Raw genomic sequence first — 57,671 nt, 5'->3', positions numbered from 1 at the left:
CAGCCGCGCTCGCTCCGCCTGTTGCTCCTGACGCAGTTGCTGGATGTTGTCCAAGAGGAAGTAGCCCAGCAAACAGGCCACCGCCAAACCCAGGAGAATCCAGGTGGTTCGCTTGAACATGCCTGCTTTCCTCCAGCTCTACCGTCTTTGCCACCACAGGGCAGCTCCGGAACCCAGGGCCGCCAAGGGCAAAAGGACCGTCGATCCCAGCACCAGCCAGCGGAAGTTTTGACCGGTCAGGGTGAGACGGCGATCCGTGAGGGATTTGGGGCGGATGGAGATCTGCTCCGTTTGCTCAGTCAGCCAGTTGAGGGTGTTCAAGAAGAGATCCCGGTTGCCCTGCTGCCGCAAGTTGCCGTTGAGGGCAAAGTTGACATTGCCGATCACCACCAGGCGGGCCTCCTGCCGGGATCCCGAGCCCTGTTCTGGGTCGGTGTCCAGACGGCGGGTTAAAGCAACGCCCAGGGTAAGGGGGCCGGGCTTGTCCTGATCCGGATCGAATTGCAAGGGGCCACGTTCCAGCTCAGGACTGGTCTCCCCCCAGCTTTGCGGGCCGGTGCGCAGCAAGGGCGTGGCTTGGATCCCTTCGCGGGCTTCGGTTTCCACAGAGCGGGCCAGGGGGAACAGGGTCATTAGCCGCTGGGCCGCCAAGGGGGCGGTGATGGGGTGATCCCCGTAGGTAGTAACCAGGGCAACCGCCGGCCCTGTCCCCAACAGTTGGCTGACGCTGCTCACCTCAATGAGGATGTCATCCCCCAAGACCACGCCCCACTCTTCCAGCAAGGGATCCAGGCCGGCATCCACCCGTGGCCCAATCAACAACAGCAGCCGTCCGCCTTTCGCCAGATAATCCTGCAGTTTCTCCACCTCGCCGGGGAACAAAGCCCGCTGTGGCCCCGCCAGCACCAGGACATTCGCATCCTCTGGGATCTCCGCTTGCACCAAGTTGAGGGGCTCTACCCGATAGCCTTCCTGGCCCAGGGCTGCCGCCGCCTGAGCCAGAGTTGGGGCGCCTTCCCTCGCTTCCAGCCCCACTTCCCCATGCCCTTGCACGAAATAGGCCAGCAACTCCCCTCGGTTGACCACTTTGGACAGGACGGGGGTCAGTTTGCTCTCCAGATCAGGGGCAGGGGGCTGAGGCAGTTGTTGCCGGCTTTCTCCGGCCTCCACCACCAGGGTGTTGTTCTGGGTCACCTGCAGCCGCTGAATGGTCAAGGGATCCCGGTTGGGATCCACAAACTCAAACTGGAAGCGGTTGGGGTTGAGGCGGCGATAGCGCTCCAGTTGTTCCCGCAAGTTGGGATCCGGCGCAGTGGTGACCACCCAAACTTTGACCGGCTGCACCAATCCCTGCACCAATTGCCGGGTTTGGGGCGACAGGGTAAACAGGCCCTCCTCGGTGAGATCCAGCCGCAGGTCGTAGCGCACCGCCACCACATTCACCAGCACTAGAATGACGGCCATCGCCGCCACCGCCACCAGGATGTTGGCGTTGGTCTGGGTGGAACGCAGACCGAGGAAGACCCCCACCTCCTGCCGGTGGGTGATGCCCCAAACCACCAGCAGGGCCAAACCTGTTGCCAGCATGCTCAGGGGCACAGCCGTCCAACCGGTAAAGGCGGATCCCACCACCAGGCCGATGGCGATGACGCCAATGCCCAGGATCCCTGTCCAGTCCTTTAACGCGCGCCAGTCCTTCATAATGCTCCGCACCGCTGCCGCGAACACCGCACTCCTCCCATCTGACCTCAGCTCTGTTGCCAGCGCAGGCTTTCCACCGATTGCACCGTGGCAAACAGCCCCAGGACGATGATGCTCAAGAAAAGAATGAGGCTGCTGCTGCTGAGGATCCCTTGCACCCAGTTGCTATATTGCTGCAGCAAAGACACATGCCGCAGCGTTGCAGCAATCCAGTTTTCCTCCTGGCCGGCTGCCGCGTCGATCACCCAGAGCAACAAAATCAAGCCAAAGGTGGCCACTGCTGCGATGAGGGTGCTGTCTGTCAGAGAAGAGATAAACAACCCCAAGGCCATAACGCTACCCGCCAGCAGGGTTAGGCCCACATAACCCATCAGGGTCAGGCGGTAGTCCACTGCCGGGTTGGCGCTGCTCAGCACCAGCACATGGTAGACCAGCGGCGGCAGCAGCAGCGTGATGAAAAACACCCAGACCGCCAACCATTTGCCCAGGGCCACCTCCAAGTTGGTGATGGGAGAAGTAGCCAGCAGCTCCATCGTGCCTCGCCGCCGCTCCTCGGCATAGGAGCTCATGGTGAAGATGGGCAATAGAAATAAGGAGAGGGTGCCCAAGAGGTTGAGAAACTGCTGCGACAGGATGGTGGCCGCGTCGAAATTGTTCTCCTGGCCGAACTGGGCGAAAAGATCCACCTGCTGAGAAAAGCTGATCACCCGCACCAGAATATTAAAGAAGAAAAACCCCGCCAGTCCCCAAAACACCGCGGCCACCACATAGGCAATGGGGGAGGTGAAGTAGCCGCGCAGCTCTTTGCGAAAAATGGCAACCACTCCGTTCATGCCGCTTCCTCCAGTAGGCCCTCGGATCCCTCTTGCGTAGTGAGCTGCAGGAAAATCTCTTCCAAAGAAGCCTGCGGGCGGCCTATCTCGTAGAGGTCGATCCCTGCCTGCACCAGCACCCTGGCCACCTCCGGGATCCAGCCGTCCGCGGCAGCGTTGCTCTTGAGCTGCACCTGCCAGCGGGAGAGATCCGCCGCCAAGGGCTGTAGGCTCACCACCTCCACTTGGGGCAAAGGCTGCAGGGCCGTCCGGATGGCCATTGCCTCGGTTGCCCCCACCACCAGCTTTGCCTGCTGCCGATCCTGGAGCTGGGCTGTCAGCTCGGCAGGCGTGCCAATGGCCGCCACCTGGCCGCGGTTGATGATCACCACTCGGTCGCAGGTCATGCTCACCTCGGGCAGGATGTGGGTGGAGAGGATGATGGTGTGCTCCCCCGCCAGGCTCTTGATGAGCTTGCGCACCTCGATAATCTGCTTGGGATCCAGCCCAATGGTGGGCTCATCCAGGATGATCACCGGCGGGTCGTGAACCAGAGCTTGGGCGATGCCCACCCGCTGCTTAAACCCCTTGGAGAGCTTGCGGATGAGGGTGTGGCGCTTTTCTTCCAGGCTGCACCGCCGGATCGCCTCGTCCACCCGCCTGGGCCGATCGCCAGCGCTGACCCGCTTGATCTGGGCCACAAAGTGCAGGTACGCCTCCACCGTCATGTCGGGGTAGAGGGGTGGGTTTTCCGGCAGATAGCCAATGCGCTGCCGCACCGCCATCGAGTTTTCGTGAACATCAAACCCGGCCACCCGCGCCGTCCCCTCGCTGGCAGGCAGATACCCCGCCAAAATGCGCATGGATGTGGTCTTGCCGGCTCCGTTCGGCCCCAAAAAACCCATGATCTCGCCGGCGTTCACCTGGAAGGAAACATCGCGGATGGCAGTGAAGCTGCCGTAGGTTTTGCTCAGATGCTCAACTTCGATGGCACCCGCGGTTGCACGAGCAGTGGGTAAACCTGTCATCAGCAACTCCTAACCTAGAGGGTCAGCAGCGATTAGCAAACGGTCCAAGGCCGAGTTACCCCTATTCCCAAAGAGGACAAATGTCGGGAAGCAGGCTCGGGCAAGAAGGCGGGCAACAGCGCTGAGGCCACATGCCAACTTAGCATAGCGACGGCGAGGATGAGTCGAGGGAACTGGGATCCCTTTCCCCCTTTTGGTGGGGATCCATCGGTTGGCTAGTCGGCAGGGCTTGTGAGGGATCCCCACTGTTCCAGTCCCAGAACGCGGCTTTCCCCTGGACAGGCCGCCACCACCTCCCCAATGGGGAAGGCTTCGGGGAGCAGGGATCTCACCTGATTTTCTGCCTCAGGGGGGATCACCAGCACATAGCCCACCCCCAGGTTGAAGGTGCGGAACATCTCCAAGGTCTCCACCTGGCCCTGTTCTTGGAGCCAGAGAAACTCCTGTGGGATGGGCCAGCTATGGGGCTGCAGCCGCGCCGCTTGGTTCGGGGCCAAACAGCGGGGCAAGTTTTCCGGGATCCCGCCGCCAGTGATGTGGGCCATGCCGTGGATGGCGATCCCTGCTGCCTGCAGCCGCTGCACCGCCTGCACGTAGATGCGGGTGGGGGTGAGGAATACTTCCGCCAAAGGCCGATCCCAGCCGGGTGGCCGGTGATCCCAGCGCCAACCCCGGTCGGCCACAATCCGCCGCACCAAGCTGTAGCCGTTGCTGTGTAGGCCGCTGCTGGGCAAAGCCAACAACCGATCCCCAAGCTGTACCCGCGACCCATCCAGAATGGCCGTTTTTTCCACAATTCCGATACAAAACCCGGCCAGGTCGTACTTCCCAGGGGGATAAAACCCCGGCATCTCCGCCGTTTCCCCGCCCAGCAGTTGGCAGCCCGCTTCCTGGCAGCCCGCCAAGATGCCATCGATCACCTGCCACAGGGCTTCTGGCTCCAGCTTGCCAGTGGCCACATAGTCCAAGAAAAACAGCGGCCGGGCCCCCACCGTCAGCACATCGTTGGCACACATCGCCACCAGATCGACGCCCACCCCCTGGTGCTGACCCCACTGCTGGGCAATGTCCAGCTTTGTCCCCACCCCATCGGTGCCCGCCACCAACACCGGCGCTTGATACCCTGTCGGCAGCTCAAACAGGCCGGCAAAGCCGCCGATGCCACCCAAGGTTTCTGAAGAACCTGAAGACGGAACTTGAATCCGTTCAACGCGCTCGCGGATCCCCCTGACAAAGGCCTGGCCCAGATCGATGTCAACCCCTGCTGAGCGGTAGTCCAAGATGCCGAAACCCCTTATGCTATCAAGACTTGAGCTCCTGTGTCCGACCGTACAAACGGGTCAACTCAGAAACCTATGGTACATTAACTTCTGTTTTAACCGTCGCCTTGGAAGTTGTACAGGATTGGAGAGGAGCGCGGCCTCATGCGAAATTGGAAACAGCTTGGACAGGGACTGGATCCCGCCCGCAAAATGGGCTTGGTCAGCTGTCTCTGTGTCACGGCTTTGGGCTTGCCGGCAGGCATGTTGGGCGGCTTGACTTCGCGAGCACAAGCCTCGACGCGAACCGGATCCCCCAACACCCGAGCAGCAGAGCTGTCACCTGCATCCAAATTGCCCCCCCCGGCCACCCCTTCCCAACCCCTCCCTGCTGCCGCAGCCCCAGTCAGAACGCTGCCGAGAATTCCCCAAACCCCTATCTCCGGCCACGAGGGTCTTGCCCCTGCCAAACTGGGTACCCTGAACTTGGATCCTTCTTTGAACCGAACTCGCCAGGCAATCCCGCACCGCCTGGAAGAGGATCCCATTCTCAAGATCGGCGAGCAACGGCAGCAAACCAGCCAGCCCATCTCCACCCTCTACGACTATCAGATGGACGGGCAACAGGTGGTTACTGTCTATGTGCGGGATCTGCCCATTGTCAGTTTTGTCGAGCACCCTGGGCTAGAACCACCGCTGATGCGGGCCAGCACCCTTGTGGCCCAGCTCAACCAAATGGCCCAGGGATCCCTGAAAGACACCACCATCACCTTAGGTTGGGCAGATCTGGAATTGGCCGAACAAGGCCTGGGTGTTCCTCTCTATACCATTCGGGCCAACAGCGAGGAATTGCTGCGCATCGACGCTGGAGTGCTGTTGATCGATAACCAGCGCCCGGTGGATGTGGCTGTTTTGGCTGCCAATCGTCTGCGCCGTCTGCTGCTCGATGCCCCGCCCATTTCAGCTCCGGCCCTGCCTCAACCGGCTGCTCTGACCGCCAAAGCCGCTGTTGCAGGTTCCAAGCCGAAAACAGCCCCTCAACAGGAACCCGCCCCTGTCCGCGTGGTTGGGCCTGTGCAAGAGGGCATTGCTTCTTGGTATGACCTGCACCCAACCCGCCATGAGATGACGGCTGCCCACCCCACCCTGCCCTTTGGCACCGAGGTACGGGTGACCAACCTGAAAAACGGACGCCAGGCTGTCGTGCGCATCAACGATCGCGGCCCTTTTATCCCCGGTCGGATCATCGACCTCTCCCTGCGAGCGGCAGAGGTGTTGGGGATGGTGCGCTCAGGGCTGGCGCCTGTGCGGGTGGAAGTGGTGCAACGCTAGCTAGGGCACGGGTGAAAAGCGCTTGGAATCGGGGGAATAGCGCCAAGAAATGCCCTCGGGATCCCGGCTGCGGCTCCACTCCGGAAACCCGGTTTTGAATTTCCAATAGGTAATGGCGGAAACCACCACCCCCAACCGTTCCGCCAACTGAGTCTGGTTGAGGGGGCGCAGCGGTGCCCGTGGCGCTGTGGCGGCAGTGGGGCTGGGTGCGGGGGCAGAGCCTGCCGACTCCTGGGAGGGCGTGGTTGCAGGGGTGGGTGCTTCCTGCTCCAACCGGTGACTACGGCTGGGCTCCTGGGGACGCAGCAGGCTGAACTGGCTCAACAGGCCAACATTTTCCAGGTTTAAAAGATTTTCCAGGTTAGAGGTTTGGTGGATCAGCTCCAGCTCACGGCGAAACTCATCCTCCAGCACCTGCAGATAGTGCTCCCGCTTCTGCTCCGACTCGGCATCCTTGAGCAGACCCAAGGCAAAGCTGAGGTTCGAGAGGGGCTCGCTCAGATCCTGCAAGAATTTCTTGAACAGAGTGCCCTTCACGTCCGTGAACTGCTGCAACTGCTGCAGTTTTTGCCGCAGCTCCTCGATTCTTTTCTCTTCCAGCTTGCGGTTCTCAAGGCTCTGGCGGTGGTTGTGCAGGGCAATTTCAATGGTGGTGTAGAGTTCCCGCTCTTTGAAAGGCTTGATGATGTAGCCGAAGGGCCGGGTCTCCTTGACGCGGGAGAGCGTGTCCTCATCGGCGTAGGCCGTCAGATGCACCACCGGAATGTTGAAGCGCTCGGTGATCCGCTTGGCGGCTTCTATGCCATCGATATCGCCTTTTAGGACGATATCCATCAAGACCAAGTCCACCGGCATCTCTTCCAGCCTTCGGATCGCTTCTTCCCCGGAAGAAGCAATGGCGGGCACAGCGTAGCCGAATTTTTTCAGAACGTTGGCAATGTCCTTGGCGATGATCTTCTCGTCTTCGACGACCAGGATACTGCCTTTGACAAGGGGTGGAACTCTCTTCAAGGCTCGCTCCTCGGAAAGGTAATGATGAAGGTGGTACCCGGTTTGCTTCTCAATTGTATCTTGCCCTGTAGCTGATCGGTGAGGGTTGCAACCAGTTGTAAACCCAGAGATTGAGTTTCCTTGAAGTCAAAGTTCGGGGGCAAGCCAACGCCATTGTCGGAGACTCGCAACTGAGTATATTTGCGGGTTTGGCTGAAATGAATCTCTATCTCCCCGCTGCGGCCCTTCGGGAAGGCATACTTGAGGCTGTTGGTCACCAACTCGTTGATGATCAGGCCACACAAGACCGCATCGTCCAGGTTGAGGCGGATCCCTTCGGCGCGGATGTTGGCGCGAATGCTCTCGGGGTTTACCCCGTAAGAGTGAAAGAGGTTGGAGATCAAATTGTGTAGGTACTGCTTGAGATCCACAGCGGCCAGATTGTTGGATTGGTACAAACCTTCGTGGATCAAAGACATGGCTTGAATACGGCTGCCGGCATCCTTAAAAACGCGGGCGTACTTGCGGCTTTTGATTTGGTCAGCTTGGAGCCGCAGCAGGCTGGAGATGATTTGCAGGTTGTTTTTGACGCGGTGGTGAATCTCCCGCAGCAGGACTTCTTTTTCCTGAAGGGCAGCTTGGATCTGCAGCTTTGCCCGTTTTTCTTCGGTAATGTCTTCGCAAATGCCGATGATGAAGAGGTTTTTGCCCTCGGGATCCCGGACTGCAGAGACTGCCAGGCGGCACCAAACCACCTTTCCGCTGCGGTGGATGTAGCGTTTTTCCAGGTGGTAGCGATCCCGTTGGCCGTTCAAAACCTCCTGGAAGAGTTGCCAATCTTCCTGAATGTCCTCGGGATGGGTGAGGTCGCAGAAGCTCATGTGGGTCAGTTCGGCAGCGCTATAGCCCAAGATCTCTTCCAGAGCGGGGTTCACTTTTAGGTAATGGCCCCGATGATCGACGATGGAAATGCCCAGGGCTGACTGCTGGAAGATGCCCCGTAAACTCAGCTCACTTTGGCGAAGGGCTGCCTCGGCTTGCTTGCGCTCGGTAATGTCCAAAATCTGGCTTAGAAAGTAGCTGGGATCCCCTTGGGCCGTGCGCACCAGGGTGATGCGAAGAATGGCATAGACTATTTGGCCGTTCTTGTGGATGTAGCGTTGTTCCTGTTCGCACTGATGCACCTGGCCGGCCAGCAGGCGGTTGCTGTTTTCCAGAGTGGTGGCGATGTCGTCGGGATGGGTGATGTCGAGGACGGTTTTCCCTTTGAGATCCTCCAGGGTGTAGCCCAGGGTTTCGGTAAAAGCGGCGTTGATTTGCAAATAGGTGCCATCCACGTGGGTCATGGCCTTGGCAATGGGGGCCCATTCAAAGGATTGGCGGAAGCGTTCTTCACTTTCTTTGAGGGCAATTTCTGCCTCCACGCGGGCGCTGATGTCGATCACCTGGTTGAGAAACTGGGTGGGCTGTCCTTCCTCGTCGGTGAGCAGGGTGGCCTGAAACAGCACATGAACAACCTGGCCGGAACGGTGGGTGTAGCGAATCTGGCGCTGGCTGACAGAGACCTTCCCTGCCAGCAAAGCCTCATTGGCCTCCAGCAGTGGGTTGACATCTTCGGGGTGGAGAATGTCCAGTTGTTGCCGATGCTTCAATTCTTCGGGGGTGTAGCCGACAATCTGGGCAAAGGCATCGTTGACCTGGATAAACCGCCCCTGCAAGTCCACAAGGGCAATTCCATTGGGGGCCAGCTCAAAAATCTGCCGAAAATGGTTGGCGCTTTGTTGCCAGGCTTGCTCTATACGACGCCGTTCGGCTTCCAGTTGCTTGGACTCAGTGATGTCTTCGACGATCCCTGCCACCCGATAGATTTTGCCCTCTTTGTCGGCGATGGGAAAGGTGCGTTCTCGCAGCCAAATCAGGCGGCCATCAGTGTGATAAATGCGGAAGACAACATCGGTGGATTTGCCCTCCGATTGGGCTTTGAGGATGGTGGGGAACAACCAGCGGTCGTCGGGGTGGATCTGGCGGATCCAGGCTTGGGGGTTGGCGTAGGCCTCTTCGGCGGAGCGGCCCCAAATGGCTTCACAGGCTGGGCTGACGTAGATCAGCTCTTTGCTGTAGACCGTTGTAATCCAAAACAGTTGTTGCGTATTCTCTACCAGTTGCAGAAAACGATGCTCGCTCTCTCGGCGGGCTTCTTCCAATTGTTGTTGTCGTTCTTTCAGTTGACGGGATGCTGTGATGTCGGTAACAAATCCTTCAAAATAGAGGGGATCCCCCTGGTCGCTGTAGATGGTACGGGCATTTAAAGAAATCCAAATTAGCCTGCCATCCTTGCAGCAGACTTGGTGTTCAAAATTCACAACTTGACCTTCTCTCAGCATGCGCTGGATGAATTCGGCTCGTTGCTCCGGATCGCTATAGATTTGGGTGCCAATATCGGAGACGTTGTGCATCAAATCCTCAGGGGATTCGTAGCCGAAAATATGGGCCAAGGCCGGGTTGGCAACCAGGTATTTGCCCTCTAGGGTGGTTTGAAAAATGCCTTCGACGGCGTTCTCGAAGATCTGCTGGTAGCGGGCAGCAGTGCTGCGGCTGTCTTGCAGTTGGGATTGGAGCTGCTCGAGGGTTTGCCGATGCTCCTGGGCTTGGAGAAGAATGTGCTTCAGGCTGAGGGCAACGAGGTCAATCTGTTCCCGTTCAAAGGAACTCAGTTGGCGAGGATGGCAGTCAAGCAGGTGCAGATCGGCCAACCGGATCCCCTGCTCAGTCTGCAAGAGGAAGGATTCATGAAAAGGCCATTGCTCAGCCCCAGGACTGGCATTGAGGTTGAAGGGTTCGCCGGCTGGGATCCCTTGCGGATCCCGGTAGAGGATCCCTTTTGAAGACGAGTGGGGATCCGATCCCGGCTGGGCCAGTTCTAGATAGACCAAAGGTACTTTCAACAGTTGACCCAGTAATTGCAACAGCGGGTACAGCGCTGTACCCAGTTCGGTTTGAAGGGACTGCCCTTCCCTGGGAGCAGTCCGCGGGAAAGCAAAACCGTGCACAACGGATCTTGGCGAGCGAGAAATGGGAGGTGACATGGGAAAACCTGGCCGAGGAGCTGGCTCAACCCAGTCCATCACGACAGATCGGGGGTGCCTGGTTGGGCTGATCTCCACAGGGAAAAGGAGCAGGCGCACCCATTCTGCACCCACTCTACTCTAGCGATACTCTGGAGAAACTTACTTTGAAACTTACTTTAGTGAAACATGCTGCTGACGGAGCTATCTTCATGGATGCGCCAGATCGCTTCCCCCAGCACATTGGCTACCGAGAGAACGGTTAACTCGGGAAAGTGCTGCTCTGGAGGGATAGGGATGGTGTTGGTGACGATCACCTCTTCAAACAGGCCACCCCGCAGGCGTTGAATGGCCGGCTCAGAAAAAACAGGATGAATGGCGCAGGCATAAACCGCTTTGGCTCCCAGCTTGCGCAGCAATTTTGCCCCTTCCGAGATGGTGCCTGCGGTATCGATCATGTCATCCACAAGGATGGCAGTTTTCCCCCGCACATCCCCAATCAGATTCATGACTTCCACATCGTTGTGGGCTTGGCGGCGCTTGTCAATGATTGCCAGAGGGGCTTCCTTGAGTTTTTTGGCAAAGGCACGGGCACGAGCCACGCCCCCCACATCGGGAGAGACGACCACAATGTCTTCGTCGAGCAAGCCCTTTTCCTTGAGGTAAGCCTGTAATACCGGCTGGGCGTAGACATGGTCGAGGGGAATGTCGAAGTAGCCTTGAATCTGGGCCGAGTGCAGATCCATAGCCAGCACGCGATGAGCTCCCGCCTGGGTAATCATGTTGGCCACCAGCTTGGCGGTGATCGCTTCTCGGCCTGCCGTTTTGCGGTCGGCGCGAGCGTAGCCGTAGTAGGGCAAGACAGCGGTGATCTGCCGGGCAGAGGCGCGGCGACAGGCGTCAATAATGACCAGCAGTTCCATTAGGTGGTCGTTGACGGGGCGGCAGGTGGGCTGCACCAAGTAGACATCGGCACCCCGGATCGACTCTTGGATTTGGATGTACAGCTCGCCATCGGCAAAGCGCTTGCGCAACATCGGGCCCAGATCCATGCCCAGGTAACGCGCTACCTCCTGAGCCAGAGCCGGGTTGGCGCTGCCTGAGAAGATTTTGAGGCGGTTGCTATCCGAGATGGGTGGCAGGGGAGAAGGGCGGAGAAGAGGGGCAGGGCGAACCACAGATCGATGCTGAACTCGTCCGTAGCCAACGCCTAACGGCGAGCTGTCGCTATCGTAGCACCAGCACTTGCAACCTCAGCAACTGTATTCTTGGGGATTTTCTGGGGAGGCAGGTTACTATGAGCAGAATGAAGGTCGAGCTGCTGCACATCCACAAGCGTTTTGGGGCGGTACAGGCGAACCGCGATGTGTCCTTACGGGTGGAGGCGGGCACGATCCACGGCCTGCTTGGGGAGAATGGGGCCGGCAAAAGTACCTTGGTCAAAATCCTGAGCGGCTTTCTGCGCTGTGATCAGGGGGAGATTTGGATTGATGGGCAACCGGTTCGCATCGACAGCCCTGCAGCAGCCATTCGCCTGGGCATTGGCATGTTGCACCAGGATCCCTTGGATTTTCCTTCTCTGACGGTACTGGAAAACTTTATTGCCGGGCAACGAGGGCGCTTGGGCTTGGGGCTGCGGGAAAGCCGAAGACGTCTCGAGAAAGCCTGTGAAGAGTTTGGTTTTAATCTCAACCCCGATGGAGCCATCGGCAGTTTGACGGTGGGGGAACGGCAACAACTGGAAATGCTGCGGTTGCTTTCCCTGGGGATCAACACCTTGATTTTGGATGAGCCAACGACGGGCATTTCTGCAGCGCAAAAAGATCTTCTGTTCGCGGCTCTGAGAAGGTTGGCGGAGCAGGGCAAATCGGTGATCTTCGTCTCCCACAAGCTGGCCGATGTGGAGTGCCTTTGCGATCGGGTGACGGTGATGCGGCAGGGGGAGGTGGTGGGGGAGCTGCCTGTTAGAGGTGAGGACATTGCCCTGCTGGAACAGCGGTTGATCGATTGGATGTTCGGGCGGGAGTTGGCACCCCCGGCTCGGCCCCATTCTCCGCAAAGGAGGGCGGATCCCCTGTTGGAGTTGCGCTCTCTGGTGGTGCGGCATGAGCCGTTTGCCTTGGCTTTGCCAGATCTGGCGGTGCAGCCGGGGGAAGTGATTGGGTTGGCCGGTTTGGAAGGCAGTGGGCAACGCTCTTTCCTGCTCACCTGTGCAGGGTTGTTGCCGCCCAGGCGTGGCCGGATTCTGTTGGGGGGGCAGGAGATGACAGGCCGTCCTTACGGCGACTATCTGCGCTGTGGGGTGGGGTTTTCTCCGGCGGATCGGCTGCGGGAAGGGCTGATCCCCGGCTTAACCTTGCAGGAGCATTTTGCCCTCCAGCAGCAGGATCCCTGGATCAACTGGGCTCTGGCCCGTCAGCAGGCCCAAGCGGCCATTGAACACTTCAGCATTCGCGGTCACCCCTACAGCCGGGTGGAGCAACTCTCGGGGGGCAACCAGCAGCGCAGCCAGTTGGCTCTCTTGCCCACACCCCTGAGTCTTTTGCTGATGGAGCACCCAACGCGAGGGTTGGACATTGAGTCGGCGCTGTGGGTCTGGGGGCAATTGCTGGAACGCACCCAAGCGGGTACGGTTATTCTTTTTGCCTCGGCGGATTTGGACGAGATCCTGCAGTACAGCGACCGAGTGATGGTGTTCAGCGGCGGACAGGTCTCGGAGCCCATTCCGGCGGCGGAGCTCACCGTTTCACGCCTGGGGCAGATGATGACACTCCCCGTCACCAACAGCAGCGAGATTCCAGGGATCCCAACTGAGGTTTAGAGGGCTGGTCGCATCAGCAGGAACTGACACTCTGCCGCAGCAGGAGAAGGATTTGAGAACGGCATGGCAACCGGCTAGAGCAAGGCTTAGAGTAGCAGTAGCCCCAAGCCTTTTGCTCAAGGAATCTGGCCATGGGATCCCAGGATCACCTCTTGCCTCCAGGAGCAGAGGAGCTGCAATCTGACCGCTCGCCCTCCTCGGAGCAAGTCCTTTTGGAGCTCACCGTTCGGGGATCCCGGCAGCAGGTGTTGCGAGGTTTGCGAGCTTGGCTGGAGCTGGGCTTACTGACCCCAGAGCACTTTCGCCTGCTGGTGGAGCAGTATCGGCTGGAGGCGGAGGAGAGAGAAGCAAGGCCAGGGGCAGTTTCCCCTGGCGACGAGATCCCGGCCCGTCTTGGCTCGGCCTACGTGCTGTGGCTTTTAGGTTTACTTGGCATTTGTGGCTTGCACCGTTTTTATCTGGGCCGCTGGGGCACGGGGCTGCTCTGGCTGCTTACTTTTGGGCTGCTGGGGATCGGACAGCTCCTGGATTTGATTTGGATCCCAGGGATGGTGCGAGAAAGAAATGCTCGCCTGGCCGGATCTGGGGTTGAGGAACCTGCGGTCGAGGGGGGAGAAGAGCCCCAAGCTGCCCCTCAACCTGTTCGCGCCAGCGGTGCGGAGCACTATCGCGCTACTCGGACGGAGTCCTTGTCCCCCTCTCCCCCGGCACTGGCTGTTTTGCTGCGGAACTTGCTGTCCGAGCTAAGCGTGACTTGGCTGTTGCTGCTGGGCCTGTTTTTGGTGGTGGTGTCCTCGGGGGTGCTGGCGGCCAGCCACTGGGAGCAATTTTCTCCAACTGCTCAGTATGGGGTGCTCTTGGCCTATACGGCGGCTTTTGGGGTAGGTGCTGGATGGATCCAACGGCAGGAAGGGCTGCGTCTAACCGGTCAAACCTTGGAGGCTATTGCCCTGCTGCTGGTGCCGGTGAACGTGTGGGCCCTGGATGGGCTGGGGATCCTTTGGGGGATCCGCATCCTGGCGCTGGGCTTGCTGCTGGGGATCCCGTTGACGGCTGAGGGTCGGGTGCGCTCGCTGGGTTCAGGTGCCGGCTTTCGCGACAGCGGTGTGGAGCCCAATGCCTTTTCCAATGCCTTTTACGGAACCTTGGTGAACTTTTTGGCCCTCTCTGGCTTGCACGCTTTCTGGAGCTTGGGGCCGCAGGAGCTTCGCCCTGCTTTTGTCCTGGGGATCCTGTATCTGGGGATCCTCAGCACCGTGATTTACACCTGGAGCCGCCGGTCTCGGGAATTACGGGGCTCCAGGCTCTGGCTAATCGGGGCTGCCGGATCCCTGTTGATCCTGCGGGGGCTGCTGTCTGGGCATGTCCAAGTGCCGCAGTTGGGGTTGGCGGTGGCCCTGTTGGGTTGGCTAGCAGCGGAATGGCCCCAGGGATCCCCGGACGTCGTAGCAGAAGGCGCTCAGGAGGGGACGCTCTCCCGCTGGTGGGAGGGGAGCTGGGTGCTGTTGGTGGTGGGCTGGCTGCTGGCTGCCATTGGCTTGGCGGAGAGCCCTTTCAGCGGCTGGCAGTTGCTGGGGATTAGCCTGCTGGGGATCCATGTCTTAATCGGGCGCTTGCGCCGACACACCCAGTCGCCCCAGCGGGACGAAGTCCTTAGGGTGCATTTGACGTTGCTGTTCTTGCTGGGCCTGGAAACTTGCTGGGCTTTTTGGCAGGTGTGGCCAGCAAGCTGGCGGCAAGAGGTTGTAGCTACAGTAACCAACTGGTTTCAGCCCCTTGATTCCCCTTGGGGCTTGCTGGGGTTGGCGCTGCTGCCCTACGAGGTGCTGTGGCTGGGGTTGGCGGCCCGCTGGCAGAGGAGCGGTCCAGAAGCCGGTGAGACAGGCTTTTCTAGGCTGGTAGAACCAACAGAGCGCTTGGTTTTGGGGCTAGGGGGATCCCTGCTGCTCTTGAGCCTTCCCTATCCGGCCATTCGCTTTTGGCACTTGCTTTTGAGCGCCGGGATCCTGGCCTGGTGGCTACAACAAAAGTCCAGATCAGGAGAAACTCCCAACTTTCTTTGGGTACTCCTGACCCACGCCTACGGAGTGGGGGCACTGCTGGCCGGGATCCGCTGGCTTTTGCCCGACTTGTTCGCGCCAGCGGTGCGGAGCACTAGCCTGTCCAGTTGGGGAGTGGTTCTGCTGCTGGTGGGCCTATTGGAATGGGCAGGGCGGGTGGCTCTGGGTGGGTCAGGGCGCTTTTGGGGATTGCCCGTGGGGCTGTGGCAGCGAAGTGCAGATGGCATAGGGTCGGTGTTGGTGGGATCCAGCTACTTGGCGTTTTTGCTGCAACGGCTCCCCGAGTTGTCTGCGACGGGTGAACAATCCTTTGGCTGGCTGTGGCTGCTGGTGCCTCTTGTTTTGACGGCAGCTCAGGTATTGGCCCTGCCTCCCCTGGAGTTCATGCCCCGCTGGCTGCAGAGCCCAGAGCAAGGGGGATTGGGATCCCTTTCCTGGCAGCAGGGGATCCCGGAGCGCGGGTCTTTGCGTTTCCCGGCAGTTCTCTCCCTTTTGCTGGCCCAGTTACTCACCTTTGGAAGGCCGGGGGTTGAGTTTCTGGGTCTGGGCTTGGGGTTGCTGCTGATGGCCACTCAGGTGTGGGTGTGGGCCTCTTTCCCCTCCGCCGACCATGAGCTCCACACCGCCAACGCAGTTGTTCCAGCAGAGGTGCTGTTGACAGTGACGTTTGGCTGGGGGTTCGGTCTGGTGGGAATCCATCGGCTGTTCCCCGCTTTAACGGAGTCAGAATGGCTGACGGCCTTGGGGGTGCTGCTGTTGTTCGCGACAGCGGTGCGGAGCACTAGCGGCTGTCGCTACAGCCTAGGGACTCCGTTCCACTACCTCTCTCCCCGCCTTCGGGCAGCTTACCGACCGGTGCTGGATGGCTTTGGCTTTCTGCTGGGGATCGTACTTTTACTTTCCCTAACGTTGCAGACATTGCAGCCAGAAGCAGGTCGCATCGGTGGTGGAAAGTACCTGGATTCCCCAGTGGCTCTGACCCTGGCCTCTGGGACTGTCCTGGTGGCCATTGTTTTGCGGCTTTGGGTGGAAGTGGCTCCCGCTTTTTATCGCGACGGCGGTGTCCATCCTGCTGGCTTGGAGAGCGAAAGCCCGTCTCCTTCCAGGGCGGAGGATGTCTCAACTGGCGGCAGCGGTCAGGAGGCTTCGTCGGCCATCTCATGGTCTGTAATGGAGAGGCTGTCCTATGGGCTGATCTGGGCTTTGGAGCTGTTGGTGGCCAGCAGCCTCTTGTGGGTGGTGCAGGGATCCCGTCCTGTTGCCCCTCTGCTTGCCGTCATCAATCTGAGCCTGGGGATCCTCTTTTGGATTGGGCCGGAGAAACTCCTCTTTGAGCGGCCCGATCGCGCTGGTGGGACGGAGTCCTCAGGGGGACAACTCCTGCAGCGGGTCAAGGCTCTGAGTTGCTGGGGGACAGCGCCGCTGATCTATGCCGGCTTGGGCTGGCTGGGATCCCATGCCCAGTGGAGTGAGGTAACGGGCTTGGGCAGCTTAGGTCTCTCCATCGTGTTGCTGGGCCTGGGGCGTCGACAGGCGGTCCAACGGGCGCAAGAGCAAGGCCGGGAAGACCTCCGTCCTGCCAACTGGAAAGGGCTCCTGGGCGCTTGGGGCGTGTCTGTGGCCGCCTACGAGAGCTGGGTTTACTTCCTCAGCCAGCGAACTGGGGGATCCCTGGCAAATGGGTTGGTGTTGATCGCTCTGTTAGGGCTGAGCTTGGCCTGGGGCTACGGCTTTTGTCCCCCTTGGCTGGCGGCGACCCTGCAGCTTAAAAGAGCTGGGTTGCGCTGGATGGCCTTGGCCAACTGGGCTCTGGCCAGCCTTGTCCTCTGGTCTGCCCTTTTCGATCCTCGCCTCAGCCGTTGGGGACAGCTCCTCTGGGTGCTGACGGGATCCGGCCTGGTGGCCTATGCCGCCGGACAGGCGAGAACCTCAACTCTAGAATCTCCAACAGAGCAAAATTGGGTGCCAACGGTCTGGGGTTACCTCAGTGCATGGCAAGGAGCTGGGGTTCTGCTGGGCGGTGTGTTCCTGGGGCTGCCGCAGCTATCCATAGCGCGATGGGCCGGATCCCTGCTCTGTGGGCTGGGGCTGGTTTACCACGGCTTGCCCTGGCGACGGTGGGGCTGGCCGGCGGCTCCTTGGCAGAATACAGCCCTGGTGCTGCCCCTGGCCGCTTTTCTGGTAACCGCGGGAGGAAATAACACCCTTAATCTGCTGCTGGGGGCAACCTACTATGCCCTGCTGGCTATCTGGAGATCCCAAGTGCGCCTGGGCTATGTCAGCCTGTTCTTGAGCAACTGGATCCTGTGGAATTACGGCTGGCATCAGGATTGGGCTTCCCTGACGTTCTATGCCCTGCCCCTGGTGGGATCCCTGCTCTATGTGGCCCAGGTGGATCCGGGATTACAGGAAACCAACGGACGGCGGGGGCGGCATTGGCTGCGGCTGGTTTCCTTGGGCACATGGCTGCTGGTGGTGCTGGTGGAAACTCACGGGCAACGGTGGACGGGCTTTTGGCCGGTAGGGTTGGGTTTGGCCTTGGGTCTGCTGGGCTTGGCCTTGCGGGTAAGAGCCTATCTCTTCGTGGGCACGCTGGCCTTTGGGCTGGGGATCCTGCGGCAGGGATGGCTGTTGGTAACAACTGATGCGCTGCTGCTCTGGGCCACTGGGATCCTGCTGGGCCTGCTTCTGATTTGGACGGCAGCCAATCTTGAAAGGCGTCGAGAAGAGGTGGGATCCCGCCTCTCCGCTTGGCTAGGGCAACTGCAGAGCTGGGAATAGCTCCCCCAGTGGGAGAGGGGTCGAGAGTGAGCCAGTGGGGCAAGGGGCATGTCAAACTGGTGCTGGCCTTGCTTTGGAGGATGGGGTCTATTGCTGGGCAACGTTGACCCAAAGGTGTCTTCTCAGCCTAGGTGGAAAAAGCTTCTGCGGCAGATCTTGGCTCCTTGGCGCGAGTTCGATGGCATGTTGCTGGCCACGGTGCTGGCCTTGACAGGCATCGGCATTCTTGCCATCCGCAGCGCAGTCTGGGAGCGGCCCATCAGCCACTATTGGCTGCAGCAGTTGATCATGGCCGGGATCAGCCTGGTGTTTTTGGGAATGGTAGCCCGGATCCCGTATGAGCGGCTTTTGCGCTGGCACTGGTTCACCTACTTCCTGACCTTGGCAGGTTTAATTGCAGTGCTCTTTTTCGGCACGGCGGGGGGAGGGGCGGAGCGCTGGCTCTCCATCGCTGGCTTTCAGGTGCAGCCTTCTGAGTTTGCCAAGCTGGGGGTAATTGTTACCCTGGCTGCTCTCCTGCACCACTGGCCGATCAAGTACTTCAGCCAGATTTGGGTGGCCGTTGCCGTCATTGCTCCTCCCTGGATCTTGATTTTCCTGCAGCCCAACCTGGGCACTGCCCTGGTGTTTGTGGTGATTGTGCTGGTCATGCTCTACTGGGCCGGAGCCAAGGGCAGTTGGATCCTCTTGCTTTTGTCGCCGGGGGTGGGAGCCATTCTCTATGGCTTACACACTCGCCCAGAGCTGAGCTGGATGCTTTGGGTTTGGCTGCTCTGGTGTCTGGGAATGGCGGGGTTGGCTGCTTGGCGTCTCCCCTGGCAGTGGACGGGGGCCGTAACTTTTGGGGTAATCAACCTGCTCTCGGGGCAGTTGGGTCAGCTAGCTTGGCACCTTCTCAAGCCCTATCAGCGGCGGCGGCTGGAGATTTTTATCGATCCCATGCAAGAGCCCTGGGGAGCCGGCTATCACCTCATTCAATCCCGCATTGCCATCGGAGCCGGCGGCCTCTGGGGCCGCGGTATCCAGCAGGGCACCCAAACCCAGCTGGACTTCATCCCCGAACAGCACACGGATTTTATTTTCTCCGCCATTGGGGAAGAGATGGGCTTTGTGGGCACCCTGACGGTGCTGATCCTGTTCTGGATCCTGTGTGCGCGGCTGATCTGGATTGCCCAAGGGGCCAAGGACAATTTTGGATCCCTGATTGCCATTGGGGTGCTGGCGATGATCCTCTTTCAGGCGGTGGTGAACATCAGCATGACCATCGGCCTGGCCCCGATTACCGGCTTGCCTTTGCCTTTTCTAAGTTATGGCCGCTCGGCTCTACTGACCAATTTTCTGGCCATTGGCTTGGTGGAATCGGTGGTGATGCACCGCCAGCGTACTAGTCTTTTCAAGTAGGCAGGCTCAATTTGCCTCCAGCGGGTTTGGCCTCAACAAGGGGAAGCTGCTGCCAGCGTTGGGCAACACTGGCCAAGGATCTTAAGATAGGAACACGGAGCCCCGGCTGGTCGAGCTGGCATGTTGCGTTTGGATCCTGCCCTCTACTTTGACCACAGCGCCACCACTCCGCCTCGGCCTGAGGTGATCGAGGCCATGCAGATGGCGATGCAGGAAAGCTGGGGCAACCCCTCCAGCTTGCACGGGTGGGGAGAACGGGCCGCCATGGCCATGGAGCGGGCGCGGCAGCAGGTGGCCGAGCTGCTTAACTGTGAGCCGGAGGCGCTGCTGTTTACCTCAGGCGGGACGGAGTCCAACAACCTGGCCCTGTTTGGGGTGGCCCAGCGCTACTCTACTCCCCAACATCTCATCATCTCCAGCGTCGAGCACGCCTCGGTGGAGAATGCTGCCCGCCAGTTGCAGTCCCAAGGCTGGCAGGTCACCCGTCTGCTGGTGAACGCCGCCGGCCAGGTGGATCCCCAGACTTTGATCCAGGCGCTGCAACCCAATACCGTTTTGGTCTCCATCGTCCACGGCCAAAATGAGGTGGGATCCCTGCAGCCCATTGCAGAGCTGGGTCAGATCTGTCGCCAGGCGGGGGTGCTCTTCCACACCGACGCTGTGCAGACGGTGGGGCGGATCCCGCTGGATCTGGCGCAACTGCCGGTGGATCTGCTCTCCCTTTCCGGGCATAAACTCTACGGGCCCCAGGGGGTGGGGGCGCTGTACGTGCGCCCAGGGGTGGAGCTGCGACCGCTGCTGCGGGGGGGCGGGCAAGAACGGCGGCTGCGGGCTGGCACCCAAGGGATCCCGGGCATTGTCGGCTTGGGAGTGGCGGCAGCTTTGGCGGCCCAAGAGCTATCTCAAGAAACGGCCCGCCTGCGGCAATTGCAACGGCATTTGGCCCAGTTGCTAGCGGAGGTGCCCGGTTTGCGGCTGACCGGCCCCGTCCGTTTGGAGCAGCGCTTGCCCCACCACCTCAGCTACTGCGCCGCAGGGATCCCGGGGAATGTGCTGGTCAGGGCCCTAAGCCGCCAGGGGATCGCCATTAGCGCCGGCTCCGCCTGTAGCAGTGGCCAACTGATCCCCAGCCGCATCCTCTTGGCCATGGGCCACTCAGAAGCCGAGGCGCTGGGATCCATTCGCCTTAGCCTTGGCAAAGCCACCACCTACGCTGCGGTTGAGTATGTGGCCCGATGTCTACAAACGGAGCTTGCCTCCATCTCCAAATCCGTAGCCTTGGGGAATGCGGCAACTCAATCCCCGTTGTCGATCCCCGTCACGTAGCCGGATCGAAGGTCGGGCAGGCTGGGTTAAGGTGATAAAGAGTTACAGGGCTGGTCGCTATGGCTGAGATGAGTCCGTATCAGGTGTTGGGAATTAGCGAAGAAGCCTCTTTTGAAGAGATTCAATCGGCGCGGGCTCGGCTCCTGGCCAGCTTGGGCGCCGATGAACAGCAGCAAGAGCGGGTGGAGCAAGCCTACGATGCCATCCTGATGCAGCGCCTGCGCCTGCGCAAAGAGGGCAAAATCGCCGTTCCCGATCGCATTCGCTACGCCGAACAACGGGCTGCCCATCCTGAGCCGGAGCTGAGTTTGCCTCGCCCTGCTGCCCAAAATCCCCCCTGGGTCAGCCGCTGGTTGGATACCCCCTCTACCGCCGATGCCCTCTGGCCTGCGGCGCTGCTGGGTGGGCTGGGGGGTTGGGTTATCCTGGCTCCCGATGAGTACCCCTCGCTGCAACTGGCCTTGGGGCTGATGGCTTGTATCTATTTCCTGTACCGCAAAGAGCGCCGCTTCATTCGCGCTTTTCTCTTGGCCCTGGCGGGCCTGAGCCTGGGGCTGATGTTGGCCTACGGCATTGCCCTTCCTCTCACCGGTGGCGATGCTCCTGGTGCGCTGTTGGTGGGGATCACGTTTACGGTGATGTGGTTGGTGACCAGCTTTCTGCGCTAGCTGCCGGTTGGCAACGGATATCCAACCAGGGATCATCCTCACCTGCCAAACCGCCGCTGCCGCGACTGATAGCTAAGCAAGGCTTGGTGAAAAGCGGCTCGGTCGAAATCCGGCCAGAGGATGGGGGTGAAATACTGCTCGGTGTAGGCCATCTGCCAGAGCAGGAAGTTGCTGATGCGCATCTCGCCGCTGGTACGGATCAGCAGATCAGGATCCGATAAGCCGGTGGTGTAGAGAAATTGGGAAAAGAGGGCCTCGTCAATCTGATCCGGCTGCAGCAGCCCCTGCTGCACCAAGGTGGCAATGGAGCGGCAGGCTTGTAGGATCTCCTGTCGTCCCCCGTAGTTGAGGGCCACCGTCAGGCAAATGCCCTTGTTGTGCTGGGTGCAGGCCACCGCATGCACGATGGTTTCCTGCAGAGAGTGGGGCAGAGCCGACAACTGGCCGGCAAACTGGATGCGCACCCCCTGCTGCACCATTTCCCCCAATTCCTGCCACAGCACCTGCTCGAACAAAGTCATGAGAAAATCCACCTCCTCGCGGGCCCGGCCCCAGTTCTCGGTGGAGAAGGCATAGGCGGTAAGGGCTGGGATCCCCCAGTCATCACAACAGCGCAGCAGCTCCTTCAGGGCCGCTACCCCTCGCTGATGCCCAACACTGCGGGGTAAGCCCCGTTTTTGCGCCCAACGCCCGTTGCCATCCATCACCACCGCCACATGGCGGGGCAACAACTGCGGATCTAGGTCGGCAGGCAACTGCAGAAGATGGGCAGGAGAAAGGGTCATGGGGATCAGTCTTTCGGGAGGGTTTTCTCAGGTTTGCGAAAGAGTTTAGTCAGATCGGCAAGGGATCCCCACCAGCGCAGCGGCCCATTGCGAAACCAGGGGTGGGCCCACAATCCCTTTAGCGGAGCATCTCGTTTTTTGGCATCGCGGGGATTGCGCAACCGCTGTACCAGCAGTTCGTGTAACTTGGCACTGGTCAGAGGCCGCTCGATGCGCCCACCCTCCGCCAGGGAAATGGATCCCGTTTCTTCTGAGACCACAATACACAAGCAATTGGTCTGCTCTGTGATCCCCATCGCAGCGCGGTGCCGTGTGCCCAGCTGTCGGGAGGCGGCCCGCTCCGAAACCGGCAGGATGACCCCCGCTGCGCGAATGCGATTCCGATGGATGACCACAGCCCCATCATGCAACAAAGTTGAAGTCTGGAAAATGGTCTGCAAGATCTCCCGCGACACCCGCGCCTGGAGAGGTACTCCTTTGTCGGTAAACACCCGCGAGTCAATTGGTTGCTCCGGCTCAATCACAATCAGCGCTCCTGTGCGGTTTTGGGAAAGTTCTCGCACTGCTTGCACCAGTTCTTCCACCAAATCTTCCTCAGGATCCTCCTCGTCATCGCCTGCGTTGCTCGGCCACTCCATGCGGATGGCTCTTGCCAACTGCTCCAGCAGCCGGCGAAACTCCGGTTGAAAGAGCACGCCCATGGCTACAGCTGCGCCCAGGAGCAGGCGATCCAAGATCAGGTGAACCAAGGGGAGAGAGGCTGTGGCCAGGTACAGCACCAGCAGCACTATAAATCCCCTCACCAGCACCCCAGCACGACTTTCGCGGGTGTAGTAGAGAGCCAAAGCCAACAGAAAGACAGCCAGAGCCCAGTCCAAGAGGCTGAGAAAGTTAAACTGCTGTAGCCAAGCCCATAAGGCCGCCAGCATGGCGAAAAACCCCGTTCACGCTCCCCTCATTGCGGACCTTCTGCCTGGTGCCGTTCTGCACCTCAGAACCCCTGTTGGACTGCGGCCCCCAGACCAGCCTACCACTCACCTCCTGGCTGTCTTCCAGTCTTTCTCGCATGAGGTGCGTTGGCTGCGGTCGGCGCTGCCAGGAAAGGCTGTGCCTCTACTGACCAGATGGGTATGGGCAAACTTCCCCTTCAACGCAGCAACCGCTCTGGCAAGACATCTTGACGGATTAAGTCGGCATAAGTTTCTCGCCGCACAATCAACTGGGCCTCTCCCTCGTTGACCAGCACCGCGGCTGGCCGAGGGAAGCGATTGTAATTGGAAGCCATGCTGTAGTTGTAGGCCCCCGTCGCCAAAACCACCAACACTTCTCCTGCCATTGGGGCGGGCAGAAGCACATCCTTCAACAGCACATCCCCCGACTCGCAGTGCTTGCCGGCCACCGTTACCCGCTGCGTGGCCTCTGCCTCTGGTCGGTTGGCCAGAAGGGCGGTATAGCGGGCTTGATAGGTGATCGGGCGGGGGTTGTCGGACATACCACCGTCGATGGTGATGTAGGTGCGTCCTTGGGGCAGGTCATCGCTGGGAGGGATCCGCTTTTGCCCTCCCAGGGTGTAGGCGGTCACGGCAGCCGGCCCAATCACAGATCGTCCGGGCTCGCAGAGCACCTTGGGCAAAGGGATCCCGGACTGGGCAAAGGCTTGTTGCACCGCCGTTGCCACAGTTTCCACCCACTCCGGGATGGAGGGGGGATCATCGGATTCGATATAGCGGATCCCCAGGCCCCCACCCACATTCAGCTCTTGTAGGGGCAACCCTCTGCCCAGCCCTTGCCGCCAGATCTGGGCCAGCACCCCCGCCAGGTCGCGGTGGCCCTGTAGATCAAAAATCTGTGACCCAATGTGGGCATGGAGCCCAACGCACTGCAGTTGGGGATGGGCTGCCAAAAAGTCAAACACTTCCGGCAGTTGCCATTGGCCGATGCCGAATTTGCTGTCGGTTTGTCCGGTGCGGATGTACTCGTGGGTGTGGACGTCAATACCAGGGTTAACCCGCAGGAGCAGCCGCGCTGGCCGTGCGGGCGTGGTCAGGGCCGACACCTGCTGCAGTTCGTACAGGCTATCGACCACCAAAGTACAGCCCGTCTCCAGGGCCAAGTTCAGCTCGTCGAGAGACTTGGCGTTGCCGTGCAGATAGAGATCTTCACCTTTGGCCCCCGCCTGCAGGGCCGTGTACAGCTCCCCGCCAGAAGCCACATCCAACCCCAGCCCTTCTTGCAGCGCCAATGCACAGATGGCCAGGCAATTCCAGGCTTTCGTGGCGTACAAAACCCGGGATCCCCCGGCGTAGCAGCGGGCCCAGGTGTCACGGTAAAGCTGGCAGGCGCGGCGCAGCGTCCATTCGTCCAGGATGTAGAGAGGGGATCCAAACTGGCGCACCAGCTCCACCACGTCGCACCCCCCAATTTCCAAGTGCCCCCGGCTGTTGATACGGCTGGTCAAGGGGCGCAAAGACTGGTTGGGGGAAAGGGTCTGCTCTGGATGGGTGGGAGTGCCGAGGGTCGAAATCATGGTCAGGAGTCAGAAAACTGTCTTAAACGATATCAAGTTCCTTATTCAGTTTGTCTTGAAAAGTGCCCAGCTCTAACCCGATCCCTTTATACCCAGCTCTGGGGCTGCCTCGTTCCGCTTCGACTCTGACTCCTCGGTTTTGAGATGGCTGACAATTGGCACAGTGGGAGTGTGTCTGACTTACGCAACACCTTCTGCTATGATGAAAGACCGGTGTCAACGGGTCGATGCCCGAGGGGTTAAAGGGGGCGGACTGTAAATCCGCTGGCTTACGCCTACGTTGGTTCGAATCCAACTCGGCCCACCATCGGCTTTGCCCACGTGGCTCAGTGGTAGAGCACCCCCTTGGTAAGGGGGAGGTCACGAGTTCGATCCTCGTCGTGGGCTTGGCGCTCTGAAGATGATCCCAGCCGCTGGCGCTAGAAGAGCTATGGCCCGAACAACTGGGGAGATGACAAGAATCCTCCCCCTCGAGGGCGGGGAGTATGTCAAAATGCGGCAAGAACCCTCGAGTGGTCGCGATGATCCCACCGGATGGATCCCCCCTTGCTTCTGTTCCTGCCTGGCATAGCCTCACCCTCGCCGCTGCCATCCAGAAGTTGCAGACCGATCCCGATCGTGGCCTCACCACTCAGCAGGTGATCCAGAGGCAGCGGCAATATGGCCCCAATGAGCTGATCACCACTTCTGGCCGTAGCTCCTGGCAAGTCCTGCTGGATCAATTCCGCAACATCATGCTGCTGATGCTGATCGCCGTAGCGGCGATCTCAGCCACTTTGGACTTGCAAGAAGGCGAGTTTCCCAAAGATGCCCTGGCCATTTTGTTGATCGTTGGCCTTAACGGTGGCCTGGGCTATTTGCAAGAAAGTCGGGCGGAAAAAGCGCTGGCGGCCCTGAAAAAACTGGCCTCCCCTACTGTGCGGGTGGAGCGGGATGGCCTGTGGCAAGAAGTTCCAGCCAGCCAACTGGTGCCGGGGGATCGCGTGCTGCTGGAAGCCGGGGTACAGATCCCAGCCGATGGGCGCTTGGCCGAGGCCGTGAACCTGCAGGTGCGGGAAGCAGCTTTGACCGGAGAAGCCACCCCTGTAACCAAACAGGCAGATTGCGTACTCCCGCCGGACATCGAGCTGGGGGAACGGCGCAACATGGCCTTCATGGGCACCGAAGTGATTCAGGGGCGAGGGATCCTCTTGGTTACTGCCACCGGCATGAACACGGAGCTGGGCAAGGTGGCGAAGCTGCTACAAACGGTGGAAAACGAGCCCACTCCCCTGCAGCGGCGCATGAGCCAACTGGGCAATGTGCTGGTGTCGGGATCCCTGGCTTTGGTGGCCTTGGTGGTGGGGATAGGGCTGCTGCAAGCCGGGAGCATGGCCCCTTTCACCTCGCTTCTGGAAACCTCCTTGAGCATGGCCGTGGCCGTGGTACCAGAGGGGCTGCCCGCGGTTATCACTGTCACCCTGGCCATTGGCACCCAACGCATGGTGCGCCGCCATGCCCTCATCCGCCGCCTGCCGGCAGTGGAGACCCTGGGATCCGTGACCACCATCTGCTCCGACAAAACCGGCACCCTCACGGAAAACAAAATGGTGGTGACCGACATCGTTACCCCCGACCGCCATTACCACGTCAGCGGCAGCGGTTACATTCCCAAGGGATCCTTCTACTGCGGCGGCCAGCCCATAGATCCCGGGAGCGCCCCGGATCTGCAGGCCATCTTGCGGGCCGTGGTGTTCTGCAACGATGCCCTGTTGCAGGCCAGTCTCCAACCTGTTGCCGGGCGTAACCCTCGGTCTGCAGTTTCTTCCCCCCCTTCAACGCCCACCTGGTCCATCCTGGGGGATCCCACCGAGGCCGCCCTGCTGGTGGCAGCCGCCAAGGCCAACCTCCACAAAGGCTCTTTACAGGAGCGCTACCCACGGGTGCAGGAGCTCCCCTTCAGCTCGGAACGAAAACGCATGAGCGTGGTGATCCAAGAAAACGGCGGCTACTGCGTCTACACCAAGGGATCCCCAGAGCTGGTGCTAGAGCGGTGTGATCGCATCCAGAAAGGGGGCACTTGGCAGGAGCTGTCGGAAACCGATCGCCAAGCCATCCTCGGCACCAACAACCGCCTGGCCGCCCAAGGTATCCGGGTTCTGGGGGTAGCCACCCAGAGGCTAGAGCGGATCCCGGACAACGGGGAAGAGGTGGAGCACAACCTGGTTTGGCTGGGCTTGGTGGGGATGCACGATGCTCCGCGACCAGAGGCGCGAGAGGCCGTGGCCCGCTGCCGAGAAGCCGGGATCCGCACGTTGATGATTACCGGCGACCACCAACTGACAGCTGTTGCCATTGCCCGCCAGCTGGGCATTCTCGAGTCGGAGGATCAGGCGATTGACGGGCGTACCCTCTCCCGCTTGAGTTTCGAGGAGCTGCTGCAAACGGTACAAACCGTCAGGGTCTATGCCCGCGTCGCCCCCGAGCACAAGCTGCGCATTGTCCAGGCCTTGCAAAAGCAAAACGAGTTCGTGGCCATGACCGGGGATGGGGTCAACGACGCCCCTGCCCTGCGCCAAGCGGATATCGGCATTGCCATGGGCATCACGGGCACCGATGTGAGCAAAGAGGCCAGCGATATGGTGCTGCTGGACGACAACTTCGCCACCATCGTGGCAGCCATTGAAGAAGGGCGAGTGGTTTACAGCAACATCCGCCGCTTTGTGAAGTACATTTTGGGCAGCAACATCGGTGAGGTGCTGACAGTGGCTGCTGCCCCCATCCTGGGCTTGGGGGATGTGCCGCTGACGCCCCTACAGATCCTGTGGATGAACCTGGTGACCGATGGCCTGCCCGCTCTGGCCTTGGCTTTGGAACCGGCGGAGCCAGGGGTGATGCAGCGCCCCCCCTTCAACCCCAAAGAGAGCATCTTCGCCCAGGGGCTGGGAGCCTACATGGTGCGCATCGGCGTGGTTTTTGCCATCTCCACAATCCTCATGATGGCCATTGTGGAAGCCTACATCCCCCACTGGCGCACGATGGTCCTCACCACCCTGTGTATCGCCCAGATGGGCCATGCGCTGGCCGTGCGCTCCAACGAGAAGCTCACCATCGAGACCAACCCTTTTTCCAACCCCTACCTGCTGGGCGCGGTCCTGACCACTCTGCTCTTGCAATTGGCTCTGCTCTATGTGCCTTTCTTGCGCAGCTTCTTTGGCACAGAGGAGCTAACCCGCACTGAACTTTTGATCTGCTTGGGCTCTAGCACCGTGGTTATGGTCTGGGTGGAGTTGGAAAAACTCTATTGCCGCTGGCGCAAGGGATCCCGCTGAATCTTCACAATTATTTTTCACAATAAAGCATCTTCACAATAAAGAGTCTCTCTCCCTACTGCACCCAGAAACAAAGCTTTGAGCCAAGACTCATTTCCCCAAAAAGCCACTCTTGAGGAATCCTGCCCATTGCATAGAGGCCATTTCCGCAAGTTAGCTGAGCTTCCCCTTTTGACCTCCAAGATAAGCTGGAAAGACTTGCTGGGATACTGTGGAAAGGGGGCAGGAATCTCTGGGTTCTATGCACAGAGAGCTATGGGCGGTAGGGAAAACGGTGGGCCTGGTGGATCCCTCTGGCCTTGCCTTTTGGCTGCTGGGATCCCTCTTCTTGGCTCTCCTGCTGCTTGGCGTCAGCCTGGGGGAAAGTCAGCCGCTTTCTGTCTTCAGAGGGATCCTGGGATCCCTTTCTCGAAGATTTCCCTTCCAACCTCCTAGAGGCACCCCCAGCCCAGAGGCTCGTTTTCGGGCAGCCTTGGAAGCCAGCTTGGATGCTATTTACCTGCTGGAGGCGGTGCGGGATCCCGTTACCCGCGAGATCCGCGACTTTGTCTTTGTGGATGTCAACGCCAAGGGGGAAGAGCTCATTTCCCTCCAGCGCCGGCAGATCATCGGCCAGCGGCTGTGCGAGCTGCTGCCCATCAACCGCTGGGGGGGCTTTTTTGAGAAATACAAGCGAGTGGTGGAAACCGGCATTCCTCTGGAAGAGGAGTTCCCCATTTCGGGGCAGCCGGGCTTGAAGGCCAGTTGGATCCATCACCAAGTGGTGCCGGTGGGCGATGGGATCCTCATCACCAGCCGCGACATCAGCGAGCGGGTCAAGATGGAGCGGGCTCTACAGGAAAGCGAGTCTCGCTACCGCGCCCTCTACGAGGCCATTCCCGACTTGATTTTTGAGCTCAGCGCCGAGGGAGTCATTCTTCATTGCAAGCCTTCCCCTTACGTTCCCACCCGACATCCGCCTGAGTTTTACGTGGGTTGCCGCGCCCAAGACGTGTTTACTGGCTCGCTGAAAGAGCAGTATCCATCTCTGGCGGAGGGGGCCTTGGTCAGCCAGACGCCGCAGTACCTAGAGTACGAAGTTGAGATTGAGCCGGGGATCCGCTGCTATCGGAGAGCCTGCGTTGTCGCTCACGGGAGAGACAAAGTTTACATCCTGGTGCGAGATATCACCGAGCGGAAACAGGCGGAGTTGGCCCTTAGAGAAATGGAAGCCACCCAGCGGGCCATTCTCCAAGCCATCCCCGACCTTATTGTTCGCCTGAATCGCCAGGGCATCTGCCTGAGTTTTATTTCCGGCGGCGATGTCCATCTTGACTGCCCAGCAGAGCGCCACTTAGGTCGATCCCTCCAGGAGATTCTGCCGCCAGCGCTGGCCGAGCAGCGGCTTTTCTATGTTCAGCAAGCCCTGGCCACCCAAACCCAACAGCGCTACGAGTACAGCATTGAAGTTCAAGGGGAGGTACGCTACGAAGAGGCCCGCATTGTCCCTCTCAACAGCCAGGAAGTCCTGGCAATCGTGCGGGATATTACAGAAGCCAAGCAGGCGGAGCTGGCCTTGAAAGCCGCTGAACAAGTGCAGCGAGCCATTCTAGAAGCCATTCCCGACTTGATCTTCCGCCTGGATAGCCAGGGCATTTGCTTGAGCTTTGTCTGGGGGGGCGAGGTTGTTCCCTATAGCTCACCCGACACCTACGTGGGCCGATCCCTGCAGGAGCTTTTGCCACCGGAGTTGGCCGAGCGGCGGCTTTTCTTTGTTCAGCAGGCTATAGCTACCCAGACGCGGCAGCGCTACGACCAAAGCATTGAGATTCAAGGAGAGACCCGCCACGAAGAGGTGCGCATTGTGCCCCTCAACCCCCAAGAGGTGGTGGTGATCGTCCGCGATGTAACCGACAGGGTGCGATCCCAGCAGGCCGTCCAGGAAAGCGAGCAGAAGTTCCGGGCGCTGTTCGAGAATGCCGCTGTGGCCATCCTCATCCGCCATGCCGAGACCGGCGAGATCCTGGAGGCCAACTCCCAAGCCATTTCGGCCTATGGCTTCTCCAGCCTGGAGGAGCTGCGGGCCTTCGACGCTTCCGAGCAGTCTCCCTATCGCCGGGCTCTTCGGGGCGGGGAGTTCTCGCTGCAGTCCTACTTGGAGCAAGCCCGCCAGCAGGGATCCGCCCGCTTTGAGTGGCACTGGCAGCGGCAGGATGGCCGAGTTGTCTGGGAAGACGTGTTTGTGCAGCCCCTTGTCTTGCGCGGGATCCCGTGTTGGGTGTTTACCGCGGTGGACATCACTGCCCGCAAGTCGGCAGAAGCGGAGCTGGAGCAGTTTTTCTCGGTGGCTCTGGATTTGCTTTGCATTGCCGATGCCCAAGGGTACTTTCGCCGTCTCAACCGAGCCTGGGAGACCACCCTGGGCTATTCTTTGCAGGAGCTGCAGAGCCGACCCTTTTTGGAGTGGGTTCACCCGGAAGATGTCCCCGCCACGCAGGCGGCCATGCAGCAGCTTATCGAAGAGAAACGGCTGGATCACTTTGTCAACCGCTACCGCACCCAGGACGGCAGCTATCGTTTCATCGAGTGGCGAGCCTCTTTGGCCGGATCCCTGTTCTACGCCGCCGGACGGGATATCACCGTAGCCAAGCTGGCAGAAGAGCAGATGAAAGCAGCCAAGGAAGCTGCCGAAGCCGCCAGCCGCGCCAAGAGCGAGTTCCTGGCCACCATCAGCCACGAGATCCGCACCCCCATCAACGCCATTTTGGGGATGACCAGTCTACTCCTGGACACCTCCTTGGATCCGCAGCAGCAGGATTGGGTACAGACCATCCGCTATGGAGGCGAGGTGCTGCTGAACCTAATCAACGACATCCTCGATTTCTCCAAGATCGAGTCCCAAAAACTGGAACTGGAGGAAATACCCTTTTCCTTGCCGCAGTTGGTGGAAGAGCTGCTGGATTTGATGGCCGCCCAAGCCCAGAGCAAGGATCTGGAACTGGTGGCTTGGGTGGATCCCAGCCTGCCGCCAACCTTGATAGGGGATCCCAACCGGCTGCGCCAAATCCTGGCCAATCTGCTCAGCAACGCCATCAAGTTCACCCCCCAGGGAGAGGTGGTGGTGACCGTCGAGGCCGGGGAGAGGGATCCTGAAAAGCAATGGGTCAACGTTCAGGTGCGGGATACAGGCATTGGCATTCCCCCCGAAAAATTGGATCGCCTCTTCAAGCCCTTCAGCCAGGTGGATAGCTCCATCAGCCGCCAGTTTGGGGGCACCGGCCTGGGCTTGGCCATCAGCCAGCGTCTCTGCCAGCTCATGGGGGGAGCAATCGGGGTGGAAAGTCAGCCGGGCCAGGGATCCACTTTTCGCTTTCGCATCCCCCTAAAGAGGCCAGACCAGGAGCTGTTGCCAACCGCCGCACCGGATCCGTGCTTGGCCGGCAAGCGGGTTTTGCTGGTGGAAGATAACGCCAGCCAACGGCAGTTGCTATCCCGACTGCTGAGCGCTTGGGGCATGGAGGTAACCTGTTGCGCCTTGGCAGCAGAAGCCCAGGCTGCAGCTAGAACCCATTCTTTTGACCTAGCCCTGCTGGATGCCACTCTGCCAGGCCAGGATGGCCTAACCTTGGCGGCTAACCTGCGGAAAGCGCAACCCCGCCTGTTACCGCTAGTGCTGACGGGGCGCAACTTCATCTCCACAGCAGACCCTCTCCCCACTTTGGCCAAGCCGGTCAAAGCCTCCCAACTGCGGAAGCTGCTGCTGGGGCTGGTGGGAGAAAAAGCTCCTTCCTCCTTATCTTCCTCTCCCGCCGCTCCTCCCTCCATTTGGGACGCGACCCTGGCCAGCCGCTACCCACTGCAGATCCTGGTGGCAGAGGATAACCCGGTTAACCAGAAGGTGATTCGCCTCATGCTGGAGCGGTTGGGCTACCGGCCCGACATAGTCGGCAACGGTCTGGAAGCCGTCCAAGCTCTGCGCCTGCGACCCTACGATCTGGTGTTGATGGATATGCAAATGCCGGAGCTGGATGGTCTTGCGGCCACCCGTCGCATCCGCGCTGAACTGCCTCCTGAGCGCCAGCCTCGCATTGTTGTCCTCACGGCCAATGTGTTTTCGGAAGGCCGTGCTGCTGCCCAAGCTGCTGGGGTAGATGGCTATCTAACCAAACCCTTGGAGCCAGCCGCCCTAGTCCGGGTTCTTCAGGGATCCCTTCCCCTTCCCATCCCGGCCAGCCAAGAAGAGGATCCGCCCCTCGACCCCGTTATCCTCGCCCAGATGCGAGCAGTCTTCAGCTCTCCAGAAGCCTGGCAGGAGATGATCCAAACCTACCGGCAGGACAGCGAAGCTCTATTGGGATCCCTGCGGCAGGCCCTAGAGCAGCGGGATCCCCAAGCCATTGCTCGGTTGGCCCACCGCCTCAAGGGCAGCAGCAGCACCCTGGGCGCCAAACGTCTGGCCGAGCTGTGTCAGCAGTTGGAAAAGCTGGTTCATGCCGAGCCAGCCAGTTCTGTAAAATGGGATACTATAGAGCAAGCCGTGCAGAAGCTGGAGGTGGCATATCGGCAAGTTACCCTCAGTCTCTCCTCCTGAGTGCAGAGCCTTTCTCCCTCCCCTCTCAATGCCTATGCTGAGGCCTAATCCCCATCCTCCAGCCGGCTCGTCGCCGGTAGGCCCTCTTCCCGGGGCACAGCCGGGATCCCCCTCGCCTGAAAAGAAGCCGTTGGTGTTGGTGGTGGACGATGAGCGCAGCCAGCGGCTCTTGGTTTGCTACGCCCTTGAGCGAGAAGGCTACCAAGTCCTGGAAGCCAGCAGCGGCGAGGCTTGCTTGCAGCTAGCCGCTCAACACCCAGTGGATATGGTGTTGCTGGATGCGGTCATGCCAGATTTGGATGGGTTTGAGTGCTGTCGCCGCCTCCATGCTCAAAACTCGGATCTGCCCATTCTCATCGTCACGGCGCTGGAAGATGAGTCCTGCGTGGATGAAGCCTTTGCTGCCGGGGCCAGCGATTACATTTCCAAACCCATTCGTTGGGCGGTTTTGAAGCGGCGTATCCGTCACCTGATCCAGGCCAGCCAAGCCCAACGCCACCTGCGGGAACTCAACCAAGCCCTAGAAGCCAAAGTGCAGGAACGTACCGCCCAGTTGGCCTGCCAGGTACAGGACTTGCAGCAGCTCAGCCGCCTTAAGGATAGCTTTCTGGCCAGCGTTTCCCACGAGCTGCGCACTCCCCTCACCAAGATCAAGCTGGCCCTGGAGCTATTGGGCCGCTCCCCTCTAGACGAGAAGCAGCGCCAATACCACCGCATTGCCCTGGAAGAATGTCAAGCTGAAATCGAGCTAATCAACAGATTGCTGGATCTGCAGGGCCTGGAAGCCAAGGAGTTGGGCTCTGCGGCTGCCGCCATCGATCTCCACAGCCTTTGCACAAGCCTGCTCGACGGGGTGCGAGAACGGGCTCAAGCCCGGCAACTGAAGCTGGAGATGGCAGAGCTGACCTCATTCCCGGCAGTGCTCTACAGCTACCCGCAGCGGCTAACCCTGATCCTGAAGGAACTGCTGGAAAATGCCTGCAAGTTTACCCAGCCGGGCGGAACCCTCCGCTTGGAGGTGCAAGCCTTTCCCGGTGGGGTTGAGCTAAGGATTGGCAACACCGCCCAAATTGAGCCTGACCACCTGCCCCACCTTTTCGAGCGCTTTTACCGGGTGCCTTCTGAGGATCCCTGGGCGCAGCCGGGCAGCGGCCTTGGACTGGCCTTGGTGAAGCAGTGGGTGGAGTATCTGCAGGGCCAAGTCCGGGTCACCAGCCAGAAGGGATGGACTTGGTTTGTCCTTTGGCTGCCCAGCCTAGAGCCCTCCAACCGTTGACGCCCAAAGGCGGGTGGGAGGCAGCGATTGAGACTTTAGTGACCAACGACAGCAGCAGTCTCAGCAGTGGCAAAGGAGGTGCCACACCCACAGCTAGCTATTGCATTGGGGTTCCTGAAGCGGAAACCGCCCCCCAGCAGATCCTCGGAAAAGTCGACGGTGGTGCCGCTGATCAAGGTCATACTCAAGGGATCCACTGCCACCTGGATATCCCCAAAGTCGAAGGTATGATCGTCAGGGTTGGCCTGAGACTCGAAGTTCATTACGTAAGAGAGGCCAGAGCAGCCGCTTGGCTTGACCCCTAGACGCAGGATGGGCTGGGATCCCTCTTTTTCGTACTTGCTGCGCAGGCGCTTCAACTCTTGGATGGCGCTATCGGTCAGGGTGATCATGACGAGAAGGCTCAAGGGTACGTTCTACTCCCCATCCTATCAAGGGTTTTTTCTCGGCCAGCGAGAGCAATTGGTAAGCTAGGGATCCCAATCCTTGAGGTTTTGCCCCTGTGACAGATCCCAACGCCATTCGGATCACCTTTTTGGGCACCAGCTCCGGCATGCCCACCCGCCAGCGCAATGTCTCTGGGGTGGCGGTGCAGTTTCCCCAGCGGTCGGAATGGTGGCTGTTCGATTGTGGCGAGGGCACCCAGCACCAGTTGCTGCGCCTAGACGAGCTGCGCCCCAGCCAGTTGCGCCGCATTTTCATCACCCACATGCACGGGGATCACATCTACGGCCTGCCGGGGCTGTTGGCCTCCTGTGGCTTGGGCAGCACCCCTGAGCACATCGATATCTACGGCCCACCAGGTCTGGAAGAGTACCTGAAGGCCGTGTTGCGCTACAGCGAGACCCGGATCCCCTACGGCTTCCGCGTTCACACCGTCGAAACCGGTCTCATCCTGCAAGAGCCGGAATACTCCGTCTTCTGCGCGCCCTTGGATCACCGGGTGCCCGCCTTCGGCTACCGCGTGGTGGAACAGGATCGGCCAGGCAGCTTTAATGTGGCCAAAGCCCAGGCCGATGGGATCCCCTTTGGCCCTCTGTATGGGCAGCTCAAGGCCGGCCAATCCATCATCTGGCAGGGCCGCTGCTTTCACGGACGGGATTATGTCGGGGATCCCATTCCGGGCCGCAAATTCTCCTACTGCACCGACACGATTTTCTGCCGCAATGCTGTTGATCTCTCCCGGGCTGCGGATCTGGTCATCCACGAGGCTACCTACGCTCAGGCTGACTTGGAGCTGGCCCGCCGCTCTAAGCATTCCACCGCCGCCATGGCCGCCCAAGTGGCCGCCGAAGCCAAGGCCCAAGCTTTGATCCTCACCCACTTCAGCCCCCGCTACACCCCAGAGGCCCCCATTACCTTGGAAGACCTGCTGGCAGAAGCTCAGGCCATTTTTCCCAATACCCTGCTGGCCCGCGATCGGCTGACCTACGAGATCCCCCGTCGCAGCCCGTCCCCTCTGCCGGTGGGTGTGGGCTTGCCTCGCTAGAATGGTAGAACTGACTGTCTCAACCGGCAATGACGGATCCCAGACCTTACCCCGAACGTCCCCCATTTCCAGAGCGGCCCAAAACCGAACAACTGGATCAAACTGCCAACGAATGGCGAGCCTTCAGCGCTTTGCCTCCTGCCACCTCTCTGCCCCCGGTTCAAGCCGAGCGGCCAGTCCCGCAAACGGCTGCTGAGGGAGAACCCCTGCCGAAATTGGCTCCCTGGAGTAAACGGATAGGGGCCTTTGCCCTCGACTTTGGGCTGGGGCTGGGGATCTCCTACCTAGCCCAAGGCTTGGCTGCTCTGGTAGGGGCCAATGCAAGCGCCGTGGACATGGTCGGCTATATCGCCTTCTTCGCTACCTGGCTGGTGAACCGCGGCTATTTCCAATCCCGCCCTGAGGGCCAAAGCCTCGGCAAATGGCTGCTGAACATCAAAACCCTGGATCCCGAGACCGAAGCCTCGCCGCACCTGGTTCGCTCTCTGGCTCGAGAGGGAGTGCTCTCCCTCTTTGTGCTCACGGAGGCCCTGCTGGTGCCTCTGGCTGCGGATGGGCTGTTTGCCGTCTTCGACAAGGAAAAACGCCAAACCATTCACGACCGCGCCGGACGTACCCTAGTGGTGGAAGCGGAGCGGGGCTACCACCTGGATGAAAAAGTCTTGCGGTTTTTGCAGGACATCCTAGAGGGGGACGCTGCTGACGACGTCAAATCGGCTGCTCGCGACCTGCTGCGCCAAGCCCAGCGCAATGACACCGTGCGGGATCTGTCCAAGCAGTTGCAGCGCCTGAGCAAAGATGTGGATCGCAACGCCCGTAGCCTACGGCAACAAACGGGCAAGCAAGTGAAAACTTGGGTTGATTCCGTCAAGGAAAAGTTAGATAATTGGTGATCGCGCTTATCGAGGTAAACCCCCATCTCCAGCCTCAGGATCTGGGATTGCAGTTTCCTCATTGCCGTTTACCTTCGTCTTGGGATCCGTCATGGCCAAAGCAAAGGGTGCCCGCATCATCATTACTCTGGAGTGTACGGAGTGCCGCACCAACGTCAACAAGCGCTCTCCAGGCGTGAACCGCTACACCACCACCAAAAACCGCCGCAACACAACAGCCCGCTTAGAGCTGAAGAAATTCTGCCCCCACTGCAACCGCCACACCGTCCACAAAGAGATTAAGTAGTTCAAGCCGTTTCGCCGTTCTCCTGACCTATGGTTTACGCTCGCCGCCGCCTGTCTCCCATCAAGCCGGGAGAACCCATTAGGTACACCGATGTGGAGCTGCTCAAGAAATTTGTGACCGAGCGAGGCAAGATCTTGCCCCGCCGCATCACCGGCCTGACCGCCAAACAGCAGCGGGAGCTCACTGCCGCGATCAAAAGAGCGCGCATCATGGGTCTTCTTTACTTTGTCAACAAAGAGGGATAGCTTTCTCCGGATCCCGATGGGCCTGCAGCTTTCGCCGGAACTCCAAGCCCGCTTGTCCCAGCCCCTCAATATCGGCGGGGTAAAAGTTTTGAGCCGCGTTTTTCAGGCGCCACTGTCAGGGGTAACCGACCAGGTCTTTCGAGGGCTGGTACGCCGTTTTGCCCCCCACAGCTTGGTCTACACGGAAATGGTCAGTGCGACCGGCTTGCACTATGCCCGCCAGTTGCCCCGCATCATGGAGGTCGGCGAGGGAGAGCAGCCTATTGGCATCCAACTGTTTGATTGTCGGCCCGACTTTCTGGCGGAAGCAGCCCGCATGGCTGTGGACGAAGGGGCGACCTTGGTGGACATCAACATGGGCTGCCCGGTGAACAAGATTACCAAAAACGGCGGCGGCTCTTCTCTGCTTCGCGATCCCGACACGGCAGCGCGAATTGTGGAGGCGGTGGCCAACGCAGTGGAGGTGCCCGTAACCGTGAAAACGCGCCTGGGCTGGTCGGATCAGGAGATCAACATTTTGGATTTTGCCCACCGTCTGCAGGAGGCAGGGGCGCAACTGCTCACCCTGCATGCCCGGACACGCGCCCAAGGCTTCAACGGCAAAGCCCGCTGGGACTGGATCCGCCGCGTCAAACAGCACCTGCGCATTCCCGTCATCGCCAATGGGGACATTTTCTCGACAGCCGCAGCGGTGAAGTGTCTGGAGGAAACCGGAGCCGATGGGGTGATGTGCTCCCGTGGCACCATGGGCTATCCCTTTCTGGTGGGGGAAATCGATCACTTCCTGAAAACCGGTCAAGAAAGACCGGCCCCCACTCCCCTGGAGCGGATTCAAATGGCCTTAGAGCATCTGCGCGGTCTCTGGGAGTACAAGGGAGAACGTGGCATCCGTCAGGCCCGCAAGCACATGACTTGGTACATCAAAGACTTTGCCGGAGCCTCTCAATTCCGTGCTCTCCTCTGTCGCATTGAGACGGTGCAGGAAGGGGAAGCCCTGCTTCTTCAAGCCATGGAGCGCTGCCAAGAAGCCACACTTCGACCGGAAGAGGCCATTAAAACCACCGAGGAGGTCGACCTTCTCCCTGAAGCCGGTTGGGCGTAGCTCCAAGGATCCCCACAATTGGAAATTGCTTGGAAATCGCCGCACGTCTGCCTTGGCTGTAGCCTGTGGCCCCGAAAAAGGCTATTGCGCCTGCTGCTGGGACAGGGCTGCCACCAACTTTTCTCCCATTTCCTGGCAACCCACTAAAGTCATTCCCTCAGAGTAGAGGTCTGGGGTGCGGTACCCTTGCGCCAAAACGGCTTCTACCGCCTGTTCGATGCGGTCGGCAGCTTGCGGCTGATCCAGGGAGTAGCGGAGCATCAGGGCGCCGGAGAGCACCTGGGCAATGGGGTTGGCTTTGTCTTGTCCGGCAATGTCGGGAGCCGACCCATGTACCGGCTCGTATAGGCCGGGGCCAGAGGATCCCAGAGAGGCAGAGGGCAGCATACCAATAGAGCCGGTCAGCATGGCCGCTTCATCGGAGAGGATATCGCCGAAGAGATTGCCCGTGAGGATGACGTCGAACTGCTTGGGCCAGCGCACCAACTGCATGGCGGCATTGTCGATGTACAGGTGGGAAAGTTCCACCTCCGGGTACTCAGCCGCAATGGCATTGACCCGCTCCCGCCACAGTTGCGACACCTCGAGAACGTTGGCTTTGTCCACCGAGCAGAGCTTGCGCCGGCGTTTGCGGGCCAGCTCAAAGGCAACTCGGGCAATCCGATCCACCTCAGCTTCGCTATAGACCATGGTGTTCACGCCGCGCCGAGATCCCTGGGCATCCGTGAAGATTCCCTTGGGCTGGCCGAAGTAAATGCCCCCCGTCAGCTCCCGCACTACCACCAGGTCGATCCCCGCGATCACCTCCGGCTTCAGGGAGGAGGCCCCCACCAGTTGAGGGAAGACCTTCACCGGGCGCAAGTTGGCAAACAGCCCCAGCCCCGCCCTCAAGCCCAACAAGGCCCGCTCCGGGCGTTTCTCAGGAGGCAGAGCGTCATACTTGAAGTCGCCGACAGCAGCCAGATAAACGGCATCGCTCTCTTGAGCCATTTTCAGGGTTTCTGCCGGCAAGGGATCCCCGGTCTGGTCGTAGGCGGCCCCGCCGATCAGGCCCTCTTGCCACTGAAGAGCAAATCCCATCTGCCGGGCAACTGCATCCAAAACGGCTCGTCCCACCCGCATGATTTCGGGGCCGATGCCATCTCCGGCAAGGGCTGTGATCCGATAGGTTCGAGCAGTTGAAGAAGAAGTGCTCATGAGCGGTCAAGCTGAAGATGAGGGCGTAGAGATACTACCATTTCGGCGGACTTGCCCATCCCTTGGCACACAGGTTTGCAGACAACTTCTCCAAAAAGCTCTCCAAAAGAGAAAGTGCAGCCCGGCCACCGACCTGCTGCACTCTGATGGTGATTCTAATGGTGATGATGACGATCAACCCATCAAGCGGGAGTCCCAGATGTTCTTTTAGAACAAGCCCAAGGTGACCCACTTATCCAAGGGCAAGGTGGCACCTATGCCCAGGTAGAGGGTGACCAAGGTGCCGATCAGGAACACCGTTGTCGCCACTGGGCGGCGCAAGGGGTTTTGGAACTTGTTGACGTTTTCGATGAAGGGCACAAACAAGAGACCCACAGGAATGGCAGACATCAGAGCAATTCCCAACAGCTTGTTGGGAGCAATCCGCAGGATGTGGAAGGCGGGGTAGAGATACCATTCCGGCAGAATTTCCAGAGGCGTAGCAAAGGGATCCGCCGGCTCCCCTACACCTGCCGGATCCATGACTGACAGGCCAACGATCACTCCAATAGTGCCCAGGATCACCACCGGAAACATAAAGAGCAAATCGTTGGGCCAAGCGGGCTCACCATAGGTCATGTGGCCCATGTTTTTCTTCAGCTTGGCTACAACTTTGGGGTTGTCTAGATCAACCTTGCGGGTAATGGCCTCGGTCGCTATCACCTGTTTTGAGACGGCCATGGGAGTTCTCCTTATCTAGGGACAAAAGTTCTGAAAAAGTGGCAGGTAAAGATCCCAGTTACCAGGAAAGTCAAAGGCGTCTGGGAGTCAAACCTTTCTCACAAAGGCCCAGAAATGCCTTGGCGGCGGATCATCAAAAAGTGCATGGTCATAAAGACCGCGGTCAGCCAGGGTAGCACGAAAGTGTGCAAGCTGTAGAAGCGAGTCAGGGTAGCTTGACCAACCGCTTCGCCACCCCGGATCAGTTGCACCAACAAGTCGCCCACCACCGGAATGGCACTGGGCACACCGGAGACGATCTTGACTGCCCAGTAGCCCACCTGATCCCAGGGCAGGGAGTAGCCGGTAACGCCAAAGGAGACGGTCAGCACCGCCAAGATCACGCCGGTTACCCAGGTCAGCTCACGGGGCTTTTTGAATCCCCCTGTCAGATAGACCCGGAAGGTGTGTAGGATCATCATCAGCACCATCATGGAGGCGCTCCAACGGTGGATGGAGCGCAACAGCCAGCCGAAGTTCACCTGGGTCATGATGTAGTTCACCGATTCAAAGGCCTCAGCCACCGTCGGACGATAGTAAAACGTCATGGCGAAGCCGGTGGCAAACTGAATTAAGAAGCACACCAGCGTCACCCCGCCGAGGCAGTAGAAGATGTTAACGTGAGGCGGAATGAATTTCCCTGTTGCGTCGTCGACGAAAGGCGTAATCTCCAGCCGCTCGTCCAACCAGTCGTAAACTTTGCTCATAATGCCTGCAATTCTTGAAATTGGATCTCGAGGGCGGGGCAAGCCCACTCTACTCAGCAATGTAACACAATCTTTTAACACCATCCTGGCGTCGGGCTCAGCTTGGGGACGAAGATCTCGATCCCAGGAGGCCAGGCAAGTTTTCGATATTGCGTTTTGTTCATGTTTCTTAATGTTTTTTGGGATCGATGGTTGTGCAGAAGCCGAGATACACAGGGATCCGCTGGAGAGGGTGGGGGATCCGCATTGTCTTGCTTGGGTGTTTGCTCTGGGCGAGTTTGGGCATTGGCGCCTGTCCAGGGCAGGCCAGCCGCTGGGGAGAAGAGCAGCAACTGCTGGCGCAGGCTTGGGCCTATGTGGATCGGGCCTATGTGGATCCGGGGTTTAACGGGCAAAACTGGTGGCAGGTGCGGCAACGGTTTCTCTCCCGGCCCCTGAAGGAGCGCAAGCAGACTTACCAGGCCATCGAGGAGATGTTGGCCACTCTGGGGGATCCCTTTACCCGCTTTCTGGACAGAGAGCACTACCTCAGCCTGCAGACCTCTACAGCCGGCGAGCTGAGTGGTGTCGGCTTGCAGATTGCTATCGACGAGCAAGGCGCTGTGCGGGTGATTGCCCCCATGGAGGGCACTCCTGCCGAGCAGGCCGGGATCCAACCTCAGGATGAGATTTTGGCGGTGGATCGGGTGCCGGTGGCGGGGTTGAGTCTGGACGAAGTGGCCGAGCGGATGCGGGGGCGCAGTGGCACGCCGGTTACCTTGAAGCTGAAGCGGCAGGATCGCATTTGGGAGGTGGAGCTGGTACGCCAATCGATCACCATCAACCCCGTGCGCACCCGTTTTTTTGAGCTGCCTCAGGGATCGGTGGCCTACATTCGCCTCAGCCAGTTCAACGGCAATGCTGCCGCTCAAGTCCGCCAAGCCATTCGGGCCGCAGAAGCTCAAGGGGTGCGGGGCTACATTCTCGATTTGCGCAACAATCCGGGGGGACTCTTGCAGGCGGCTATCGAGATCGCTCGCTTCTGGATCCCCAAGGGTGACATTGTGCTGGTGACGGATCGCCACGGCATTCAAGACAGCATTCCCGCCACCGGCGAGGTGCTCACAGAGGCGCCGCTGGTGGTCTTGGTAAATCAGGGCAGCGCCAGTGCCAGTGAAGTGTTGGCCGGGGCACTTCAGGATAGTGGGCGAGCTCAACTGGTGGGAACGCGCACCTTTGGCAAGGGTCTGATTCAATCCCTGCTGGAGCTGGCGGATGGATCGGGGCTGGCGGTGACCACGGCCAAGTACCTCACCCCCAGCGGCCACGACATTCATCGCCAGGGGATCCAGCCCGATGTGGTGGTGGCGGAGGGATCCGTTCCTCTGACGGCAGAAACCTTGGCCGGGCCGGAGGACATCCAGCTGCAGCGAGCCTTGGAGTTGTTGGGGCAGACCCAAGGGATCCCGGTGGCCAAAAGCGGGTGAGGGAGGAGATCCCGCTCCAGACCCAGATCTCAATCGTTGGCATTAGGATTTGGATTCCTGTTTGTTTTCAATTCGTTTTAGGATCAGAGGCAGGGTTTTCTGGGCCACTTCTCGGCTCCAGCGCCGGCTTCTGACTCTGTCCGCTCCCGCCCGCATGAACGCCATCCAGCAATTTCACCACTTTTTCAACTGCTGCATTGGGGCTTGGCGCACAGAGCGCACCTACCATTACCTAGACCGTGGCGAGGTGGAGCGCTCCCGCACCGAGTTCACCATTCGCACTCTCACCCCTGAGCTCAAGCACAAGGTGCTCGCCGACAACAACTACCCCAACCACAACGTGGATGGTTTTTTGGGCTTTCACTTGGCTTTTGAGACCGTTTCCGAAACGGGGGAGGAGGCCGGGCAAGAGCTGAACATGCTGTTCGTCCCTCGGCAGGAAACCCCCCTGGGGCTGCAGGGAGACTACCTGCGGGATCGGGCCTACGAGGAAGATCGCCCGATGGTGGCGGCTTTCCGGTTTGATCCCGGATCCCTGCAACTGGTGATGACCACCACCTACACTCGTGTGGTTGCTGTAGATACCATCACTCTACTGAATCCGCGCCTGCGCCTGCGGCAGATCCTTACCTACCAACGTCCCCCTCAGGGTCAGCCTTTGCAGGAGCTGTTGCTGGTGGGGTTTGGGGTAGAACAGAAGCTGACCTAGCCTGCGGATCCTGAGCATGACGCTTCCCAAAGACCTGAGATTGTCTCAGCACTTGGCTCTGATCCAGTTGAGGTTCGAGCGAGGACAATACCGGCAGGCGCTAGAGGAGGTTAAGCAGGCCCAAAGCCGCTATCCGCAGTCGGGTAAGCTACGGCTCTGGCAGGCCCTGGCCCAAGAAGCCCTTGGCGAAACGCAGGAGGCCATCCTGTTGGCCCAAACCTTGCTGCGCAACCCAGATCCAGAAGTTGCCCAGCAGGCTCGCTATGTCTTGGGTATCTGGCAAGCCCCTCGTCTGCGGCGTCCAGCGGAGTGGTTGAGCGAAATTCCCGATCTCAGCCGGCTGGAGGAAGCTGATCCCCCAGAGTACCGCTTGGCCTATGGGCGCTCCCAACGCAAAGGCCCTTCCCCAAGATCTGGGGATCCCCTCAGCCGCCGGGCAGCGGATCCCCCGTTGGACACTAAGCCCCTCATCTGGGTGTTGATCGGGATCCTCTCGACCCTGCTGGCCGTGATGGCTTGGCTGCCCTAGAGGGGGGTATAACCCTCGCCGCTGCTGGGTTAGTGGGGAGATACTGGGAGTAGAGGAAACGATAGGTCTAGCTCAGGGGAGCGGATCTGCGTCCAGGGATCCCAAAGGCTCCTCGACAATGGGGGCGGAAAGCGGAGGTTAAGAGTGGCTACACAAACATTGGTGATGGATGCAGTGGAGCAGTTGGGCCTGCGGGTCACGCTGGGAGATATTGCATCCAGCACGGGCTTGGCTCTACACGAGGCCAAACAAGAGCTGCTGAATTTGGCCCAAAAGGCGGAGGGGCATCTCCAGGTTTCCCGGCAGGGGGAGATTACCTATGTTTTCCCGCCGGATTTTCGCAGCATTCTCAAGCGCAAGGAGCAGCAGGATCGGCTAGCAGCCCTGCGTCGCCGGTTGTGGGGGGGCTTCCTCTATGGGTTGCGCATCTCCTTTGGCATTCTGCTGGTGGTGTCGATTGTCTTGATCGTCCTGGCGTTGATTGCCTTGCAGATGGCCAGTAGCCGCGAGCAGGACAATCGCAGCCGATCGCGGGGGATAGGGTTTTACTACTTCCCCAATCTTTGGATCGGCAACCCCTTCTGGGATCCCTATCCCTACTATGGCAGCTACTCCGGTCGGACGCGCCCCCGCCAGCCGCAAAAATCCGAGCTGAACTTCCTGGAAGCGGTGTACAGCTTCCTCTTTGGGGACGGGGATCCCAATGCCAACCTGGAGGAGGAGCGCTATGCCCTCATTGGCCAACTGATTCGTGCCAATGGGGGGGTGATCGCAGCGGAACAGGTGTTGCCCTACCTGGATGTGGAGCCAGGATCCCCGGCCTTGGAATACGAAGATTACATGCTGCCCATTTTGCTCAAGTTCGACGGCCAGCCGGAGGTCAGCGAGGATGGGGACATTGTCTACCGCTTCCCAGAGCTGCAGGTGGCCGCCTCAGAGCGCAAGCCCAAGGGGATCCCTGAGGTGTTGCAGGAGAAACCTTGGGTGTTCAGCCGGGCCACGCCTGGTCAACTGACCCTGGCAGGAGGCTTGGGAGTTCTCAATTTCTTTCTGGCCGCCATTCTCTATGGGGCACGGGAGGAGGTGGCAGCGGCAGCCGGCAGCAATGCTTTTTTAGCCTTCATCTACCCGTTGATTGGGTTTCTGTTTCTCTACGGCAGCCTCTTTTTGGCGGTGCCCGCCGTTCGCTGGCTAGCCTTGCAAATCCGCAACCAGGGAGTGGAGCGTCGCAATCGTGTCCGGCAGCTTTGGCGAGAGCATCTGCAGCATCCCACAGAGGCGCTGCTGCGCAAACTCAACTTTGCCCGCCGCTTCCGCCGTCAGGGAGTTGTGCCAGAGTCAGACACCATTTACTCAACCGATCGGGATTTGATCGAGCAGCGGGACTACCGTCTGGACGAGCCGGCATTCCGCCAACTTTTGGAATCCAAAGCTCAGCAGGATCGCCCCGAAACCGAACAAGTGCGCAAGCCGCGTCCCCTCTAGAGAGGTCATGGCCGTTGGGCAAACTCCCGGTCTGCCGTTTGAGCTGAGACCCATTCGAGTTTCTTGCCCAGCCGGAGAATCCGGCGCTTGGGTTTGCTTGGACTTTTTTCTCCCCCGGAGAACTCACAGCAACCACTCCGAGACCCGCTCCCCCACCTTCTGCAAATCCAGAGGAATGGCCACTGCCTTGCCCATACGGGGTCTCTGACGGGTGGCTTCGATTTCCCGACGCACCGCTTCCCACACCCCCCAAGCCTGCAAATGGGCCAGCACGTTCTCCAAGTGGGCCAAATACTCGGCCTCGCTCAAGGGGAAGGAGGGCTGCTCCAGATAGCGCCACATCACCAGCAGCACCACCTTCTGCTGGATACGCCGCAGCTGCACGTCGTAGGAATAGCCCCACTTCTCGCGCAACAAAGCTTGAAAGTCGGATCCCTTCATCAGACTTGTCTGAGGCTGGCTTGGATCTGGCTCCAATCGCGCTGGGTGGGCCGCTCACCTTGGGAAGGAAGGCCACGGCCTCTTACAGCGTTGCATTTCTTAACGATATTGGCCAGAGGGGTCGGTTAGGATGATGTCGCTTGTCAACGAACGTTAAAACTTCTCAGGTCTGCATTTGCCATTATGACGGAAGCGGTTAGCAACTTTGAAGCGCCCCCCATGAGCCGGCGGGTTCTTCTCAATGCCCTGCTCAGCGGCTCTGTGGGAGTCGTGGTGGTGGGCGCCCTCTACCCGGTGGTGAAGTACTTTATTCCGCCCTCTGCCGGTGGAGGGGGGGAAGGCCTCATCGCTCAGGACGCCCTCGGCAAGCCCATCAGCGTCAGTGAACTGTTGGCCACCCATGCCGCTACGGATCGGGTGCTGGCCCAAGGTTTGAAGGGGGATCCCACCTACATCGTGATCGACAACGGGGCGGTGGCCAACTATGGCCTCAACGCGGTTTGTACCCACCTCGGTTGCGTGGTGCCCTGGAATGTGGGGGAAAACTTGTTTAAGTGCCCTTGCCACGGATCCCAGTATGCGGCCAATGGCAAGGTGATCCGGGGACCGGCTCCCCGCTCGCTGGAGCTGGTGAGCGCCACTGTGGATGGCGACAACGTCCGCTTCAGCCCTTGGCAAGGCCCCGATTTCCGGGAAACCTAAAGGGCAAGGGATCCCGCTGGCTGTGCCGGCTTTTGCCGAACGATTTGGGGCAAATTGTCGAGATGGCTGTTCCAAGACTGTGTCCTAAACCTGTGATGGAAATTCATTCTGAGCTGAGAGTTATGAAGCGAATTGGCTTGGTCTTCTGCGCGCTGCTGCTGCTGCTGGGGATGGGGGCACGTCCGGCGGCAGCCTACCCCTACTATGCCCAGATGGCCTACGACAACCCCCGCGAGGCGACTGGAAAAATTGTCTGTGCCAACTGCCACCTGAACGCCATGCCCACTCGCGCCGAGGTGCCCCAGGCCGTCACCCCCGGCCAGGTGTTCACCATCAAAGTTGGGATCCCTTATGACCTGAGCAAGCAGCAGGTGCTGGCAGACGGCAGCAAGGGTGGGTTGAATGTGGGCGCGGTGGTGGTCTTGCCGGAGGGCTTCCGTTTAGCCACCGAAGCCGAGATGACCGAGGAACAACGGCAAGAAACTGCCGAGACCTACATCACCCCCTACAGCGACGCGAAGCCCAATATCCTCTTGGTCGGGCCTTTGCCGGGCGAGCAGCATCAAGAAATCGTCTTCCCGGTGGTGGCCCCTGACCCGAAAGAGGATCCCTCGGTGGCCTTCATGAAGTATCGCGTTTACATTGGGGCCAACCGGGGTCGCGGTCAGCTCAACCCCGACGGCAGCCTCAGCAACAACAACGTCTTCCGCGCCCCAGCCACGGGGCGTCTGGTCAACATTGCCACCCTCGACTCCGATATCAGCGATCTGCCGGCTGAATTGGCCAGCCTGGTGCCCCCGGAATATGAGCTGCCAGGCACGCGGGTTCTCAGCTTCGAGAGCGAAAGTGGGATCCACAACCTGGTGGTGCCACCTGGGCCGGAGCTGGTGGTTGCCGTTGGCGACAGCGTCAAAGAAGGGGATCCCGTCACCAACAATCCCAATGTGGGCGGCTTTGGCCAGGTGGAGCGGGATCTGGTGCTGCAAAGCCCGGATCGGGTGAAATGGCTGGTGGCCTTCCTGGCAGCCATTACCATTACCCAGGTGCTGTTGGTGCTGAAGAAAAAGCAGGTGGAGCTCATTCAAGCCGCCGAAATCCTCGGCTAGCTCAAGCTCTTTCCTAGCCTGCACCTCGGAAGCATATCCGGGGTGTTTTTTGTTCGGTAGGGTTCCAAGGTAGCCTCAGCTCTCCTCTGATCACCTGCACAGCCTGCCCGGCAATCTCCACGCGAGAGCCGAGATCGCGACACCAGAGCTCCCCGCCGCGGCTGGATAGCTGGTGGGCCTGTAACTCAGAGCGACCCAGGCGTTTGGCCCAATAGGGCATCAAAAGACACTGGGCGGATCCCGTCACCGGATCCTCCGGGATCCCCAGCCGAGGAGCGAAAACGCGGCAGACGAAATCCGGCCCATTCCCCAGAGCCGCCCCAGAGGCTGTGACGATCAACCCCGGAACGGGGAGTGCTTGAACCTGGGCCAGATCCGGTTGCACCTGCTGCACTTGTTCCGCCGAAGCCAGCACCGCTACCCCCATGTCCCCCCGGTATAGCTCCACAGGTGGGATTCCTAAAGCTGCTGCTACTTGCTCTTTGGCTTCTGGCCAAGGTTCCGGACTGCGAGCAGGAAAATCCATGGCCAGGCGATCCCCCTGCCGCCGCACCTGCAACAGGCCACTGCGGGTGGAAAAGGCTACCCTCTCCGCCTCAGGATGCACCTCGGTGAACAGCACATGGGCACCAGCCAAGGTGGCGTGGCCACAGAGATCCACCTCCGTCGTCGGCGTAAACCAGCGCAGCCCATAGTGGGGAACCTCGCCCTGGGATCCCTGAGGCAGTAAAAAAGCCGTCTCCGACAAATTGTTCTCTGCGGCAATGGCCTGCATCAGCGCCTGCGGCAGCTCCTGAGGCAGCAAACACACCGCCGCGGGGTTACCTGCAAAAGGCACTGCCGTAAACGCATCCACCTGAAACAACGGGATCCACACCTTCTCAACCCAGCCCAACTCAGGCCATGATCCCACACCGGCACCAAAAGTAGGGGGATCCGCACCCCGACCGTACCCGCCAAAAGCGGGATCCCGCTGACAAAGGCTATTGTCAGGCCAGAAAGTTGGCTGATAAACTAGCACTCGTAAGTCGAGAGTGCTAAGTCGCTTCCCTTCGGGGAAGTGGAACTAATGGAAATGAAAACTTCAGCTTCGTGCTTTAGGATCACGGAGGACATTCGTCATGGCTGCAGTAGCTCTTAACGTCTCTACCCTGAAGCCGCTGGGCGACCGCGTGCTGGTCAAAATCGCTCAGCAAGATGAGAAAACCGCAGGTGGGATCTTCTTGCCGGACACTGCCAAGGAAAAGCCCCAGGTGGGGGAAGTGGTTGCTGTTGGCCCTGGCAAGCGCAACGACGAGGGCAAGCTGATCCCGATGGAACTGAAAGCCGGCGACAAAGTGCTCTACTCCAAGTATGCCGGAACCGAAGTCAAGCTGGGCAGCGATGAATATGTGCTGTTGGCCGAGCGGGACATTCTCGCCATTGTTCAGTAATGGTCAGTGATTCAGCAGCAGTTCAACGAACGATTGAATCCTTGAGACTCTGTTTCACCCTTACCTGCATTTGCATCGGAGAGGTTGACTATGGCCAAATCAATCATCTTCAGTGAAGAAGCCCGCCGCGCTCTAGAGCACGGCATGGATATTTTGGCAGAAGCCGTAGCCGTTACCCTGGGTCCCAAAGGGCGCAACGTCGTGCTGGAGAAGAAGTTTGGCGCCCCCCAAATCATCAACGACGGGGTAACCATTGCCAAAGAAATCGAGCTGGAAGACCATATTGAGAACACAGGCGTTTCCTTGATCCGGCAGGCGGCTTCCAAGACCAATGACACGGCTGGGGATGGCACCACCACGGCCACGGTCTTGGCTCACGCCATGGTGAAAGAAGGTCTGAAAAACGTGGCTGCCGGCGCCAACCCGATTGCCCTAAAGCGAGGGATCGACAAGGCGGTGAAGTTTTTGGTAGACAAAATCGCCGAACATGCCCGCCCGGTCGAAGATTCCAAAGCCATTGCCCAGGTGGCGGCCATTTCCGCCGGTAACGATGAAGAAGTGGGCCGTATGATTGCCGAGGCCATGGACAAGGTGGGCCGCGAAGGGGTGATCTCCCTGGAAGAAGGCAAGTCCATGACCACCGAGCTGGAAGTGACGGAAGGGATGCGCTTCGACAAGGGCTACATCTCCCCTTACTTCGTCACCGATACCGAGCGGATGGAAGCGGTTCTGGAAAACCCCTACATCCTCATCACCGATAAGAAGATCACCCTGGTGCAAGACCTGGTACCGGTTCTGGAGCAGGTGGCCCGCGCCGGTCGTCCTCTGCTGATCATCGCCGAAGACATCGAGAAAGAAGCGCTGGCTACCCTGGTGGTGAACAAGCTGCGGGGTGTGCTGAGCGTGGTAGCGGTAAAAGCCCCTGGCTTCGGGGATCGCCGCAAGGCCATGCTGGAAGACATCGCCATCCTGACCGGCGGTGAGGTGATCAGCGAAGAGCGAGGCCTGAAGCTGGAGAACGCTCGCCTCGATTCCTTCGGCACTGCCCGTCGCGTCACGGTGACCAAGGACAACACCACCATCGTGGCGGAAGGCAACGAAGCGGCTGTGAAAGCCCGTTGCGAGCAAATTCGTCGCCAAATTGAGGAAACCGACTCCACCTACGACAAAGAAAAACTGCAAGAGCGCCTGGCCAAGCTCTCCGGCGGTGTGGCAGTGATCAAAGTGGGCGCGGCCACTGAAACCGAGATGAAAGACCGCAAGTTGCGCCTGGAAGATGCCATCAACGCCACCAAAGCGGCGGTAGAAGAAGGGATCGTTCCCGGCGGCGGTACCACCTTGGCACACCTGATCCCAGTGGTAACCGAGTGGGCGCAAGCCAACCTGTCCGGCGATGAACTGGTGGGGGCCAACCTGGTCGCCCGCGCTCTGGGCGCTCCGCTGCGCCGCATTGCTGAGAACGCCGGCCAAAACGGCTCCATTGTGCTGGAGCGGGTGAAAGATAAGCCCTTCAACACCGGCTACGATGCCCAGAACGACGCCTTCGTGGATATGTTCGAGGCGGGCATTGTAGACCCGGCCAAGGTTACCCGTTCTGCCCTGCAAAACGCCGCTTCCATTGCGGGGATGGTGCTGACCACTGAAGCGATCGTGGTGGACAAGCCCGAGCCCAAAACCAACACGCCGGCAAGCAGCGGCAGCGGCATGAGTGACTACGACTACTAATCCGTTGACCGCCACAGCGAGGTGGATCCCTGAGGCTCACCGAAGAGCCCATGGGCACTTCGCTTCCTGGCCAGGCATCTTGGATGAATCTTTCGGGATCCCCTGGTGGGATCCCTTTTTTATGGATTTTTATTTTTTATCAAGACAGGCAAGCTGGCGGGATCATTCCCAATACCCATGCAACAGCAGCGCAACTGTCTGTGACGTTGATCCCCCTCTACCTTTGGGAGAGGGTCTGGGGGTGAGGGCGCCGGAGCCATGCAATCGGGAACTGCCTCAAACTGGTTTTTTGATAACGACTCTGATTCTGTCCAACTTGAAGAGAAGGGGAAGGCGGTGTGGCTCAGTTGATTTGCATTGGCCTGGATCTGGCTTGGTCGCCCCGCAACCCTTCCGGTCTGGCCACGCTGCGAGTCCAGCTCGGGGATCCCGGCAGGCAGAACTTGACAGGCCATCTGGTCGATAGCCGCATTCTCCAAACGGATGAGGAGATCCTGGACTATATTCAAGCTCAGGCGGGCGAAGATCCCTGCTTGGTGGCGGTGGATGCGCCCTTGCGGGTTCCCAACCTCACAGGACAACGGCGGGCCGAGGCCGAACTGAACCGGGTGTTTCGCGCCTATGCAGCCGGGGCCCACCCGGCCAACCGCCGGCTTCTAGAAAAAAACGGCCAGGTGAGAGGGGAAGCCTTGGTGCAAGCCCTAGCCAGTTATGGCTTTCGGGAGCAGGCCAGCATCGAGCGAGGAAAACTTACCCGCCAAGTGACCGAGGTCTTCCCCCACAGCGCCTTGGTAAGCCTCTTTGGCCTCAGCCGCACTCTAAAATACAAGGCCCGCCCTCGACGCACCTGGCCGGAACGGCAACAAGCTTGGCAACTTTACCAGCATCATCTGCGCTCTCTGGCTGCCGCTGACCCGGCTCTCCAGGGCCACGAGGAGCTGCTTCAAGTGGAGGTGGGATCCCTCAAGAGCCGTCGGCTCAAAAACTACGAAGATCAAGTGGATGCCTTGATGTGTGCTTACATCGCCCTCTACGGGTTCCGCTGGGGATCCGAGCGCTGCCGCAGTTTCGGCAACCTGCAAGAAGGGCACATTTTCACGCCCTTGCCCCCTCGAACCTCTGAGGCTGATTGAGACCCGCTCCGGGATCGCAGCCAAGAGAACAAGACTCTCGCTGGCCTTGGATCCCCCCTTGGCGGCATGATAAGAACAAGGATCCGCAGAACAGGGGAAAAATGGACGTGCAACTGGGCCGCAATCGGCAGGCAAGACGCGCTTACGGGCTGGATGAAATCGCGCTGGCCCCAGGCAGACGAACGCTGGATCCCAGCCTGGTGGATACCCACTTCACCCTGGGAGGGATCCAACGGCAAATCCCCATCATCGCCAGCGCTATGGACGGCGTGGTGGATGTGCGAATGGCCATTTTGCTCTCGGAGCTGGGGGCCTTCGGGGTGTTGAACCTGGATGGCATCCAAACCCGCTACGCCGATCCCGATGAGGTTTTGGCTCAGATCGCGTCGGTGGGCAAAGACGAGTTTGTGCCTCTGATGCAGCGCCTCTACAGCGAACCTGTAAAGCCGGATCTGATTCAAGAGCGCATCCGCCAAATCAAGGCCGGTGGCGCCATTGCAGCAGCCAGCAGTGTGCCCGCCCACGCCGCCCAATACGGCCCCCTGGTGGCTGAAGCCGGGGGGGATCTGTTTTTCGTCCAGGCCACGGTGGTTTCCGTTCACCACAAGGTTCCCGAAGGCATGGAACTGCTGGATCTGGCCCAATTTTGCCGGTCGATGTCCATTCCTGTTGTGGTGGGCAACTGCGTTACCTACGATGTCGCTCTGGAGCTGATGCAGGCCGGAGCTGCCGGTGTCTTGGTGGGGATCGGCCCTGGCGCTGCCTGTACTTCCCGAGGCGTGTTGGGGGTGGGAGTGCCGCAGGCTACAGCGATTGCCGACTGTGCCGCTGCACGGGAGCAGTTTTTGGCGGAAACCGGCGCCTATGTCCCTGTGATTGCCGATGGGGGATTGGTGACCGGTGGCGACATTTGCAAGGCCATCGCTTGTGGAGCCGATGCAGTGATGATCGGATCCCCCCTGGCCCGCGCCTATGAGGCCCCCGGTCGCGGCTTTCATTGGGGCATGGCTACCCCCAGCCCCATCTTGCCCCGCGGCACCCGCATCCGCGTGGGATCCACCGGCACCTTGGAAGAAATCTTGCGCGGCCCCGCCCGCCTGGACGACGGTACCCACAACCTCTTGGGCGCCCTGCGCACCAGCATGGCCACCTTGGGGGCTGCCAATCTTCGAGAAATGCAGCAGGTGGAGATCTGCATTGCCCCTTCCCTCCTGACCGAGGGCAAGGTGTACCAGAAGGCGCAGAGCTTGGGTATGGGGAAATAGTCCTTTGGGAATGCTAAACTCGGTGGACTGGGATCCCTCGGGGGCGGTTAGCTCAGCGGTAGAGCGCCTGCCTTACAAGCAGGATGTCACTGGTTCGAGTCCGGTACCGCCCATCCCCATCCAGGCTGGCAGTTTGGGGGATACACCCGCTAGCCAGGGCCGGATCCCTGAGGTAGAGTAGTGGGTATCGAGCCTCGATCATCTACCGCAGTTGGGTCTCGCATTGAGTCTTGCCCAGAAAGTGTGTAAAGTGGTAGACGATGTGGACTTCGGCTGTATCATGTCTTCACCGAAGTCCGCAGTTGCCAGACTTGTTCTTGAGTTAGGCAATTGGTTACCTCTAGAAGACATCCCTACAGCCAAAAAGGTGTGAGGAAAAGAACAAGGAGAGAAACATGCCCGTGAAACACGCGAACTACTGGAAAACGCTGCTGGCCGGCACCCTGGGCGCAGCAGCGATCCTGACCCCTGGAGTGGCTTATGCCCAAGCTACCGGGCCGGTCACCTCCATCTCTGAGCTTTCGGATGTGCAGCCCACCGACTGGGCCTTCCAAGCCCTGCAATCCTTGGTGGAGCGCTACGGTTGTATTGCCGGCTACCCCGACCGCACCTTCCGCGGTAACCGGGCTATGACTCGCTTTGAGTTTGCCGCTGGTATGAACGCCTGCCTGGATCGCATCAATGAGTTGATTGCAGCCGGTTTGGCCGACAAAGTCTCCAAGGAAGACTTGGCCACTCTGCAGCGCTTGCAAGAGGAATTTGCTGCTGAGCTGGCAGCCCTGCGCGGGCGGGTGGATGCCCTGGAAGCCGATGTTACTGATTTGAAAGGGAAGGTCTTCAACCCGGTTACCAAGTTGAATGCCCAAGTCATCGCCGCTGTTGTAGGCAGCGCTCTCACGGAAGACAGAGTTGTTGATGGGAGGGTAGTAGCAGAGCAAAACCAAGCCAACATGACTCTTCCCTATCGGGTACGCTTGAACTTCGATGCTTCTTTTGTGGGTCGCGATCGCCTGCGCATTCGTCTCCAAGCTCGCGATGCTGTGACTGAGTTCTTTGATGGGGATCCCGGCCTTGAGTTTGGCGGCCGTGGCGGCGGCACTTTCACCCTGGCCAAGCTGATCTACCAATTCCCAGCTTTCAACCGAGCAGCTACCATCTACACGGGTATCGTTGGCTCAGGTGTGTTCGATGTATTCAACTACAGCACACCCTTCGAAGCTCTCTCCGACTTTGCTGATGCTCCCAACTCCACGGCGGATGTGCCAGGTGGAGCTCTGTTTGGCTTCCGCTACCGCCTCTCCGATCAACTGCGCTTGGCCTACAGCTACAGCACCAGGAACGCTCAAGCTTTGGGCAAGGGCTTCGGCGACAGCGGTATAACCGGTAGCGATAGCGCCCACGCGGTGGAGCTGGGCTTCCTGCCGAATGAAAATCTAGAGATTTACCTGCAGTTTGCCAGTACCTATCTGCAGACGGCAAACGATGGCCCTGAGTTCTTGGCCAACGGTACAGCTCTTTTCCGTGGCCCTCTGAGAGTAACCAATGTGTCCACCTCTGCACGGGTGAACGCCTTTTCTGTGGCTGCCAACTGGGAGATTACCCCCCGCGTCATCGTATCTGGCTGGTTTACTGCTGGCAATGTGGATTACAACTTGCCCAATGTGGTACCGGCTGGCACCATCGATCCGGGTGATGAAGATTTTAACGGATTCCTGTTTGGCTTCGCCTTCCCAGATCTGTTCATTGAGGGTGCTCAAGGGGGTGTGGTTTTTGGCCAGCCAATTGTGACCACCAAAAACGAAGGAGTTTGGGATACCCGCCCGTTCATTGTGGATGTTTACTACAGCTTCCCGGTGAACGAGTACCTCACCCTTACCCCGGCGGCCTACTTTGTGAGCAACCCCAATGGTGCTCTACCTGGGGACAACGACCCAACCATTGGTGTAGGTGCTCTGCGGGCTGTGTTCAACTTCTGATGAGTTGACCTCTTTTGCAGGTTCATAGCTGGTTAGGGGATCCACTGCAGTGGATCCCTTTTTTGGTTCAAACCTTCCTTTATGGTCATTTCGATTCAGACTAGGACACTGCACCCACGTCTGAAACGTTGAGTGCATACAGCGAAGGGCTTTTTCTCTATAGCCCAGGTGTCTCACCCTAACCTGAAACGACTACAACTCCTCTGCGGGGATGACAATGCCGGCTCTGGAGAGCCTGAGGTCGGGCTCAAGACAAGGCTAGGGATTACAGAAAGCACACTGAGCGGGATCCGCCCAGGGCTCTGCCACAGGCTCGGTGTGGGTATGGGAACAGCGGGCACAGCCATATACCCACGCCTTGGTTACAGGGGTGGGGGCGCCACACTGGCCGCAGGGCAGTCCAGAGATCGAGCGGATCCGCCAGTAGCCGGGAGTGCCGCAGGCCGGGCACAGGCTTTGGGCCTTGGCGATTAGGTTTTGGGTGGCGGCTGCGATAACCTGGAGCCGGGTTGGGTTGCACATGGCCCGCATGTCGGTTTCCAGATGAAGGCCCCCTTGCCGAGTCAGCATCTCCCCCACCACCTGCTTCAGGGTCTCTTCATCTTGGATTCCTTTGTGGATGACCTGAGGCTTTTCTGGCCGGTCGAGGGCAATCAGGGCATGCTGGGGAAAACCCGCCCTTTGGGCAAAGTCCAGCGCTTCTGCCCAGCTCTGCACCCAGCGATGGCTGAAATTGGTTTGGGTGCTCTCTGCATAGCCGACCAGCTCCAAGGGCTCCGCGCCGGGTTCAAAAACCCTGAGCATGACCCACTCCTGATTCCAAGGGATCCAAGGGATCTGAGGGTGGGGGCCAAAGGACCCCTCGCTGGCCAAGCCCAGAGCTTCAGGATGATCCTGCAAAGCCCTTGCAATCTTCAGGCGCAGAGTGTGGATGGGATCCCCCGGTCGGGGCCGCTCCCGCGAGAAGGTGCCCAGTTGGTCGGTGTCAAAAGTTGCTACTTGGACTTGGATCCCCAAATGTTCGGCCAAGAGAGGGCCGATGACCTGCTCTTTGCGATGCATGGTTGCCAAGTAGGCGACCCGACCCTTCCATTGCATAGACTCAGACTTAACCTAGATCTGGCAAACGGATCCCGCAGCTTTGTGGCTCAGGCCAATTGGGGTTACTCAAACCAGGGGACTGGCCTCGAGCGGCAAGCCCAACTGGGCAACAGCCTCGGCCAAAGCCACCTCACGGCTGTCCACAAACCGCTCTGGGGGCAGCGGCAAATGTAGGTTTTCCAGGCGCTGCCGGATCCGGCCCTTGGCCCCAACAATCCACACCTGTTTGCCCCGATCCAGGGCCTCGCGAATGGCATTTTCCAAGGATAGCGTCGCCGAAACTCCCAGCATCGGCACATCTGATAGATCCACCACCAGCGCTTGGCAGGAGGCCACCGCCTGATGTTGGCGGGAAATGGCTTGGGAAACCCCGAAGATCATCGGCCCGCTCAGGTAAAACAGCAACACCTGCCCGCATCCCTGGCGCAGCAATTCCCTCTCACGGGGAGTGAGATCCACCGCATCATCGGCATCGGTAATGGCTTTCACCTCTTCGGAGTGGATCTCGCTGAGGCGTTGAATGGTGAGCAAGTTGGCCACAAACACCCCCACCCCTACGGCAGCGATGAGATCCACAAACACCGTCATGAACATCACTCCGTACATGATGGCTGCCCCTTTGAGGGAAAGGCGGTGGGCCCGCTTGAGGAAGCTCCAGTCGAGGATATCCACCCCCACCTTAAAGGCGATCCCTGCCAGCACCGCCATTGGGATCCCTTGCGTGAGGGGAGCGGCAAACAGCACCACCATCAGCAGGATTAACGCTCGGGTAATGCCGGCTAGAGGGGTACGTCCGCCCGACTGGATGTTCACCACTGTGCCCATGGTGGCGCCGGCTCCCGGTAAGCCCCCCAGGAAGCCAGAGACAATATTGGCGATCCCCTGCCCGATCAGCTCTTGGTCGGAGTCGTGGCGGGTGCGGGTGAGGTTATCAGCAATGACTGCCGTTAAGAGGGTATCGATGCAGCCCAGCATCCCCAGCACCACCCCATCCAGCACCAAGTTGGCCAGGGAAGCAAAGGGCAACTGCGGCCACTGCAACTGCGGCAAACCGGTGGGGATGGGGCCAATGCGCCGCAAATCCCAATCGGCCATAAACAAGCTGGCCACCAGCGTTCCCAACACCAAAGCCACCAACTGCGGCGGCACCACCCGTCGCCAGGGCTTGGGATAGCCAAAAAGGATGGCAAGCGTCAGCAACCCCAGCCCCAGCTCTGGTATCTTGAGGTTGAGCAGGTAGGTCGGCAGGTTCTGCACCGCCCCAATCACTCCCCCCTGGCTGGCGTGGCCCAGCAGCGGCGGGATCTGCAGCAAAATCATGATCCAGCCGATCCCGGACATAAAGCCGGAAATAACGCTGTAGGGCATGAGGGTGATGTATTTACCCAGTTTCAGGGATCCAAACAGGATCTGAAATAAGCCCCCCAGCATCACCACGGTGAAGGCCGGCCCCAGCCCCTGCTCCGGGTAACGAGCTGTAACATTAGCAACCACCGCCGTCATCATCACAGTCATCGGCCCGGTGGGTTCGGAGATGAGCGTGGGCGTACCCCCAAACAGAGCCGCAAAAAAGCCCACGCATACTGCTCCGTACAAGCCCGCCACCGGCCCTGCCCCCGAAGCCACCCCAAAGGCCAAGGCCATCGGCAAGGAAACAATCGCCGTCGTCAACCCGCCGAACAGATCCCCGCGCCAGTTGTCTGGGCTCAGACGTCGGTGCCAATCCAGAAATCTCCTGTTGCCGGACTGTTGTTCTTTCGCTTGGCTTAGCATGCCCCAAAGCCCTCCACGCTATGGGCAGCCTATCATTGAACGTTACTATAGAGATCATGCTAGAGAATAGATTTTCTTCTATAGTTTCCCTCAAGGATTCCCCTCCAAGCGAGGGCATGGGGCTTGAGCCGGTAGAGTTGTGTGAAAGTGAGAGTAGTCCACATAGCGATGCCCATTGCTGTCCAGGTGGAGAATATCGGCAAATCGGTGGTTCCAGAGAATCTCATCGGCCAAGTAGGAGTGGCGAGCATGGATGGTTTGGGAAAAGGTGTCGTCGATGCCGGTCAAGGTAATGATCAGCTCCGCTTGGCCCACCTGTAAATCTCGATCCATGAGGCTGTAGAGAGGGCCGCCGATGAACCACCGAGCCTCTCCTACTGGAAGTCAGCCAGCCTTCACAAAGGGCGAATGGTAGACTGGGAATACAAAAGCTTTC

The 57,671-nt window shown here is 59.6% G+C and carries 45 protein-coding genes and 3 tRNA genes (1 of these 48 cut by a window edge); 28 read left to right on the top strand and 20 right to left on the bottom strand.

The window, feature by feature from the left end:
- From CYB_RS07900 to purM, 5 genes are all read right to left on the bottom strand, one after another.
- Positions 1–120: the start of a DUF4340 domain-containing protein gene (locus CYB_RS07900; protein WP_011433264.1), read on the bottom strand. Its footprint begins 1,365 nt before the window's first position; the window shows 120 of its 1,485 coding nt (coding positions 1–120); it begins with the start codon at positions 118–120; its stop codon lies beyond the left edge, outside the window.
- A gap of 18 nt (positions 121–138) precedes the next feature.
- Positions 139–1,701: a GldG family protein gene (locus CYB_RS07895; protein ID WP_011433263.1), complete on the bottom strand. Its 1,563-nt coding sequence runs from the start codon at positions 1,699–1,701 to the stop codon at positions 139–141.
- 47 nt (positions 1,702–1,748) lie between these two features.
- Positions 1,749–2,534 (bottom strand): ABC transporter permease, encoded by a 786-nt coding sequence (locus tag CYB_RS07890; protein WP_011433262.1) that lies wholly within the window; start codon positions 2,532–2,534, stop codon positions 1,749–1,751.
- Positions 2,531–3,541, bottom strand: coding sequence for an ABC transporter ATP-binding protein (locus CYB_RS07885; RefSeq protein ID WP_011433261.1), 1,011 nt, complete (start codon positions 3,539–3,541; stop codon positions 2,531–2,533). Before CYB_RS07885 ends, CYB_RS07890 begins: the two co-directional genes overlap by 4 nt.
- Positions 3,542–3,756: 215 nt before the next feature.
- Complete coding sequence (gene purM / locus CYB_RS07880) at positions 3,757–4,821, bottom strand: phosphoribosylformylglycinamidine cyclo-ligase (protein WP_011433260.1); 1,065 nt, start codon at positions 4,819–4,821, stop codon at positions 3,757–3,759.
- 144 nt (positions 4,822–4,965) lie between these two features.
- Between purM and CYB_RS07875 the strand changes: the two genes are divergently transcribed.
- Positions 4,966–6,132 (top strand): septal ring lytic transglycosylase RlpA family protein, encoded by a 1,167-nt coding sequence (locus CYB_RS07875; protein WP_011433259.1) that lies wholly within the window; start codon positions 4,966–4,968, stop codon positions 6,130–6,132.
- Here the strand turns inward: CYB_RS07875 and CYB_RS07870 are convergent, their stop codons facing one another.
- The 3 genes from CYB_RS07870 to CYB_RS07860 form a co-directional block, all read right to left on the bottom strand.
- Complete coding sequence (locus tag CYB_RS07870; protein ID WP_011433258.1) at positions 6,133–7,143, bottom strand: response regulator; 1,011 nt, start codon at positions 7,141–7,143, stop codon at positions 6,133–6,135. It abuts the gene before it with no gap.
- Positions 7,140–10,067, bottom strand: coding sequence for a PAS domain S-box protein (locus CYB_RS07865; RefSeq protein ID WP_238376724.1), 2,928 nt, complete (start codon positions 10,065–10,067; stop codon positions 7,140–7,142). The genes CYB_RS07870 and CYB_RS07865 overlap by 4 nt, the downstream gene beginning before the upstream one ends.
- Before the next feature lie 299 nt (positions 10,068–10,366).
- Positions 10,367–11,365 (bottom strand): ribose-phosphate pyrophosphokinase, encoded by a 999-nt coding sequence (locus tag CYB_RS07860; protein ID WP_011433256.1) that lies wholly within the window; start codon positions 11,363–11,365, stop codon positions 10,367–10,369.
- Between the two features lie 119 nt (positions 11,366–11,484).
- On the opposite strand from CYB_RS07860, the gene CYB_RS07855 reads away from it, so the two are divergent.
- The 5 genes from CYB_RS07855 (at position 11,485) to CYB_RS07835 (ending at position 21,244) form a co-directional block, all read left to right on the top strand.
- Positions 11,485–13,008, top strand: a complete 1,524-nt coding sequence (locus CYB_RS07855) for an ABC transporter ATP-binding protein (protein ID WP_011433255.1) — start codon at positions 11,485–11,487, stop codon at positions 13,006–13,008.
- 131 nt (positions 13,009–13,139) lie between these two features.
- Positions 13,140–17,849 (top strand): NINE protein, encoded by a 4,710-nt coding sequence (locus CYB_RS07850; RefSeq protein ID WP_011433254.1) that lies wholly within the window; start codon positions 13,140–13,142, stop codon positions 17,847–17,849.
- A gap of 90 nt (positions 17,850–17,939) precedes the next feature.
- Complete coding sequence (gene rodA, locus CYB_RS07845; protein WP_011433253.1) at positions 17,940–19,250, top strand: rod shape-determining protein RodA; 1,311 nt, start codon at positions 17,940–17,942, stop codon at positions 19,248–19,250.
- 120 nt (positions 19,251–19,370) lie between these two features.
- Complete coding sequence (locus CYB_RS07840; protein WP_041436530.1) at positions 19,371–20,576, top strand: cysteine desulfurase family protein; 1,206 nt, start codon at positions 19,371–19,373, stop codon at positions 20,574–20,576.
- Between the two features lie 68 nt (positions 20,577–20,644).
- A complete protein-coding gene (locus tag CYB_RS07835) occupies positions 20,645–21,244 on the top strand; it encodes a CPP1-like family protein (protein ID WP_011433251.1) in 600 nt (199 codons plus the stop codon).
- Positions 21,245–21,282: 38 nt separating this feature from the next.
- On the opposite strand, the gene CYB_RS07830 is transcribed toward CYB_RS07835, so the two are convergent.
- The 3 genes from CYB_RS07830 to lysA form a co-directional block, all read right to left on the bottom strand.
- Positions 21,283–22,029, bottom strand: a complete 747-nt coding sequence (locus CYB_RS07830; protein WP_011433250.1) for an isoprenyl transferase — start codon at positions 22,027–22,029, stop codon at positions 21,283–21,285.
- 5 nt (positions 22,030–22,034) lie between these two features.
- Entirely contained in the window at positions 22,035–22,958 is a 924-nt protein-coding gene (gene cdaA, locus CYB_RS07825; protein ID WP_011433249.1) for a diadenylate cyclase CdaA, read from the bottom strand.
- A gap of 218 nt (positions 22,959–23,176) precedes the next feature.
- Positions 23,177–24,556 carry a diaminopimelate decarboxylase gene (gene lysA, locus CYB_RS07820; protein ID WP_011433248.1) on the bottom strand — a complete coding sequence of 460 codons (1,380 nt, stop codon included), beginning with the start codon at positions 24,554–24,556 and terminating at the stop codon, positions 23,177–23,179.
- A gap of 221 nt (positions 24,557–24,777) precedes the next feature.
- Between lysA and CYB_RS07815 the strand changes: the two genes are divergently transcribed.
- The 5 genes from CYB_RS07815 (at position 24,778) to CYB_RS07795 (ending at position 33,713) form a co-directional block, all read left to right on the top strand.
- Positions 24,778–24,863 (top strand) — tRNA-Tyr (locus CYB_RS07815).
- A gap of 8 nt (positions 24,864–24,871) precedes the next feature.
- Positions 24,872–24,943 (top strand) — tRNA-Thr (locus CYB_RS07810).
- 134 nt (positions 24,944–25,077) lie between these two features.
- A complete protein-coding gene (locus CYB_RS07805; RefSeq protein WP_011433247.1) occupies positions 25,078–27,867 on the top strand; it encodes a cation-translocating P-type ATPase in 2,790 nt (929 codons plus the stop codon).
- Between the two features lie 241 nt (positions 27,868–28,108).
- Entirely contained in the window at positions 28,109–32,437 is a 4,329-nt protein-coding gene (locus tag CYB_RS14095) for a PAS domain-containing hybrid sensor histidine kinase/response regulator (protein ID WP_011433246.1), read from the top strand.
- A 34-nt stretch (positions 32,438–32,471) separates the two neighbouring features.
- Positions 32,472–33,713 carry a hybrid sensor histidine kinase/response regulator gene (locus CYB_RS07795; RefSeq protein ID WP_011433245.1) on the top strand — a complete coding sequence of 414 codons (1,242 nt, stop codon included), beginning with the start codon at positions 32,472–32,474 and terminating at the stop codon, positions 33,711–33,713.
- A gap of 35 nt (positions 33,714–33,748) precedes the next feature.
- Here the strand turns inward: CYB_RS07795 and CYB_RS07790 are convergent, their stop codons facing one another.
- Positions 33,749–34,120: a HesB/IscA family protein gene (locus CYB_RS07790; protein WP_238376723.1), complete on the bottom strand. Its 372-nt coding sequence runs from the start codon at positions 34,118–34,120 to the stop codon at positions 33,749–33,751.
- 113 nt (positions 34,121–34,233) lie between these two features.
- On the opposite strand from CYB_RS07790, the gene CYB_RS07785 reads away from it, so the two are divergent.
- The 5 genes from CYB_RS07785 (at position 34,234) to dusB (ending at position 37,728) form a co-directional block, all read left to right on the top strand.
- Positions 34,234–35,202: a ribonuclease Z gene (locus tag CYB_RS07785; RefSeq protein WP_041437346.1), complete on the top strand. Its 969-nt coding sequence runs from the start codon at positions 34,234–34,236 to the stop codon at positions 35,200–35,202.
- Between the two features lie 29 nt (positions 35,203–35,231).
- Positions 35,232–36,095, top strand: a complete 864-nt coding sequence (locus CYB_RS07780; RefSeq protein WP_238376722.1) for an RDD family protein — start codon at positions 35,232–35,234, stop codon at positions 36,093–36,095.
- Between the two features lie 91 nt (positions 36,096–36,186).
- A complete protein-coding gene (rpmG, locus tag CYB_RS07775; RefSeq protein ID WP_011433240.1) occupies positions 36,187–36,381 on the top strand; it encodes a 50S ribosomal protein L33 in 195 nt (64 codons plus the stop codon).
- Between the two features lie 29 nt (positions 36,382–36,410).
- Positions 36,411–36,626 carry a 30S ribosomal protein S18 gene (rpsR, locus tag CYB_RS07770; RefSeq protein WP_011433239.1) on the top strand — a complete coding sequence of 72 codons (216 nt, stop codon included), beginning with the start codon at positions 36,411–36,413 and terminating at the stop codon, positions 36,624–36,626.
- 16 nt (positions 36,627–36,642) lie between these two features.
- On the top strand, positions 36,643–37,728 hold the full coding sequence (gene dusB, locus CYB_RS07765; RefSeq protein ID WP_011433238.1) for a tRNA dihydrouridine synthase DusB: 1,086 nt from the start codon (positions 36,643–36,645) through the stop codon (positions 37,726–37,728).
- A gap of 81 nt (positions 37,729–37,809) precedes the next feature.
- Here dusB and leuB read toward each other — a convergent pair whose 3' ends face one another.
- The 3 genes from leuB to petB all read right to left on the bottom strand — a co-directional run bounded on the left by leuB (position 37,810) and on the right by petB (position 40,391).
- Positions 37,810–38,925 (bottom strand): 3-isopropylmalate dehydrogenase, encoded by a 1,116-nt coding sequence (leuB, locus tag CYB_RS07760; protein ID WP_011433237.1) that lies wholly within the window; start codon positions 38,923–38,925, stop codon positions 37,810–37,812.
- A gap of 207 nt (positions 38,926–39,132) precedes the next feature.
- Positions 39,133–39,645: a cytochrome b6-f complex subunit IV gene (gene petD, locus CYB_RS07750; RefSeq protein ID WP_011433236.1), complete on the bottom strand. Its 513-nt coding sequence runs from the start codon at positions 39,643–39,645 to the stop codon at positions 39,133–39,135.
- A gap of 98 nt (positions 39,646–39,743) precedes the next feature.
- A complete protein-coding gene (gene petB, locus CYB_RS07745) occupies positions 39,744–40,391 on the bottom strand; it encodes a cytochrome b6 (RefSeq protein ID WP_041436518.1) in 648 nt (215 codons plus the stop codon).
- A 188-nt stretch (positions 40,392–40,579) separates the two neighbouring features.
- Here petB and CYB_RS07740 point away from each other — a divergent pair, with 188 nt between their 5' ends.
- The 4 genes from CYB_RS07740 to CYB_RS07725 all read left to right on the top strand — a co-directional run bounded on the left by CYB_RS07740 (position 40,580) and on the right by CYB_RS07725 (position 44,580).
- Positions 40,580–41,857, top strand: coding sequence for a S41 family peptidase (locus CYB_RS07740; protein ID WP_011433234.1), 1,278 nt, complete (start codon positions 40,580–40,582; stop codon positions 41,855–41,857).
- A gap of 154 nt (positions 41,858–42,011) precedes the next feature.
- The gene (locus tag CYB_RS07735; RefSeq protein WP_011433232.1) at positions 42,012–42,566 is read left to right on the top strand and encodes a phycobiliprotein lyase; all 555 of its coding nucleotides are present in this window, start codon (positions 42,012–42,014) and stop codon (positions 42,564–42,566) included.
- A 16-nt stretch (positions 42,567–42,582) separates the two neighbouring features.
- Positions 42,583–43,095 carry a tetratricopeptide repeat protein gene (locus CYB_RS07730; protein WP_011433231.1) on the top strand — a complete coding sequence of 171 codons (513 nt, stop codon included), beginning with the start codon at positions 42,583–42,585 and terminating at the stop codon, positions 43,093–43,095.
- A 144-nt stretch (positions 43,096–43,239) separates the two neighbouring features.
- Positions 43,240–44,580, top strand: a complete 1,341-nt coding sequence (locus CYB_RS07725; protein ID WP_011433230.1) for a hypothetical protein — start codon at positions 43,240–43,242, stop codon at positions 44,578–44,580.
- A 123-nt stretch (positions 44,581–44,703) separates the two neighbouring features.
- Here the strand turns inward: CYB_RS07725 and CYB_RS07720 are convergent, their stop codons facing one another.
- Positions 44,704–45,021, bottom strand: a complete 318-nt coding sequence (locus CYB_RS07720; protein ID WP_011433229.1) for a DUF3067 family protein — start codon at positions 45,019–45,021, stop codon at positions 44,704–44,706.
- A 183-nt stretch (positions 45,022–45,204) separates the two neighbouring features.
- On the opposite strand from CYB_RS07720, the gene CYB_RS07715 reads away from it, so the two are divergent.
- Together CYB_RS07715 and CYB_RS07710 are read left to right on the top strand one after the other, a co-directional pair.
- Entirely contained in the window at positions 45,205–45,723 is a 519-nt protein-coding gene (locus tag CYB_RS07715) for a cytochrome b6-f complex iron-sulfur subunit (protein WP_011433228.1), read from the top strand.
- A gap of 122 nt (positions 45,724–45,845) precedes the next feature.
- Positions 45,846–46,829, top strand: coding sequence for an apocytochrome f (locus CYB_RS07710; RefSeq protein ID WP_011433227.1), 984 nt, complete (start codon positions 45,846–45,848; stop codon positions 46,827–46,829).
- A 13-nt stretch (positions 46,830–46,842) separates the two neighbouring features.
- On the opposite strand, the gene CYB_RS07705 is transcribed toward CYB_RS07710, so the two are convergent.
- On the bottom strand, positions 46,843–47,742 hold the full coding sequence (locus CYB_RS07705) for a PhzF family phenazine biosynthesis protein (RefSeq protein WP_238376720.1): 900 nt from the start codon (positions 47,740–47,742) through the stop codon (positions 46,843–46,845).
- 208 nt (positions 47,743–47,950) lie between these two features.
- Here CYB_RS07705 and groES point away from each other — a divergent pair, with 208 nt between their 5' ends.
- The 6 genes from groES (at position 47,951) to CYB_RS07675 (ending at position 54,361) form a co-directional block, all read left to right on the top strand.
- On the top strand, positions 47,951–48,262 hold the full coding sequence (gene groES, locus CYB_RS07700; protein ID WP_011433225.1) for a co-chaperone GroES: 312 nt from the start codon (positions 47,951–47,953) through the stop codon (positions 48,260–48,262).
- Between the two features lie 90 nt (positions 48,263–48,352).
- Complete coding sequence (groL, locus tag CYB_RS07695) at positions 48,353–49,987, top strand: chaperonin GroEL (protein ID WP_011433224.1); 1,635 nt, start codon at positions 48,353–48,355, stop codon at positions 49,985–49,987.
- 338 nt (positions 49,988–50,325) lie between these two features.
- Positions 50,326–51,120, top strand: coding sequence for a DUF429 domain-containing protein (locus tag CYB_RS07690; protein ID WP_041436511.1), 795 nt, complete (start codon positions 50,326–50,328; stop codon positions 51,118–51,120).
- Between the two features lie 101 nt (positions 51,121–51,221).
- Entirely contained in the window at positions 51,222–52,385 is a 1,164-nt protein-coding gene (locus CYB_RS07685; RefSeq protein WP_011433222.1) for a GuaB3 family IMP dehydrogenase-related protein, read from the top strand.
- A 41-nt stretch (positions 52,386–52,426) separates the two neighbouring features.
- Positions 52,427–52,498: transfer RNA gene (locus CYB_RS07680), tRNA-Val, on the top strand.
- Between the two features lie 282 nt (positions 52,499–52,780).
- Positions 52,781–54,361 carry an iron uptake porin gene (locus CYB_RS07675; RefSeq protein ID WP_011433220.1) on the top strand — a complete coding sequence of 527 codons (1,581 nt, stop codon included), beginning with the start codon at positions 52,781–52,783 and terminating at the stop codon, positions 54,359–54,361.
- A 258-nt stretch (positions 54,362–54,619) separates the two neighbouring features.
- Here the strand turns inward: CYB_RS07675 and CYB_RS07670 are convergent, their stop codons facing one another.
- The 3 genes from CYB_RS07670 to CYB_RS07660 all read right to left on the bottom strand — a co-directional run bounded on the left by CYB_RS07670 (position 54,620) and on the right by CYB_RS07660 (position 57,592).
- Positions 54,620–55,459: a DUF6671 family protein gene (locus tag CYB_RS07670; RefSeq protein WP_011433219.1), complete on the bottom strand. Its 840-nt coding sequence runs from the start codon at positions 55,457–55,459 to the stop codon at positions 54,620–54,622.
- Positions 55,460–55,528: 69 nt separating this feature from the next.
- Positions 55,529–57,235 (bottom strand): SulP family inorganic anion transporter, encoded by a 1,707-nt coding sequence (locus CYB_RS07665; protein WP_011433218.1) that lies wholly within the window; start codon positions 57,233–57,235, stop codon positions 55,529–55,531.
- Positions 57,236–57,325: 90 nt separating this feature from the next.
- Positions 57,326–57,592, bottom strand: a complete 267-nt coding sequence (locus CYB_RS07660) for a hypothetical protein (RefSeq protein WP_255344550.1) — start codon at positions 57,590–57,592, stop codon at positions 57,326–57,328.
- Positions 57,593–57,671 lie beyond the last annotated feature (79 nt).

The organism is Synechococcus sp. JA-2-3B'a(2-13), from assembly GCF_000013225.1.
In the GTDB taxonomy this organism is placed as follows: domain Bacteria; phylum Cyanobacteriota; class Cyanobacteriia; order Thermostichales; family Thermostichaceae; genus Thermostichus.
The sequence above is the reverse complement of the archived record's forward strand: the minus strand, read 5'-3'. Positions and strand labels throughout refer to the sequence as shown.

What these genes read in the sequence shown, in the direction of transcription:
- CYB_RS07840 (WP_041436530.1), top strand. Translation starts at nt 19,371, where the DNA reads ATGTTGCGTTTGGATCCTGCCCTCTACTTTGACCACAGCGCCACCACT.
- CYB_RS07890 (WP_011433262.1), bottom strand. Translation starts at nt 2,534, where the DNA reads ATGAACGGAGTGGTTGCCATTTTTCGCAAAGAGCTGCGCGGCTACTTC.
- CYB_RS07875 (WP_011433259.1), top strand. Translation starts at nt 4,966, where the DNA reads ATGCGAAATTGGAAACAGCTTGGACAGGGACTGGATCCCGCCCGCAAA.
- rpsR (WP_011433239.1), top strand. Translation starts at nt 36,411, where the DNA reads ATGGTTTACGCTCGCCGCCGCCTGTCTCCCATCAAGCCGGGAGAACCC.
- dusB (WP_011433238.1), top strand. Translation starts at nt 36,643, where the DNA reads ATGGGCCTGCAGCTTTCGCCGGAACTCCAAGCCCGCTTGTCCCAGCCC.
- CYB_RS07735 (WP_011433232.1), top strand. Translation starts at nt 42,012, where the DNA reads ATGAACGCCATCCAGCAATTTCACCACTTTTTCAACTGCTGCATTGGG.
- rpmG (WP_011433240.1), top strand. Translation starts at nt 36,187, where the DNA reads ATGGCCAAAGCAAAGGGTGCCCGCATCATCATTACTCTGGAGTGTACG.
- CYB_RS07805 (WP_011433247.1), top strand. Translation starts at nt 25,078, where the DNA reads ATGATCCCACCGGATGGATCCCCCCTTGCTTCTGTTCCTGCCTGGCAT.
- CYB_RS07780 (WP_238376722.1), top strand. Translation starts at nt 35,232, where the DNA reads ATGACGGATCCCAGACCTTACCCCGAACGTCCCCCATTTCCAGAGCGG.
- CYB_RS07795 (WP_011433245.1), top strand. Translation starts at nt 32,472, where the DNA reads ATGCTGAGGCCTAATCCCCATCCTCCAGCCGGCTCGTCGCCGGTAGGC.
- CYB_RS07855 (WP_011433255.1), top strand. Translation starts at nt 11,485, where the DNA reads ATGAGCAGAATGAAGGTCGAGCTGCTGCACATCCACAAGCGTTTTGGG.
- CYB_RS07670 (WP_011433219.1), bottom strand. Translation starts at nt 55,459, where the DNA reads ATGCAATGGAAGGGTCGGGTCGCCTACTTGGCAACCATGCATCGCAAA.
- groES (WP_011433225.1), top strand. Translation starts at nt 47,951, where the DNA reads ATGGCTGCAGTAGCTCTTAACGTCTCTACCCTGAAGCCGCTGGGCGAC.
- lysA (WP_011433248.1), bottom strand. Translation starts at nt 24,556, where the DNA reads ATGATTTCGACCCTCGGCACTCCCACCCATCCAGAGCAGACCCTTTCC.
- CYB_RS07665 (WP_011433218.1), bottom strand. Translation starts at nt 57,235, where the DNA reads ATGCTAAGCCAAGCGAAAGAACAACAGTCCGGCAACAGGAGATTTCTG.
- CYB_RS14095 (WP_011433246.1), top strand. Translation starts at nt 28,109, where the DNA reads ATGCACAGAGAGCTATGGGCGGTAGGGAAAACGGTGGGCCTGGTGGAT.
- CYB_RS07675 (WP_011433220.1), top strand. Translation starts at nt 52,781, where the DNA reads ATGCCCGTGAAACACGCGAACTACTGGAAAACGCTGCTGGCCGGCACC.
- CYB_RS07715 (WP_011433228.1), top strand. Translation starts at nt 45,205, where the DNA reads ATGACGGAAGCGGTTAGCAACTTTGAAGCGCCCCCCATGAGCCGGCGG.
- CYB_RS07685 (WP_011433222.1), top strand. Translation starts at nt 51,222, where the DNA reads ATGGACGTGCAACTGGGCCGCAATCGGCAGGCAAGACGCGCTTACGGG.
- CYB_RS07850 (WP_011433254.1), top strand. Translation starts at nt 13,140, where the DNA reads ATGGGATCCCAGGATCACCTCTTGCCTCCAGGAGCAGAGGAGCTGCAA.
- CYB_RS07730 (WP_011433231.1), top strand. Translation starts at nt 42,583, where the DNA reads ATGACGCTTCCCAAAGACCTGAGATTGTCTCAGCACTTGGCTCTGATC.
- leuB (WP_011433237.1), bottom strand. Translation starts at nt 38,925, where the DNA reads ATGAGCACTTCTTCTTCAACTGCTCGAACCTATCGGATCACAGCCCTT.
- CYB_RS07835 (WP_011433251.1), top strand. Translation starts at nt 20,645, where the DNA reads ATGAGTCCGTATCAGGTGTTGGGAATTAGCGAAGAAGCCTCTTTTGAA.
- CYB_RS07885 (WP_011433261.1), bottom strand. Translation starts at nt 3,541, where the DNA reads ATGACAGGTTTACCCACTGCTCGTGCAACCGCGGGTGCCATCGAAGTT.
- CYB_RS07740 (WP_011433234.1), top strand. Translation starts at nt 40,580, where the DNA reads ATGGTTGTGCAGAAGCCGAGATACACAGGGATCCGCTGGAGAGGGTGG.
- groL (WP_011433224.1), top strand. Translation starts at nt 48,353, where the DNA reads ATGGCCAAATCAATCATCTTCAGTGAAGAAGCCCGCCGCGCTCTAGAG.
- CYB_RS07720 (WP_011433229.1), bottom strand. Translation starts at nt 45,021, where the DNA reads ATGAAGGGATCCGACTTTCAAGCTTTGTTGCGCGAGAAGTGGGGCTAT.
- petD (WP_011433236.1), bottom strand. Translation starts at nt 39,645, where the DNA reads ATGGCCGTCTCAAAACAGGTGATAGCGACCGAGGCCATTACCCGCAAG.
- cdaA (WP_011433249.1), bottom strand. Translation starts at nt 22,958, where the DNA reads ATGCTGGCGGCCTTATGGGCTTGGCTACAGCAGTTTAACTTTCTCAGC.
- petB (WP_041436518.1), bottom strand. Translation starts at nt 40,391, where the DNA reads ATGAGCAAAGTTTACGACTGGTTGGACGAGCGGCTGGAGATTACGCCT.
- CYB_RS07710 (WP_011433227.1), top strand. Translation starts at nt 45,846, where the DNA reads ATGAAGCGAATTGGCTTGGTCTTCTGCGCGCTGCTGCTGCTGCTGGGG.
- CYB_RS07895 (WP_011433263.1), bottom strand. Translation starts at nt 1,701, where the DNA reads ATGAAGGACTGGCGCGCGTTAAAGGACTGGACAGGGATCCTGGGCATT.
- CYB_RS07830 (WP_011433250.1), bottom strand. Translation starts at nt 22,029, where the DNA reads ATGACCCTTTCTCCTGCCCATCTTCTGCAGTTGCCTGCCGACCTAGAT.